Genomic DNA, 57,671 nt, shown 5'->3' on the forward strand with positions numbered 1-57,671 from the left:
ATCCCGAGGAGTATTTAGCTCAAAGCTGCCATTCATGGATTTGATAGTCTTTTTGCTTTTACCATTACGGCGGTTTGCGGTGATATCCTGTTTGAGGTGGGAATCCAGTTCTGCTTCAAGAGCTGCCTCGGTGAGCTGTTTGATCAGCGGAGTAAGGATACCCTCCTTACCCATGAGAGCCTTGCCCTCCTGGAGGTCTTTAAGGGCACGGTTAAAATCGAATTCTGGTTGATCTTCTGTCATGTCAGTCTCCTTTGTCAGCTGTATATATCAGCTCTTGTTAACTGACACAAAATTTTGAACGCCCTCCAACCGGATCGCGAAACGTGCCAGAGATCTATTTTTTCTTCTCTCTCTGGCACGTTGCACTTGTTAGCGGATGATTGTTTGTAAGTTGTAAATGGATTATATCAAGATGCCCATCAGGGCAAATTAACCTCGATTTCTATCAGTTTAACAATGAGATCCTTCCCCAAGGGTCATGTTCTTTATTCTGTGGCTCTTTCGTCATGACATACTCAGTCCAACCTGTCGGAACATTGAGAATTTCTACTCCGATAGATTTGCTTTGGTGCTTCTCAGAAAACCATTTTGGCCTAACGTTCATCTTGAAATTTTTTCCATTTGCAGAAAAAACAACTGTCAGCTTGCCTGTTCGAATATTTAATCGATTTGAGACATCAGTTAACCGTAGGCCGTTACGTGAAATATCTTTAACACCTCCTGTGAAAAAGCCATTTCCATCAGATAGGTCAACCGCAGGGCAGTCGTCTACCTTGATTCTTTCGAATCTTCTTTTGTCCATATTTCCTTCCCCCCCTTTCCGTTACAACTCAAAACATAACAATCCCCTTGAGCATTTTTTAACTCTATTGACAGCAAAGTCAACCTGAATTTGGAAAGATGGTCATGGATATATCGAGGACCATATTAGAAACGATACAACAGCGTCATATAAGAAATGGTGCGACTAGAGTTCTAGTCATCCTCGTTCAACAGAAGTAGGGAAGGCAGAAATGCTACTCGAAGACTTTTTGGGGAGTTCAGATGGTGATTTCCCGTTTATTTCCCGGTACAGCGTCAAGCCCAGTGTTTATAGGCGGGCTGCGCGTTCGACTTACGACGTCTCCAACATTGAGAAAGCGGAAGCTATTCACATCTCTTGTGAACAGCTTCCGCTTTCTTGGTTTCTAAAAGAATCGTGGTGAAAGCCAGTTGTCCTAGTTATGTCTTGCTCTGGCAAATTTCATTTATGAACAGTTTTCTAATGGGATGCACTATTCTCTCTTTTCCTCCGTCAAATCAATTTCCGGAAAGTGCTTCTTCGTGCAATCCTGACAAATGCCGTGGGAAAATTCAGCGCCCGTATGACGGTGGAAATAGGATTCCACCTGATTCCAGTATCCTTCATCGTCTCTGATCTTTTTACAGTAAGAGCAAATGGGGAGTATTTTTCGTAGGTTGGTGATTTCTTTGGCAGCGTCCTGGAGATTCGAAATGAGAGTTTCTTTCTCTGATATGGTTTTACGCAGTTCGGTTATGTTAAAAGCTATCCAGACGACCATCCGCGGGTGTCCTGCTATTTCCCTGATAGGTGAAATATTTGCCTCAAACCACTGCTTTCCATCCGGACCGGAAAGCGCTTCGGATCCCTTAATATCTTTAGCTGACAGAGAGTAGACATAGGTTGTGACTTGCTCGGCGGTAATGGCTTTGTTTATTTCCCGTACAAACGTATCTGCCATTTCGGTAGACATGACATCATGTATTCTTTTGCCGATAAGATGTTGACCATCATGATATTTGCGACGATCCGTGCCTCCCAGAATCTGCACGTAATGCCCCGCATCGTCAAAGATAAAAAACGGATCAGGCACGGCAGCTAAAATTGCATCCTGGATATCTGGAACAAAGCGATCAAATGAACTCATATTTTTTAGAAAGTAATAAAGGTGTACCAACAACGATAGGGCAGGTATGACGTTGTTTACGCCCTGACGTCTCTAGGTATCGGCGACTAGTTGGCCAGCGCTAGATAATACATTTCGCCACTTTTCCGCCTTTTTGACAACAGTGCCATCCTGTGTCGACAGATTATCAGCCGTAAGAAAAGGCACTTCTTCGAGCTGTTCCGTCTACCCCGTTGTATGACAAAAACGCTAGGCAATAACCGCGTCACCCCGAATTTGGTCGGCTTCGATAGTGGTTGTGATGCACATACGCCTCCAGGATTGGTATTTACGTAGTAGTATTGTGATATCAGTCTGTTGTCAAATGGAATTCTCTTCTGGGTGGGTATGATGTCTTGACATTACCTGGAACTATCCATGCATACTGCCATCCTTTTGTCACCATAATTTGAGGCCTGAAGTGGTGCTGCAAAAGGACAGGATGCATGGTTGATGGAAAATGGCATTGCTCCATCTCAAGGGTCATCTATAGAGTAGTCTCATACTCAGTACGTTCATGTTCGGTTATGGTTGTTGTATCAATTCAAGCATACCCGAATTTTCTTCCTCAATATCGGTGTTCACAACATTATATATTTGCGAATCATAGGCCGGCAGATTGCCTCCTTCACCAACGCCATCATTATTACAATCAAGATAGAGGCCGTCGGTATCCTTGATCGTTCCCCGCAGATGCATTCGGTAGGAGCCTGTTTCAACAGCAGCGCCGGATAGCCAGGTTATGTGTTTTGGCATTATCCTGACAACGTTGCCCTGTGTCGAAACGTCTACCCAGAAGCCATTCTCCTGCTTGAGCAGTCTGATGTTATTATTTTGTTTTACCGTCGCACCATCGATCTCCTTAGTGAAAAGTACGGCGGCTGCCAGGTGTTGCTCTCCGTTGTAGGCTACGTTACCAAACTGGACACTTTGGACGCGGACAGGGACGTTTTTTGCTCCCGAAGATTTACCTATCTTCATTTTGGACATGTCCTGCAGATGTTCAGGGATCTTCGGCTTCTCTAAAACCTGGGCGTAAGCAGGAAAGCAGGCTGCAATTGTCAAAATACATAACAATATCTTCCTCATTTTCATCTCCTATCAGTGTATGTCTGTCCTTTTTACCCTCTTTTGTGAAACATTTCCTTTCTATGCCAGGCAAAATTTTCCTGATCTGGCCAATAACGACTCTCTTGTGGGCGAAACATCGGCCTCTCCGACAAGGTGAGTATATGGCCGGGAAGGTTCGGATCTTTTTTGACGGCAGGCGAGATGAGTACCCGATAGCTTTGGTCCACCGACATCAGGCCCTCATCAAACGACCAGTGGCAGAGTTTGCAGAGCGCCATGCCATTGGTGGGCAGATCGTTGTAACTTTCGCTCCAAGGTTTGATATGGGCGGCGTCAACTATCGTATGTCCTTCTGGGGTGAGCATCTTAATGCCGCAGAGTGCGCAGCGGTGTTCGTAGAGGCGGACGATTGCCTTGCGAAAACCCTGGTTGCGAATCCGCTCTTTGTCCTCAGTATTGGGCAGTTCAATCCCATAGCTGGGTATTGCTTCGGAAGTGGAAAGGAGCGATGCGGAATAGTGATCTGAAGCGCAGTTAATAAATGATTGATTCCACAGAGTCTTCTGGATATTGGCCGCAAAATATGTCTGGATGAGAACTGCGCGCAGCTTTTGCCGACTGTGCTCCATCTGTATCAGCATGAAGAGGTCGCTGGCGATCCGTGCCCCCAAATACAGCTCACGCAATCTTTTCATGGAACTGACAGTGAGCCCACCGCGATGTTGTAGTTCAGGCCGAGTGGCCAATTGCCAGAATGTTGCACTCTTGAGATGGTAGAAGGGATACGACATGCTGGCTGGTCGGGATGCCGGCAGCAGACGGATATATCCCAGAAACGTTTCCGTCAGTTCAAAGCTTGGCTCAATGAAATTGCTGGTGATCCGACTTGAGGCGATGTGATCCAGAATGGAGAGGAGCAGGAATGGCTTATACGGCGAGCAGTAATTGGTCAGACTGCTCCATTTGGTTTTGTTCCTGTCAACACGGAGTTTGGCAAATGCGATGAGGTAGCTATCAAGTTGTCCGCACATAAGCTGGCTTCATTAAATGAGAAAGTGTCTTGCGCTTGAACTCTCTGTCCTGCCAGTAGTATTGTGCTATGAGCTCGTTGTCAAAAAATATTTTTCTAACGGCACTATCAGTATTTCCTTTCAACGATCCGGGTAGTCCATTAATTCAACTATTTTTTTTCTTACATTCATGTCGTGGAAAATCGGGGTGTGGTTGCGGATTCTTCCGCCGCTTTTATCCCGCCGATAGTGGCGTTCATGATCGGAGCGCTACTCGTGGGAGAACCGATTCTGGCTATTGATTATCTTGCGACGCTGTGTATTATTTTTGCGTGGTCATCTTGAAATACACATAGCTTTCATCTGCAAATGGCCTTTAAAACACGTCGTTCCAGGCTTTAAAATCAATAATTTTCGAAAGAGCATAGAATATGGCCGTCTATAAGAAGTGGCAGATTTCTGTTATTATAATGCTCGTGCTTTTACTGCTGGGAGGATTAGTGGTTCTGCTGCGGCCCGATCTGGTGCCGTTTGATGCCTTCAAGCGGGGCATGGCAGTTGTGAGTGGTTATGTCACTGGCCAGAAGGTGGAGAAAACAGAGGCTGGTAGTCCCAAAAATGCTGTTGCCGTAAAGAAAGATATCTACCGTATCGATCTGAAGACGGGCGGGCGTGTCTATACCGACAACCTGAAAAAGTCTGACGGCACCTTCACCTATACGACCGCATCCGGTCTGGTGGTAACCATTCAGGGGCATGAGGTGATGGCACTCAAGAAGTTCAAGGAAGGCGAGGAGCCTGACAATTAACCTGTGGAGCCGCATACTATGGAAATAACCGAACAGGATCTGGATGATCTGAAGTATGCCAAAATGCTGCTCGACAATCCGGGGCTTGCTGTGAAGATCACGAGCGCCCTTGGGGCGCCGATTGAAAAAGGTTTTGATCTGCTGCCGAAAGGCTGGCATGAGCTGGTGGAAAAATCCACCCGGAAAGCTCTGGATATCTCGATCCACTCTGCCATATTGACTATGAATACCCGGTTGAAGCGAGAGTCCGCCAACCGTTTCCATAAGCTGATGGCCGCAGGCATCGGCGCGGCAGGCGGTTTCTGGGGATTGCCGGCTCTCACAGTTGAGCTGCCGATTTCCACTACAGTGATGCTGCGCTCAATCGCCGATATCGCCAGGAGCGAGGGTCATAATCTCGAGGAACCGGCAATCAAGATGAGTTGTATCGAGGTCTTTGCTTTTGGCGGGCCGCAGAAGGCGGATGATGGGGTCGAGACCGGGTATTTTGCGGTACGTACCGCATTGGCCAAGGCGGTCAACGATGCGGCGCGCCATATTGCCAGCAAAGGGCTGGCCGAGAGTTCCGCCCCTGCACTGGTCAAGCTCATCACCCAGGTGGCCGGGCGGTTTGGCGCACAGGTGACCGAGAAGATCGCTGCTCAGTCGATTCCGCTTCTTGGTGCAGCCGGAGGTGCGGTGATCAATACCCTCTTTATCGACCACTTCCAGGCCATGGCCAGAGGCCACTTCATTGTGTTGCGGCTTGAGAAAATCTATGGCCAAGAAGAAGTGCGTGCGCTCTACGCCACCCTTTAGCCTGAATTGTTCATGAGAAATTCGGGTTAGGCGAAAAACTGCTCCCTTCCTTCAGCGCTATCCTTTCACCCGGTTCCAGGTTTTGTCACTGCGCGCCGCTTTTTTCACCACCTTGGCCCAGGTGTCTGTGGTCAGAAAAGACTGTTCATATCTCTCAAGCATGGTCATAAACATCGAGTAGGGAACGGCGAAGGAGAGTTCGTCTGGCGGGAAGAACTTTCTGGCCGATGGGTCCCAGCCGCCCAGAACGGCCTTGTTGAGCTTTCTGGCGGTATAGTGCATCGGCCAGGCAGCAATAGAACCACAGGCTGCGCTCCATGGTGACATGACCGACTCCGGGTCATTGGTGACATAGGTGGCAAACTGGTGCAGCCCGCAGAGGGGTTCCGGCCTTGAAAAGAAGATCACCACGGCCGGGTCCTCGTCATCGGCAAAGAGCGATAGCGGCTTGACCACGCAGAATTTTCCTGTAGCCGGTCTGGGATCGAGTGTGGCGAATATGGCGCGCAGGGCGTCCGGTGATTCGCAGTAATGCTCGCCTTCGGACCAGCCGGGAATACCGGTAGTGACATAGTTGAGAATCGTCTCGGTCTGGGGTTTATGGAAACCGAGAAAGAACGAGCCGCCGGGGCAGCCCGGGCGGTCTGCCGAGAAGCAGGCCACTCCCTTTTTCTTACGGGCGCGCCATATCAACCCCATGACACAGGAAAAAGAGCCGAAAACATTCTGCCAGTTGATCTCTCCTTTTTGTTCCCGTTCGGGGGTGGGCGGCTCCATAAGAGGAGGCTTCAGGCTGGTCTCGGGGGCTGTGTCGGTGTAAAACAAACCGACCGGCTCTTCTGCGAGATGTAAGGTTTCAAGAAATTTTGGAATTTTTTGGGTTATTGAAGCGTCCATACGGCCCTCCATGTGTGGTGTCTGGCGTGGATGCTGCTGTTTAATCCTTGAGGTAATGGTGGCAGATTGAGGGCTGTTGGTCAATTGGATTATCCGTTTGCTGGTTATTGCAACGAAAAAGATTCTTCACGAAAAAGGCCGGATGTGGTTCTCTTTTGCCATGGTCTTCATCAGCGAAAAACTTCAGGGCATTGTCCAACGGGTCACATATCACAACCCTGCCACCGGCTGGTCGGTACTCAGGGTGCAGTCCTATGCCAATCCCGGTGAGCAGCTCACTGTCACCGTCCACCAGACCCGGGTCTTTGCCGGGGCGACCATGGAGTTTCGAGGCGCCTGGACCGTACACCCGCAGTTCGGCCGGCAGTTCAAGGCCACTGAGGCTATAGAAAAGAAGCCCGCCTCGGCGGCGGCGCTGGAAAAATACTTAGGCTCAGGACTCATCAAAGGGGTGGGGCCGAAAACCGCCCGCAGGATCGTTCAGCATTTCAAGGGTGATACCCTGCGAGTCTTTGAAGAGGAGATGGACCGTCTCACCGAGGTGCCGGGCATCGCCAGGAAAAAGCTGGAGATGATCGAACACGCCTGGCGCGAGCACCGGATGGTTCGGGACGTGATGATCTTTCTGCAGGGGCACGGCATCTCAACACTTTTTGCAGTGCGGATCTTTCAGAAATATGGGGAGCGGGCCATTGAATTGGTGAGCGCCGACCCCTATCGGCTCGCTGTCGACTTTTATGGGATCGGCTTTTTTTCCGCCGACAAGGTGGCGCTCAGCATCGGCCTTGCTCCGGACAGCGATGAGCGGATACGCGCGGCCATTCGTCATGTGCTGGCCGCAAGCCGCGAACAGGGCCATTGTTATCTGACGGCTGTCCAGATCAGGAGCGAGGTCGAGGAGTTGCTGACACTCACACTGAATGACCGGCTTGAAAGGCTTCTTCGTCAACTTGAAGAAGAGAATCAACTTAAAGTCCGTCTACTGGCGGTGGGAGATAATCCGGCGGAGCGCTGTTACTATTCGAAGAGCCTCTATTACGACGAGGAAACGGTGGCGCGCCGGATTACCAGCTTTCTCGTTCCCATTGCCATTGATCATAAGAGCATCTCTGGCTGGATAGAAGAATATTGTCAAACCCACAGCATTGCCCTCAGTGCCGAACAGGCAGATGCCGTGGCCCAGGTGGTTAGCCACCGTTTTTCGGTGCTCACCGGCGGTCCCGGTTGCGGCAAGACCACCACCACCCTGGTGATTGTCCGGCTACTTGAGGCGCTGCATCGCCGGGTGCTGCTGGCGGCACCTACTGGGCGAGCCGCCCAGCGGATGGGAGAAGTGATTGGCAGGGAGGCAAAAACCCTGCACCGGTTACTCGAATGGCAAGGGGAGGGCTTTCAGCGAAACAAGGACAAACCGCTGCAGGCCGATTTTCTCATTGTTGATGAGTGTTCGATGCTGGATGTCTCGCTTTCGGCGGCCCTGCTTTCGGCAGTACCTGATGGCTGTCAGGTTCTTTTTATCGGAGATGCCGACCAGTTGCCTTCAGTGGGGGCGGGCAATGTACTACGAGATATTATCGGTTCGGAGGTTGTACCCTGTTTTCGTCTTACCCAGGTGTTCCGGCAGGCACGGGAATCAAAGATTATTGGTTTTGCCCATCAGATCAACAGGGGAGAAACACCGCATATTGAATCGCCGTTTAAACGGCCTGAAGTTTGGCGGGATGGCACCGACTGCCTTTTTCTCGACTCGGATGAGCCGACCAACGAGCAGCTGGATTTTGTGGCCAGAGTCAAGCGCACCTTCAACCTCAAGGTAAACCAGTTGGAAGGGCTGTCGACAGGTGACACACCCTATGAGTTCCGCACCCATGAAGCGATCCAGTCACCGTATGAGAAGGAGTTCATGGTACCGGCAAAATTCCAGCATGTGGATTTGCAGCAGGTGGCGCGGGCGGAAGGGGCGATTGATGAATTGAAATCAGTTTTGAAAAAAGTACATCCCTGGTCGACCCTCCACTACAATTTGACTGCAGTGGAGACGGTGGTGAAGCTTTACCTGGAATGGATTCCCAAATACCTGGGTAGAGAGAGCGAAATCCAGATCCTCTCACCCATGACCCGTGGCAGCCTTGGTACAGCCAATCTTAACCAGGTGATCCAGCAGGCGGCAAATCCGCCGGCTGAGGATAAGCCGCAATTGCAGGTTGGTGAACGGATTTTTCGGGTTGGTGATCGGGTGATTCATCGACGCAACAACTATGAATTGGCGGTCTTTAACGGGGATATCGGTACGATTCGGGCGATCGACACCGTGGATCTCACGTGTATGGTGAGCTTTTTTCCGGATGGCCGGGAAGTGCTCTATCAGCAGCAGGATATTATGGAGCTTGATCTGGCCTACGCTATCACCATCCATAAATCTCAGGGCAGCGAATTCAAGGCGGTAATATTGCCGGTGCTCACCCAACACTTCAAGATGCTCTACCGTAACCTCATTTACACCGGTCTTACCCGGGCCCGAGAGCTGGCAGTATTTGTCGGCACCCGCCGGGCTATGGGCATGGCTATCCGGCAGCAGGATACCGCCAGGCGACAGACGGCGCTGGCAACATTACTGCGCGGCCAATTGTAGCGTCCGGCAATATCTGGCTACCGGCCGGGAGAGGCTGGCAGCCAGTGGAGACTATCTTCAGGCCCGATGGGTTTTCATGGCCTGCCGGCCAAGCAGGGCAATCCGGTTGGCGTACCAGGTTCTGTTGTCCGGGTCGTCAACGCTGGTTTGCCGCCACTTGTTCAATGGTGAATTTTTATCACTGCAGAGTCCGCCATATTTCGATTGCCAAAGTTCTTCGCAATTTCTACACGGACCATCAGCTGTATGGCACAGCGGGCAGGAATCACGCCACGGAGTCTCGAGCTTGGCTACATGTTTCATGTAGTATTCCTGGTTGTGGGCAGGATGAGAACTGAGCCACGTCCACATTTTTTGGAATTCTTTCAGTTCATTGGTCGTTGCCATGGTCATTTCTCCTCGTATTTATGATGCCTTTGGGTGATAATTCCGGGTTACCGGCATCCTCGGGTGCACCAGGAAACGTATATATACTACATTGCAATATTCATGCTCGGTTGGCATCAAATAGAGCATAAGTAAATTCTTTAATAACTTGATATTGCGAATGTAATACATTGTAGTAGCTGCAATAATCCGGTTAGGCGGAATCGCTGCTCCGGATAAGAGGAAAACAATGTTCTTAAATGCTGTAATTTCTTCTTCTGGGAAAGGGAGGACTTGTGGAAAAGACTGCAACATTCATAGAGAGGCTTACAGTTCCATGATTATCGTGGCGGTACTGTTGAGTTGTGCACATTTACCACTTCGGTAGGAATATTTGCTCGAAATGGCGGGTTATGTTTACCTTTTCTTGAGTCTTGCCCTCGCTTAGGCTACGCTGATGATGAAAGAAGATGAATTGATGGCCCGGCAGATCAACGGGCCCAAAGATTGTCGCAGGAAATACCAGGGGATGTCGAACGAGAAATGGAACAGGGAAACGAGATAATTGACAAGGATTACAAAGATCTCCAGCGAAAACTTACCTATTATCCAGGTATAACGATAGTTTCTGTGGATAAGGATCCGCCGGAACAATATGTGATCGAGTACCGGGTTTTCGGGTATGGCTATGATGGTAACGGGCAGATACAGATGCTCCGGCGGCATCAGATAGAAATCAAACTGCCCTTTGGTTATCCCCATTTTCCCCCAACAGTTAAACCACTCAGCAAAATCTGTCACCCGGATGTCGCAGAGCATGCCATTCGTATTGCCGATTTCTGGCAGTCCAACCAGTCGCTGGCTGACCTGGTTATCCATATCGGCGATATGATTCGCGGTGCGGTCTACAGTACCGAAGGGGCCTTCAATGAAGAGGCGGCAGAGTGGTACGCGGAAAATAAACAGAAATTGCCTCTTGGCGAACTCGAGTATAACGACCCCAACGCCAAGCCGGTAAAACCGAAAGGCAGGACGAACACTCCGTACAAGCTTATTGCCTTAGTTGCCATGGTTGGCATCTTGATTGTCGGAGGTGGTCTGGTAGTACGGGACAAAATGATCCTGAAGGCCAGTGGTGAAGCGCTGCAGCAAATACAGAGTTTTATAGATAACCGGGAGTTTCATGAAGCCGAAAATGTCGGCAAGAAAACCGTGAGTAACTTGCAGAGCGTGTTGCTTTTTTCTGGTGACAGCACGGCGAGACTGGCTGAAATAAACGACATTCTCGAGTCTGCTCCTTTAAAGGAAGGGTTGGCGGGCCGCATCGAATATAAAGGACAGTATCTTCCAATCTCCGTTGCCGATAGCCTCGCGGAGGTGGAACGAGTGAGTAATGATGCCACTGCAAAGCTTGGTGCCGGAGATGTCGATGCGGCGATGACCGAGTTTTCCCGCGCGATCATGCTTGCGGAAAAAAACGGTCAGAGTGCAGCTGCCGACAATGTGCGCAAGATTTCGGCAGAAAAAAGACTGGTTCATTACGTGGAGAAAGCCAACGCGTACTACAGTGAGCAGGAATGGCAGAAGGCAGTTGATCTATATGGCCTGGCCATCATGATTCTGGAAAATGAAAAGGATTACCTTTCGGCTGATTCACTGGAAAACAGGGCAAAACTGGTCAAATTGAAGACTCTGGCCCTGGCGAGTATTTCACGTCAGGAGGCTGTAAAGGCTGAAAACAAAAAAGAATATGCTATTGCCGCCAAGCAGTATCGTGCAATCGTGACACTTATACAACGCAATGAATATGGCAACGATCCGGTATTGGCCAAAGTCGGAAACGATGCTGAAGCGGAACATCAGCGCCTGGCGGAGCTGGCAATGGTGGCAGAGGGATCTGCTTACCTTGTCGAGAATTTCAAGACGATATTCATGGAGCATTATCCCGGTCTGTATGAACCAGGTCTGCAGTCGCCGCGGGTAAGGTATCTGGGGAAGAACGAGAATAAGCTGGTGTTCATGATGTCATGTATCGAGCTGGTGCAGCGGAATACCAATGAGTTCCGCCTCAGCTATCAGTTTGATCCGGTATCGCGTAGGTGGAGTCTGTATCGCGAGTGATAATGAGGGGATTTTTTAATTATCGGTGAAAATGAATCGCATTGGTAAATCGGAGGGAAAGCATGAACTCTGCGTCGGATTTTCTCCAGCAGGTTGCACAACTGCAGGATGAGCTGCGGCTGGTTGTGGATCAGACCGATCCGAAAGTGGTTGAGGAGACGGCGGTAAAGCTTGAAGGTCTCAATTACGCTCCGACCGTGATGCTTCCCATTGCCGAATTTTTACGGATTAAAAAAATAGATCTATTGGGCAGGATCGAGGAGATTATCCTCCTCAGCGATGAGGAGGTCTACGAGCTTGCTCCCGGTGATCCCCGAAGCTATTTTGCTATTAAACTTCAGTTTATTTCGGCACTTGTTTATTATTTCAAGCAGCTGGCCAGGCTGCGGCGGGATGTACCAGAGGCCTGGGATGAGGTGGATGAGCTGTATGTCCACGACTGAGGCCGGAAATGTCGGCGGTGGAAAAGGTGCTGAATGTGCTGCTGATCCTGGGCCGGACCTGTATCGGCGGGGCCATGATTTTCTCCGGGGCGCAGTTGCTACGCGGTGAGGGGTTGTTATCCGGCAGTTCGTATGACGACCCGATGATCGGTGCGTTTGTTATCCTTCTGGGAGTCTACAGCCTCTACAACGGGGTTATCGTCTGGCTTATCGATCTGTTTTTTCCTGTCGATCAGGGGCGGAAGTAGTGTATCTGTCCCTGGCTCTTTTCTTCGATTTCTTGAACAAAGTTGTTGAGTCTCTCCGTGGGGACTTCAAGCTCCAGCCGGATCTGCTCACTGTAATCTTGTTCGATTATTTTCCCTTCAATCTGGCGGAGCAAATATTCGACGGTCTGCAGGTATTCGTAGGGAAGGGTGAGGGTGAGGCACGAATAGTGGATCTTAAGAATGGTGGTAAGAGCTGTCAGTCCCAGTTGTACTGATGAGCTGTAGGCGCGGGCCATGCCACCTGTTCCGAGTTTGATGCCGCCGAACCAGCGGCTGACCACAACCGCTATCTCGCCGATACCCGAATGCTGGAGCACCGTGAACATCGGTTTTCCCGCACATCCCCGCGGCTCGCCGTCATCGCTCATGCCATAGCCCTGCGGCTCGTCCGGCGGGCCGGCAATCATGGCCCAGCAGTTGTGGTTGGCATCCTTGTGTTGCAATGCTATACGGCGGATGAAGATTTCTGCCGCCCCACGGTCGGGACAGTGCGCGATGGAGCAGCGAAAGAGGCTGCGCTTCACCTGCTGTTCGATAGAGATCGGTTCGGCGGGGATCAGATAGGACATGAGAGTGTGATAATCGTTGCGATAGCTGCCGCTTGCAGAAATTGGTATGTGGGACTAAGATAACCAACTTCTGCCCATAGAATCAATGTTAAGGAGTAAGACGATGTATGTCTGTGTCGATTTTGACGGAACAATTGTTGATCACCGCTACCCGGATATAGGCCAACCGGTGCCCGGTGCCATTAAGTGGTTGAAGAGGCTTCAGGAAAGAGGGGCCCGGCTTATTCTCTACACCATGCGTGCCGATGATCCGGGCCGGGCACTATTAAGTGAGGCGGTACGTTATCTTCAGGCGGAAGGCATCATTCTTTACGGTGTCAACCGTAATCCCGACCAGGATGCCTGGACTTCAAGCCCCAAGGCCTACGGCGAGATCTATATCGATGATGCCGCCTTCGGTTGCCCGCTTATCTTCCCCAGGGGCTTTGCTCGCCCCTGTGTTGATTGGAAAAAAGTCGGCCCACCGGTGGAGCATATGGTGCTCAGCCGGAGCTGATTGTTGCAGTGTGTTCCCCTTCATTTCAGGCTGCACGGTCGTCGCAGCCTGAGTGCGTTTGTTTTCACCTACCGAATGTAATTTTTGAATATAAGCTTTAGGCCAGTCCTTTTTTCTTTCGTATCATCAATATCACTTATGACAGTGGGCATTTTTGCGCGATAATGTGCTGTCATCATTAAATTATTCATCAATTGGTCCCATGTTTATACGGCATGTGTCATCTGTTTTGCTGGATTGTTTTTAACATGGATAAAAAAATGTGGATAAATTTCTGACCCACAATCGTTTTAGAGATAAAGGGTTTGATTTGGGAATGGCTCTTATTCATGATTGCTTGTTGAGTCATGATGACATAGCTTTTCTTGAGTCAAATCCCCACAGAATACGACGTTGAGCAAAGGCCTTGATAACGCCACAATTACAACAATGGGGATACTGATATGAAAACAGGAAAAGGGCATATGGCTTTAAAAAAAATTGGCATGACCGCACTGGTTTTATTCTCCAAAGCTGCTGGAGTCTTTGTTTTAGCTTTTTTTCTTACCTTCTTTGGACCGAACTTTCATGACACCAAAGGAGGTATATTCGCTGTATCCTCAGCGCTGGCAGATAAAGGTGGGGATGATAGTAGCGGTAGCCACGATAGTGGCAGCGACGACAGCGGTGACGACAGCGGTGATGACAGCGGTGACGACAGCGGTGATGACAGCGGTGACGACAGCGGTGACGACAGCGGCGATGACAGCGGTGACGACAGCGGCGACGACAGCGGTGACGACAGTGGCGACGACAGCGGTGATGACAGTGGCGACGACAGTGGCGATGACAGTGGCGACGACAGTGGCGACGATAGCGGTGATGACAGCGGGCATGAAAGTGATGACGACAGTGATGATGACAGTGGCGACGACAGTGGTGATGACAGTAGTGACGACAGTGATGATGATCATAGCAGCAGTGGGAGCCTTGATGATACCGACGACCTTGATGATGATTCAAACTCTGAGAACGCCGGTGTAAAAAGGATGCTTCATAACCAGGCAAGTGATGATGTGAATGATGATCAAAGAGATTCCGTATCAAAAAATGATGACGGAGTGAAAGAGTTGAAAGGTCTGGGCGTCCTCGATGACTTGAGTGAGGTATCACCTGAAGAAGAGAGCGGGCTGCTGGGTAACTGGTAGAAGTATGTCTGCTCGAATGTCCTGCTGTGAAAGTATGAGTGGAAAATCCTGCAATGACCGAGAAACCATCTCCCCTGCGTGAGCAAGCAATAAGGAAAGCCATGGAAGATTCTCTTCCAGCCCTCCGGGCTTTTGCACGCGGGCTCTGCCTGGACAGGATGTCGGCCGACGACCTGGTTCAGGCAGCTTGCGAGCGGGCCCTTGAACGACTGGAGCAGGTTACCGATATCGGTGGCGTGAAAAGTTGGCTCAACCGAATTGTATACACCCAGTGGCATGATATGTTGCGTAGAAGAAATCGACGTAGCAGTAAGATTTTGCAGTTCGCCCTCCACTGGGCCGGTTACGAAGAGTCTCAGAGATCTGAGGGGGAAAGGGTGCGAGCTATGAGGTTGGACGTGGAAAAAGCATTGGCTAGCTTGGATCCGGAGCCGCGGGCGGCAGTCGTGTTGGTTGGGATGCTTGGCTACAGCTATAAGGAGGCGGCTGCGGTTCTTGAGCTGTCGGCTGGCACTGTGGCCAGCAGGGTTGCCCGGGCCAGAAACCGGATGGCTGAGGTTTTAACGGTTGACGAACGACAGGAACAACGACTGAAAGAAGTTCGCAGGAGGTCGGTTCATGAAAAGACCGGATGATAAAGTGCTTTCCCAATATCTTGATGGAGCATTGGATTATCAGACAACTTCCGTTGTGGCTGATCAGCTTGGCAATGATCGGGACAGCCGGGATCGTTTGGTGCGGCTGGCAGGCGTTCAGGCCAGGTTGCGGTCGATGGGGCGAGAAGTGATAGACGAGGAAGTCCCTGCCCGATTGCTTGCCACTTTACGTGGGGGCCGATTGGGGCGTAGTGCATCTCTGTCGAGCTCAGTATTCAGGATTTTTTCCATGCCGCTTATGCGCTATGCCGCAGTGGTTACCTTAGTGATGTTTGGTTTTTTTTCCGGCCGCTTCAGTGGAGACAGATCGACTCCGGCAACGGCCTTCTTTCCATCTATACCTGTGGAACTTCAGTACGTCGTGAACAGAACCCTCGAGTTTGAGCCGAGCGGTATAGCAAAAACCTGGCAGGATCAGCAATTAGGAATGGAAGCCAAGGTGGAGCCTGTACGCACTTTCCGTAGTCCGGCAGGGGATTATTACCGGATGTATATCCTTGAGATCGTTGAAGGTAATACGGTACACCCTTATGTTGGTATTGCCCGCCGCACTGGGAAGCAAACCTGGCAGACCCGTTCTTTTCATTTACAGGATGGGACTGCAAAAATATAACGCTGACTGCGTTGAGCAACTTGTAGCGTCTTCTGTTGATGTTGCGAGAATGGAGCGAACAATGGACAACACAAATATAATTCCACTGCAGAAGTCTCTTATAGCGGCGGTGGTTGGTGTAGCGGCCTTGATCTTGTCCGGTTGTGCAGGGCCGAATAGTGTCGGAACCCCCCTGAGCACTTCAGCCATGGCCCCGGCCCCTCTACCGGCGTATTATCCCGGGGATTCATATGTTTACTCTGATGGAACCTGGGAGCAGGTCGAAGAGGTAAATGGTGCCCGGGTAAGTTGGGTCAATTATCAAGGTTCACCGTCCTCGGGTCCAGCAGATTTTATCTATCCACGTAGCGAATGGCAGAATTCGAAACGCCGTGGTGAACGTTGGTTTAAACAGGACACAGGGCTTTTTGCCGGATCAGCAACAGGCCTCTGGCCGCTAAAAGATGGCAACAGTACAAGCTTTAATGAGTATGGCAGGTCCGTTGCGAAAAACGGCGGGGGGCTTGAGAGTACCTACGATAATTACTGGCGGTGTAGTGTCGATGGTGCCAAGTCGGTCTCGGTTGGAGCAGGAACCTTTGACAGCTGGCGAATTACCTGTACCAGGTATTCCGATGACTCGGGGTCGGCACGAAAACGTCCTTGGGAGTACCGGACCTGGTATTATGCGCCTGATGTAAATCACTGGATCCTGGAGCTTCGGGACTACACCAGTAAAGGCAAAGAGGATAGAAGGAAGGAACTTGTCGCGGTTATGCCTGATTTGACGAGGTATACCAGGGATAGGCAGGTTCTGAACGCCATGAAGCGAAACTTTCAGCAAGCCCTTGAGGAAAATAGTTCGGGGACGAAGGCCAGTTATACCAGTTCGAAGGATAAGCTGACAGTCACGACAACCCCCATAAAAACGCTGAAACATACCGATGGTAAGGTTTGCAGGCAATATAAACAGGTGATAGCCGCAGCTGGTGACACCCATGCTTACTACGGTATCGCTTGCCGGGAATCTTCAGGGGGGTGGAAGATACCGCGTCGCTGATCGTGTTGTCAAAAGAGATAAAGGATGTCGGTGAAACAAAGAGGGGTGCCGGTTGGTACCCCTCTTTGTTATTTACAGATACAGCCAGAGGAAGAATACCGGGATGGCGATCCCAGTAGCAGTGAGCCAACCACCACGACCAGTGATGCCCTTTTTGCCGCGAAGCACAAAAAGGCCGGTGATCGCCACCAGAAAGAGCGCGATGGCATAAAGATCTGCCACCCAGGTCCAGAGTTTCTTGGCGTGGTTGATATGGAGAAAGTTCATCTCAAACAGCACCTTTCTCGGTCTGTTCTTCTCCTGATAGACCGCGCCAGTGGCAAGGTTTGCGGTGATGTTGTTGTTGACCACAAAGATCTGCAGGTTTTCCTTATCGGCCCGGTAGCTGCCCTTTATCTCACTAGTTTCGCCAAGCTGGTCGAGAATGGTCTTGACCAATGTGTCGCCAGACAGTCCCTGCAGAGGGGCGGGATCGATGGCCGTCTGCAACCGCTCGATCCGGTAGTTTGGGTTCCAGTCGGCGATATGGTTGACCGCCACTCCGGAAATCGCATAGATAATGGTGAGCCCGAAGCAGAGATAGCCGAGATCCCGGTGGAGTATATTGTTTATACGGCGCCAGTTCATGTGCTCCCCGCTATTCGTTGATTTCCGCGCCGAGTCCAATCAGGCGGATAAAGCGGGCGCCGTCGCTGATGGAAGAGGGGTCGAAGGGCTTGCCTTTTTCCTGGGCCAGATGTTCCTGGTATTTGATCATCTCCTCTTTCGACATCACGACCTCGTCGACAATACCTTCAATCACACCGACCCTGCCGGTGGCGGACATTGGGAAGACAATTTCACCGTCAGTCACTTTGACCTGGATCTTTTCTTCAGGACGATCACCGGCCACATAGATCCAGCAGCCACGTTTGGAGCAGACCTCGACGATCAACCCTTCGATTTTTACAGTCTTACCCAGATAATTATCGGGAGTATCGAGAATGGCGGAAACCGGAGTGGCCTTGTCGACGTGGACGCCTTTACCATAGGTTTTTGCAAAGGCCGGGGTGCTGAGCAGCATGAGGGACAGCAGAAGGGGCAGCAACATTCTTTTCATATACTTCTCCTAAATTTGATGTTTGAAACAAAGGTCTTCATTTGGCCGATGTTCTCTATCCAAAGGACGTGCCAGGTGACACAAAGTGGGAATAATCGTTGTCGGGAACAGGTAATAATCCGATTTGGTTCGAAAATGCAATATGAAGTGCATATCATGCCTGAGGTGTGTTACAGACGTCGCTCGACAAAATTGTCGAGACACTGTGATGAATGTCGAGTCGTGTCGAGATAATGCAGGATGTCAGGATGGTGGCTTCAACGTATGCAACGACTATCTTACCAGCCGGAATTACCTGATCAGGCCACTTTACTGCAGATATTTTTGCCAATAGATGCTATTTTTAAATGTTTTTCTCTTTCCCCAAGTCGTCATTTTCCCGGTTTTGCTTGAAACCTTGAAACCGGTTACTTCCTGGCGATGCCGATTCTACAATCAATGAACCCGTTCCTGCAGTCCATATCGGTTGCTGGCTGTACCGGATTGTCGCAGGGATATCCCGTAATACAAAGGACAAGATCATGGGTGTGAAAATCACACAACTCTATCGCAGACTGGACGAAAACCGGGCCTACTGTTTTAACGTCGAGTCGACCCGCGAGCTGACCGTCGAAGAATTGACCAGGCTGCGTCTTATACTGGCCGATGGTTTTCTGGCTGAGACCGTTTCTACCACTCCGGTGCTATCCGGTAACCGTGTCGTGGAAGTTGGCCCGAGAATGAACTTCGCCACAGCCTGGTCGTCGAATATGGTCTCCATCTGCCAGGCTACTGGGCTCGATATGATCACCAGGGTCGAGCGATCTCGCCGCTATGTGGTGCCGGAGGGACAGGAGCTGCAGAGTTTTATCGACGCCAACCACGACCGGATGACCGAATGCCATTACCCACAGCCTCTCACTACTTTTGAGACGGGTGTTACACCGGAGCCGGTTTACGAGGTCGATCTCAAGAGTGAAGGGCCCGATGGTCTGTTGAATATCCCCGGAATCTCCATGGACGAGTGGGACCGCAACCTGTATTACGACTATTTCGTCAATACACAGAAACGGAACCCGACAATCGTCGAGATCATGGATCTCAACAACGCCAACTCCGAGCACTCCCGCCACGGCTATTTTAAGGGCAAGCTGGTGATTGACGACGAAGAGATGGACAAGACCCTCTTTGATCTGGTGGTTGATACCCTCACCGCCCATCCTAAGGGCTCCATTATTGCTTTTAAGGATAATTCAAGCGCCATTAGCGGTTACGAAATTTCTACCCTGCAGCCGGTAGAGCCGGGAAAACCCGGACCGTTTGCCATGGCCAATGTTACGTATCATCCACTCCTTACCGCTGAAACCCACAACTTTCCTACCGGCGTGGCCCCATTCCCGGGTGCCGAAACCGGTACTGGCGGCCGTATCCGTGATGTGCTCGGCACCGGCCGCGGCGCCTATGTCATGGCCGGCACCGCTGCCTACTGCGTGGGTAATCTCAATATTCCCGGTTACGCGCTTGACTGGGAAAGTAACGAGCCGGTGCCGTCCAATCTTGCCCGTCCGCTCACTATCGAGATTGAGGCAAGTAACGGTGCCTCCGACTACGGCAACAAATTTGGCGAACCGGTGATCCAGGGTTTTACCCGCTCTTTTGATATGCGTCTGGAAAACGGCGAGCGCTGGGGCTTTTTAAAACCCATCATGTTTACCGCCGGTATTGGCCAGATCGACGATCGCCACACCGAAAAGGCTATACCCGAAAAGGGCATGCTCATCGTTCAGGTGGGTGGTCCTGCCTATCGCGTCGGTTTTGGCGGCGGTGCGGCCTCCTCCATGTTGCAGGGCGAAAACGCTTCGGATCTCGATTTTGATGCGGTCCAGCGTGGCGATGCCGAGATGGAGCAGAAGATGAACCGGGTCATCAGGGCCTGCAACGAGATGGGCGGCAAGACCCTGATTGACGTTATGCACGATCAGGGCGCGGGCGGCCCGGCCAACGTCCTCAAAGAGCTGGTAGAGAGCTCTGGAGGCCGGGTAGAGATCAGAAACATCAAGGTTGGCGACCCGACCATGTCGGTGCTTGAGATCTATGTGGCAGAATATCAGGAGCGCTGCGGTTTATTGGTCCGACCCGAGAATATTGAGACGTTCAAGGCGATTTGCATCCGTGAGAAAGTAAACTGCGAGGTGTTGGGCGAGGTTACGGGCGATTTGCGTTTTGTGGTTCATGACCTGCAGGACGACACGACGCCGGTGGATATCGATATCGAAGCATTACTTGGCAAGATCCCACAGAAAACCTTTGTCGACAGCCGAAAGAAACTTGGGACAACCCCAGTCACCCTTCCAGCGAATGTGGAGGTGAAAGCAGCGCTTGCAAAGGTGTTACGACTCCTCTCAGTCGGTTCAAAACGTTTTCTCACCAACAAGGTGGATCGCGCCGTGACCGGCCTGATCGCCCAGCAGCAATGCTGCGGGCCGTTGCAGCTGACTGTGGCTGACGTGGCGGTGGTGGCCCAGAGCCATTTCGGCCGTACCGCTATTGCTACGGCCATCGGTGAGCAGTCGGTGAAGATGCTGGTGGATCCGGCAGCCGGTGCCAGAATGGCGGTTGGCGAGTCATTGACCAACCTGGTGTTCGCCAAGATCGAAGACCTTGAGCAGGTCAAATGTTCGGCCAACTGGATGTGGGCCCCGAAACTGCCGGGTGAAGGCGCAGCCATCTATGATGCGGCCAAGGCCATGCGCGATGCGATGATCGCTGTGGGTGTGGCTGTGGATGGCGGCAAGGATAGCCTTTCCATGGCCACCATGGTTGGCAATGAGACAGTCAAATCTCCCCGGCAACTGGTTATCTCGCTCTATGCGGCAATGCCGGATCTCACCAAAAAAGTGACACCCGATATCAAACGGCCGGGTGATTCGACGCTGCTGTTGATCGATCTCTCCGGCGGGCGTAATCGGCTGGGAGGAAGTGCCCTGGCCCAGGTGTATCGCCAGCTGGGCGATGAAAGTCCGGATATGAATGAGCCGGCAAAAGTCAAAGCTGCTTTCCTGGCAGTACAGCAATTGATTGCCGGCGGCCTGATCACTGCGGGCCATGATCGCAGTGACGGCGGTCTCATCACAACAGTTTTAGAGATGGCCTTTGCTGGCAACTGCGGTCTTGATATCACTGTCAAAGGTACCGGTTCTGCTATCGAAACCCTTTTTGCCGAAGAGCTGGGATTGGTAGTCGAATGTGCCAAGGATAGGCTTGCCGAAGTGGAGGCGCTGCTTGCGGCAGCCGGGGTGGAGGCAAACGTTATCGGTACCACCTGCGTTGAACCACAGGTACGTATTGCTGTGAATGGTGAAAGCGTGCTTGAGGAAGAGATGGTGGTATTGCGCGGCTGGTGGGAAGAGACCAGCTATCAGCTTGAGCGGTTGCAGATCAATCCGGCCTGTGCTGACGAAGAAAAGGCCAACATCTACGACCGGAAAGGCGCACGCTATTCGGTGCCATTTACCCCGCAACCGACCCCGGCAGACAGGCTGGCCATGCAAGAGAAACCGAAAGTGGCAATCTTGCGTGACGAGGGCTCCAATTCCGACCGTGAGATGACAAGCGCCTTCTATGCTGCCGGCTTCGAACCCTGGGATATCTGCATGCAGGACCTCCTGGCAGGAGCCGTGAATCTTGATGATTTCCGTGGGCTTGCTGCGGTTGGTGGTTTTTCCTATGCTGATGTGCCGGAGTCGGCCAAGGGGTGGGCGGCAACCATTCGCTTTAACGATCGGTTGCAGAAGATGTTCCGCGACTTCTATACTCGTCCCGACACCTTTACGCTTGGCATCTGTAACGGCTGTCAGCTGTTCGGGCTGCTCGGCTGGGTGCCGGAGCTCGATATCCCGGCTGAACAACAGCCACGATTTGTCCGTAACCGCTCAGGTCGTTTCGAGTCCCGCTGGACTTCAGTGAAAATTGAGAAGAGTCCGGCCATGATGCTGCAGGGTATGGAAGGAACGGTATTTGGTATCCATGTCGATCACGGTGAAGGGCGGATGCTTTTCACTGATGATGCGTTGCGAGACAAGGTAGTTGCAGGCGGTCAGGTGCCGATGTACTACGTGGATGACGATGGTGAAGCCACCGAGAAATACCCCTTTAATCCCAACGGTTCACCGCAGGGGATTGCCGGGCTTTGTTCTGCTGATGGCCGCCATCTGGCGTTGATGCCGCATCCCGAGCGTGCCTTTCTTGCCTGGCAGGCCCATTATCTGCCTGAGGAACTGAAACACCTGGAGGTGTCGCCCTGGATGAAGATGTTCCAGAACGCCTATGACTGGTGCACGAAGAGATAAATCCCTCTCAATATGGAGTATGAGAAAAGGCGGGAGGCACAGGAGAGCTGAGCTGCCCGCCTTTTTTCTTTTTGGGTTATGAAGCAACGGGTGACTGCTCTTTTTCTGGTATTGTTGGGAGCTTTGCTTGTCGGTTATGCGGTGATGGGGCCGGCGCTGCAGCTGTTTGGGACGAGTGCCATGGGCACAGTTACTGATATCCGGCGACAGGGGGGCGATCGCGGTGAGCCAATTCGCAATCGCTATAACTTTGGGGTTGGTTTTCACTTCTTTTTGCAGGATGGAACGCGTGTGGAAGGTGCGACCACCGTGGTTGGCAGCTCTTATAGCGCTGGCATTGCCAAAGGGCCGGCCCGGGTGCTCTACTTTCCCTATCTGCCGGTCATCAACAGCCTGGAAAAACAGACACACTTTACCATTTACAGCATCATCCTGCTAATTGCCGGATGTTTCCTTATCCGAGTCGGAATAAAAGACCCGCTCAATACGAAACAGCGCCGGAAAAAGAAGCGATAACCACTGGCAGCCTTTTCAATTTTCTGCGCGCAGCTTTGTGATAAGTTGGTTCAGATCCACATCTTCTGGTGCGGGTATCTTCAATTCATGATTATGTTTGAAAGTCCGGTCTGTTGTGTAATAGATGAGATTGAGCCCGGTAAACGGAGTGGTAAGGGTTTTTACCTCTTTTAATCCTGAGAGCGGAAAATCCCAGTTGTGCAGGTATCCGTTGATATAGGCGTACTTGGCACCGACCAGCACTCTTCTGTCTCCCTGGAGATTTCGCATCCGGTAATACCAGGGAAAAAAGCGCGACGCAACAAAGACAAAAGCCAGCAAGCCGGCCATGATTGTCGCGAATCCGAGTCGCTCATCACTTTCCAGAAAAAAGAGAAAGGGAATGGTGATCACCACAAAAAAGAAAGTCACCAGGAGCATGATGGCGTTGTTTTTTGCGCTGCTTTCCGATTTCTGCAGCATGACATAGTTTCTTGTCATCTGCTCGTCCATCTTCCACCCGGCCAGCACCTTTGCACCGGAGATAAGGTGGTCCATCTTTTTGGCCCTGCTGGTAAAAATACATCCGCAGATGATGGCTGATATTGTAAGAAAAATGCCGACCAGGCCAAGCGCCCAGAAGCCGCTGAGGGGCGTATTATCGATAAAGACGCAGCCTGTTATTGCCCCGAAAACTGGGGAAAGTATCCAAAAGCGTGTAGCGATACGCCGTTCTGAATTGGGTAGCTTCTGTGATTCTACTTGGCTTTGTTGATGGTTCATTGTGTCATTACCCCAAATGGAGGTTATGGGAAAACGCTCTGAAAAACGTTGAAAATGGCCTCTTCGAGAGAGATAAATGTGTATCGTATTGTCAACATAATCGGTAAAAAGGCTTTTTGAAACCCTCAGATTGCGATATATATCAAAGGTATGGCCTGTTCTTTCAATACTTTTTTGGCATATAGCAGGGAGAACCGTTTTCTATACATCTCAGGACTCAGCTGTCTTGTGGATATATCGTAGACAGGCTAATAGCAACTGGAGGATAGCGATGAGTTGGAAGAATCTTATTATGGTGGCTGGTGGGGTGACTCTGGCCTTGACCGTTGCCGGTATAGGCGAAGCAAAGAAGCTTGGGGTTGTCAATGGCTGCGATATTAAGAACAAGACCAGCTGTGAAGGGATCGACCTGAGTGGGCAGAATCTGGAACAGGCCAGCTTGCAGCAGGCAAAACTTACAGGTGCAAATCTCAGTAAAGCAAATCTCATGTACGCCAATCTGAGTGGTGCAAATTTGAGCGGGGCGAACCTGAGTGGGGCGGATCTGACTCAGGCAAACATTTCCATGACCAATTTCAGTGGTGCTGATCTTACCGGTGCTTTGCTGAAAGGAAGCTATCAGTCAGCAACACAGTTCAAGGAAGCAGATCTGAGCGGAGCCACCTGGCTGGATGGCAAAATCTGTGCAGCAGAGAGTATCGGCAGCTGCAAGTAGCGGTATTGCAAAAGGAGGGTCTATGGGGCGTTCTGCGGTGGAGAAAGACCAGAGGATTGTACAGATATTTGTTGCAGTCCTCCTGTCTCTGCTGGCTGGATCGCATGACGGGATCGCTTTCGTTGGCATTGCCGAAGAGCGTACATGCGCCCTGCCGGAGTGTTTCCTGCCCGAGGCCGGTCGCCGCTACACCTTTATGGTGCATTATCCCGACGGGGATTCCGGCACCCTGAAGATGGTGCCGGAATATGATGAAAAAAACGGGGTACTCACCTGTAACAACCGCGCCTACAGCGAGCTGTATCATGAGTTCATCGAATCGAGCGAGAAATATCAGTACCTCCCCGACGGTATTTACCGGATCGAGAGCATCGGCAGCGGGATACCGGAGCTCTGGCTGCCGGCTGAACTCGTTCCCGGTATAAGCTGGGAAACTGGCAGCGGTAGCCACAGGGTTGTGGCACTTGATGTCCATTGTCCTTCGAAACTGCTGCCGGCCGCAATCTGTCTCCAGGTGGTGAGCCGTTACCATGTTATGGCCGATATGGAGGTAGAGAGCTATTTTGCTGCAGGTTTTGGCAGAATTCTTTCACGAATCAGATCTTCTTCCAATCCCATCGAATATGAGCTGACAGCTGTTGAAAATGATCCTGTTGCCTCCAGTGTGTCAGCAGAGTCCCTATAAAGTGTGGTGGGGTACTCGTAGCATTAATAGTAGTACCAGATGGTTTTATACTCCTCGAGATCCTCGCCCAATTTCTCCAACCGTTCCAGATATTCATGGATGGAAACGTCGGTATAGACATACGTGTCCATCAACGCCAGCTTCTTTTCCCACGGGTGGAATTCATAGACCCGTTTACCGTTTGGTAAAATCGAGATGATATCCCGGTGCTGCGAGGCCTTGAGGTAGTTCTTGCCGAGCTTCGGCACGTTGAAAACGATCTCATCGGTCCGTACCGTACCCGGCAGGAGTCTGGCCTCTTCTTGCTGCTCCTGCAACAGTCTTGCAATAGGGACCCGATAAAGATCGGTCTCCTCTTTGCCCTTGGTGTTGAAGGTGTAGTAGGGGGTAACGCCGATGAGTCGGAGCTGCTGACGAAGGGTCACGGCTTCGAACCGACGCGAGTTGTAGAAGGTGTAAACCAGCTGGTTGTAAACACTGACGCCAAATAATCGGAATTTTTGAACAGCGGCCATGGCCTCAGGGGTGATCTCGGTCGTATGTTCAAAATGGGTGATTAACACAATCTCCCGTCGGCCCGGTTCATGATAGCGGGTGATGGTCCGTGCCAGGGCATCGGTGATCCGCTGCGGCAGGGTGACGGGGGTGCGGGTGCCGATGCGGATGCGGATCACGTGTTTGATTGCCGCGACCCTGGCCAGCAGTCCATCAAGCTGTTCGTCTGAAAAGAGCAGGGGATCGCCACCGGTGATGAGTACCTCATTAATCTCAGGCCGTTCAGCTATCCAATCGATGGCGGCTGCCAATTTGTCTTCGGAGAGTGCGGCGTTTTCCGAATAGACATCCTCGATCTGCCAGTTACGTTGACAGTATACGCAGATCTGTGGGCAGGTAAGTAGCGGTTTCAAGATGACGATATTGGGATAACGCCGGGTAATGCCCTCAATGGGGGAGGTGTCTCCTTCCAGCATGAAGTCCATAGAGCAGTCGGCGTTTGCCCGGGAGAGGCGCATCGTTGTGACATAATTGAGCGGCGGCAGGACCTGGGCGCGAACGGCTCTATCGTAGCTGCCGGTATTTTCGGGATCAAGGAGTGAGAGATAGTACGGGGTGATGCCAAAGGGGATACGGTTTTCTCTTGCCATCTGGATGGCTTTATACTCGTCCTCGGTGAGGTTGACCATCTCCCGCAGGGTATCGGCGTTGCGGATAATGTTTCGGGTATGCCAACGCCAGTCGTTCCATTCCAGATCGGTTATCCCGTAGCGGCGCTGGATGTTTTGTTTGTTGATGCTGCGGGCACTGATTAGCTCATCGCTTAATCCATTGGCATGGTGTTCCATGAGAGCGAGCGATTTCTCGGCCATGTCCGAGAGGTAGGAGGAACGCTCTGTGGCGGCTTCCCGTCCATGAAGCTTCAGAAATGCCGGCGGTTCCTCGGCATATACGTCGGTCAGATCGCTGACGCCTTGGATCAGGTGCTTTATTTCGGAGACAAAGCCTGCTGAGAGTGGCGGTGTCTCGTCTGTTTCCCGGTCGTTAAGATGATCATCGATATATTGTAGGAAACTGAACTCGGCAAGATTCTCACTCCTGGGGTTGAGGAGGTTTCTGAAGACCCAGACGGCGTCCCGCCGCAAAATCCACTCCATTGGCCGGATGGGGTCAGTGTAGTCAGTGATGGCCGTCAGTGTACTGGAGAGATAGGCACGCAGCCTGTTCCGTTTTTCCTCAAGTGCCAGTGAAGACTTGAGAATATTGCTGATTTCAGGATTGATAGCGATAGCTGCGCACAGCTGTTGTTTGAGTGTATACGTCATAGTCGTGAATGATTTAAACGTGCTTGCGAGTTGCGGCCTTTGGCGCATGCGTGTTGGACATACATGATAACGTTCAGCACATTGAACGTGAGGCGAAGTGTCTGTCCTGCATTGTCAAAGACAGGGCTTTTGAAGAAGATACCTTTAGTATACAGTATCTGGGCAGAACAACAACCTGGGCATTAATGTGCTGAAATTAGTGTGATTGCCGCTAGATGTTACGCGAGTGGGTCAATGTGTGTGTCAGGTGTAGTGTTCCGTCTCCTGGGTGTTACGAAAGAGGGAGGCAGTTGCGTCATTTTGTGTGGTAAAAAGATTTCGGCAACTGCCTTTTTCCTGGCTTACTCACGATCGAGGATATTCTCCTTGGCGTCTTCATATTCATCCTCGGTGATAATCCCCATTTCCCGGGCTTTTTGCAGATCAATCAGTTCCTGGCCTATGGTGGTTGTCGTGCTGGTTGATCGTAATTCCGCACCGCCACCGCCGCAACCTGAAAAGGTCAGGCAAGTGCTAGCCAACACTACCAGGATAATACACTCTCTCAGGGCCATGTGCTCTCCATTGCGATAATTATTAAGGTGTATGTTTTTGTTATCGCAATTAAATAACATGTGCATCCGGAACTGTAAAGACCAGGGTCGCAATCGAATTTAGCTCAAGGGAGACGGCTGCGGCTGGCTTTATTGTTCTCGTTTCCTACCTCTGTCTATTTTTCTCTTTTTCCATCATGATTTTAAGGATGGTCTTGTCCGTTTCCATCATGCCCTGCTGACTCAGGGTGCCCATATTCCTGACGGTGTTTTCGGTGGATGTGCCGACGATGCCATCCGTGTCCTTGACGTTGATCCCCTGCAGGGAAAAGAGCGCGGCCTGGACAGCGGCCCCGGCAGCGGTGTTGAGTTTGATGGCGCAACCGGCCTTGGCCCCGTCGCAGATGACACCGGCGAGGTCTTCCATGATGTTTCTGATTGCCCCGGCCATATGCTCCACATCGCCGCCGACGAGATAGGTGATGCCGGCGGTAGCGCCTGCTCCGGCGGCCACAGAACAGCCGCAGACCGCAGAGAGCCTGCCGGTGTGCGCCTTGACATAACCGGTAATAATGTGGCTTAAGGCAATGGCTTTGAGCACCTGCTCCTTGTCACAGTCAATGAAATCCTTGATGGCCCAGATTGGCAGAATGGCGGTCAGGCCATGGTTGCCGCTACCGGCGGAACTCATGGCAGGCAGGTTGACACCACTCATGCGGGCATCCGCTGCTGCCGAGGTAAGTCGTCGGGCTGAGGTGGCCATGTCGTTTACCAGGAGTTTCTGTTTGAGCAGCCGGTCGATGCCTTTGCCGATGCCGAGTCCTCCACCATATTTGAGCCCATGTTCGGCAAGGCGAAGATTGTGGTCGACGCCCTCCTGGAGAAAAGCGAGATCGTCTTGATCAATTTCTTCCAGAAGTTCAAAAATTTCCTGCAGGGTCAGGCTCCGTAGCCATTCCTCCAGCTCTGCAAGACGGCTTTTACCTGATGATGAGGGTGGGGCCGTGATGAGCGGGGAGTCGTTAACCGGAGTGCCATTGAGAGTCAGGCTGACAATGTTGTTGTGGATATCGGTAATGATCGATTCTGCTACATCCTCTCCGGCTTGAATTCGGGTCTTGATGTAGAGCCCCGATTCTTCACGCAGATTGACCGCAACTCTACCTTCCTTAAGGAGTGCCTGGGCTTTTTTCACCGAGGCTTCGTTGAGGGATTCCAGCACCTCCAATCCGCGATGGGGATCGCAGCCAATAGCGCCGAGTGCCGAAGCGGTATCGATGCCAGCCAGCCCGCCGCTACCGGGAATGGTCACGGCCATGCCGTTTTTATAGATATTGGGATCAACCCAGACCTCGATTGAGTCGAATTGCCTCTGAGGAAGCAGGCTGGCAGCGGCAGCAGCGCCCAAGGCGACGGCAACGGGTTCGGTGCAGCCAAGAGCCAGGGTTACTTCCATCTGCAGGATGTCTTTTACGGTAAATTTCATATGGTTCAGATGCCTGTGAAAAGGGTGGGGTACTGCGAATCCGTGATTATGCTGTTTGCCGGATTACAGGCTGAGGATCGCCTCTATTTCAATGTTGGAGCCCAGTGGTAATGCTGCAACCTGCACGGTAGAACGGGCTGGAGGTGCAGCGGGGAAATGGGTGGCGTAGGCACTGTTCATGGCCTGAAAGTCACCAAGGTCGGTGAGGAAGATGGTGGTTTTCACTACCTGGTCCAGGTTGGCTCCGGCTGCTTCGGCAATGGCCCGCATATTTGCAAGGACCTGGTGTGTACGGGTCGCGATATCGCCTTCCACCATTTTTCCTGTGGTTGGGTCAATGGGTAATTGTCCGGAGATAAAAAGTAAATTGCCTACGGATACCGCCTGAGAGTAGGGGCCGAGCGCGGCTGGAGCCATATCTGTCTGATGGATTTTTTTTGTCATCTGATCCTCTTTTTCAAAAAATAATTTATTAAGCTTCTCTGCAGCCAGCTATCGGCTGGAAGGCTTGATAATTGGCACATTGTGGCAGTTAAGTTGATGCTTAGTTTCCCATCCGGGCGAATTTCTGTCAACACAAAACGTTCATATGCTCAAATAATGGTGCAGACTATTATGGAAGCTGCATTATATTTTTTCATAACCGGAGCATAGCCCCGTACGCCGCATCAGGTATGGGATAGGAGTATTCGGTCGGTTGGCTGCTATCAGTGGTTGGTGACAATTCACCGATTTTTCCCGGGCCGCTCCTTGAATTTCAAATAAATCTGTGCAGATAATAAAGGAAACGATGTAAAGCCAAAACCTCTATCTCTCTACCTCGCAAAGGAGGGGCACGATGCCAGCGCAAACAAACAATACACTCTATAATCATATCACGTCGGTGAAGAAAGGGGATCGAGTTTTCGAAAACGCCTTTCAGTGTGTCAGCCGGATGATTCTCGACAGGGATATTGAGAAAGTCGTTGTCAACGGTAAGACCACCTTCGATTTCAAGATATTTCGTGACGGCAAAAAGCATATCATCGGCATGTACGACGAGATCAACTCGTTTGTGTCGTTTGTAAAAGACGCAGCCCAAGGCGGCTCCTCCAAAGAGATGGCCTATGTCCTGGTCGGTGAACCGGGCAATGGCAAGACCTTCCTGGTGGAGTACCTTTGTGGCATGTACCGGGATTTTTTGGCGCTCCCTGGAAATCGTAAATATACCTTCCGCTTTAAAAATCTCGATAAGCTTGGCCGTTATGGGCATATCACCGCCATTGAGTCCCAGACCTATGAAGACCCGATGGTCCTGGCCATGAATCTCTTTGAAACAAAAGACGAGAGCATGAAATACCTGGCCAGAAAATACCGGGCCTCCACCAAGCTGGTCGAGGAGTGGTATGATAACTATCGGCCTCTTGGCGCGTGCTCCGCATACATCTGGAACGAGATTCGCGATTATACCGACGGTAAGATCGACGACATGCTGGAGTTCATCGAAATTGTTCCGGTGCCCCTGATAGAAAGCCTGGGCACCGTGACCGGCAAGTATCCGGCCAAAGACAAGATCACCTCTTCGGCGGTGGATCTGCTAGGGGAGGAATCGATCCAGAGGCTTCTGCACATCTCCGATACCAACAACCCCTACCGGTTCGACCTCAGGCGGGGGGCGCTGGCGCGGGTTGCTGGTGGCGGTATCCATTTTTCTGATGAGATCTACAAGAACAAAAAAGATCTGGTGCAGGTCTATCTGGGCGTCATCCAGAACCGCTCGATTGAGATTGACGGTTACAAGTGGCCGATCGATACGCTTATCATCGCCACCTCCAATAACGCCGAGTTCAACCGGTTCCTGGCGGAAAAAGAAGAGGCGCCGATTATCGACCGGTGCCGTATCTGCTACGTCTCGCACAATACCAATTACAAGCTGCAGAAAGAGCTGACGGCCTATGCCATCGGCAATGAGTCGAAGACCACGCTTACCGGCGATGTAATGCATCAAGACCCGAATCTCAATTATGCCGCCTCGGCTGCGGTGGTGTTAACCCGCCTGCCGAGGTCAGAGAAACTCACGCCCATTGAGACGATGAAGCTTGCTTCCGGCGAGGTGGCTGGAGAAAAGAGCCTCAAGACCCTTTCCGAGGTGATAGACACTCTCAACCAGGATCATGATATCACCAAACGTTTTGGTCAGAAGGGGCTCGGACAGCGAAATCTCGGCAGGACCATGCAATTGATGCTGGAATCCAGTGAAACCAATGAAGGCAAGTGCATGTTCGCGTACGATGTCTTTACGGCACTTGAGCGGATCATTCTCGATTATGTGAGCGAGGCGAATGACCGGACCAAGTTCCTGGCGGACCTCAAAATTGCCCGTGGTCTCTACCGTGAACGGATCCTTACCGAGATGTTCAATGCCTATATGGATGAGCCGCTGGCCATCCGTAAGGATGTGCTTAACTATGTCAATATGATCATCGGCATCGACGCCGAAAATCTTGGCGCCGACAAGATGTGGAAATACAAGAATCCGCAGACCGGCGAGTTGCAGGCGATCAAGATCGACGAGCGCTATATTGACTCAGTGGAAGACCGGTTGGGCCTGAAGACCAGGGAACAGAAGGATTCCTTTAGAACCTCGATCCGCAAGGTGTACGGCCAGAAGATCTCGGTCGACCCCAATTACGACTTTATGGACAACCTGGAACTCGTGAAAGCGGTCACCGATGTGCGTCTGAAATCCGATATTGCCGGGGCAGGCAGTCTGATTGGCGCGCTGGCCAACCGGACCAACGAGGAGAACCAGAAGCTCTACGACCGGATGATCGACACTATGCTCAATAAGCTCGGTTACTGCGCAACCTGTGCCCAGAAGACCATCGAGTATTTCTGTACCCAGGTTGATGAGAATTAGACGGAGGGACGGCGGATTTCCGCATTGACCATCGGGATTTATGAAAAAGCTACGCGCGCAGTATGAAGAATATAAAAGGAAAGGACTGACGCCTGAGCAGGACGCCATGATGCGCCGGGAGCTGGATATTGCCGAGAAAAAAGGTGGTATCGTCGAGCTGCAGCACAGTATGGCTGACCCAGCCCGGCCAATCTGCCTCTATGGCTATAACGATCAGCAGATGCTCATGGACAATGTCCCGGAGCGCCCGGTACTGGCAACTTCCGTCCATTCTCTTGAATATCTGCTGGAAAAGGATTCGCAACGGGAAAAAGACGGTTTTCCGCGGAAGATCCGGGTCGGCAAGATGGTCAAGCCCGGTCGGGATGGCGATGATAAGGTGGTGGTTGTTCCGACAACTGTCGAGGAAAAGCTGATTCATGATCGGATTGTCCCGCAGGATGAGGAAGAAGGCGAAGGTCAGGGCGATGGCGGGTCTGGCGAAGGTGAGGAAGGTGAGGTTATCGGCGAGCAGCCGGTTCGCCAGGAAAAGGGTAGTGAGGGGACCGGCGCAGGGCAGGGTGATGCTGGCTCCCATGAGATCGAGTCCAACGCTTATGATCTCGGTAAGGTCTTGACCGAACAGTTCAAGCTGCCAAACTTGAGAGACAAAGGCAAGAAACGTTCACTTACCCGTTATACCTATGATCTAACAGACAAAAACCGCGGTTTTGGCCAGGTCCTGGATAAAAAGGCGACCCTCAGACGTATCATCCAGACCAATATCGGTCTGGGGCGGATCCAGGGCAACAGCACCGTTGACACCAAAGACTTGCTGATGTCGCCAAAAGACCGGGTCTATCGCATTCTCTCAAAGGAGAAGGATTACGAGTCCCAGGCGGTGGTTTTTTTCGTTCGCGACTATTCCGGCTCCATGAGCGGCAAGCCTACCGAACTGGTGGTGAATCAGCATGTACTCATCTACTCCTGGCTCATTTACCAGTATGAAAAGCAGGTGGAGACCCGTTTCATCCTCCATGATACCGAGGCCAAGGAGGTGGAGGATTTCAACACCTATTACAACTCCAAGGTGGCTGGCGGCACCCAGGTTTCAGCGGCCTACAAGTTGGTGAACAAGATTGTCGAGGAAGAGAATCTGGCCAAAGATTATAATATCTACATCTTCCACGGCACCGACGGCGACGACTGGGATACCCGCGGCGACGAGGCCATTCCACAGTTAAAGCAGATGCTGAACTATGCCTCACGTATCGGCGTGACCATTGCTGAAAACGGCTATGGCATCTCCGGCCGTAGCGAGGTGGAAACATATTTGCGCAAGTCTGGCCTCTTAGAAGAGTGGCGTAATAATCTGCGGCTCGATGTGCTGAGTAAGGATGCCACCGAGACCCGGCTGATTGACGGCATTAAGAAACTCATCTCCTAATCGCACCTCAGGCGCGTGTTGCGCCTGGATCGGAATAACGTTATGGAATTGATCAGTCAACATGCCAAACGCATCATGGAAGGCTGTAAGGAGCGGGCCAGGGATGCCGGTCTCAGCTTTCAGGATGAGAGCCTTGAATATATCGTGACCAATCGTGACCTGGTGGAGCTCGGGCCCAAGAACATGATCCCGACGCTTTATGACTACTGGGTGCAGGATGTCGAGGTACTGCGGGAGCAGGGGCGTTACGAACTCTATCCCAATAACCCTTACGAAACGGTCATCAACACCCGGCCGCCCATCTCTTTTTATAACGACAACAACCCGGACTGGCTGAACGTGATGATTTTTTATCATGTTATCGGTCACATCGATTTTTTCCAGAATAACATCTATTTTCGCCACACCTGGGACTATGATTTTGCCAGCAAGGCTATTTCCGACAAACGGCTGATCGCCATGCTGCGTTCGGAGAAGGGACGCTGGGTCGATTATATTATCGAGTTTTCGAGGGCGCTGGATAATCTTGTGGGCTATTTCGAGATGTTGGGAGGGTTTAATCGAGGCGACAACCGCGACCTGACACTCCTCGACTACTACTTCGATGTCTTCCTGCAGCGAGAACAGAAAAAATCAATTACCGGCTATGTGAAAGAGATTGAACGTTACAACAGTTTCATTCGCGAGAACCATGAGCAGGGGGAGAGTCTTTTTCTTGAGACGGTGAAAAGCAAATTTACCGAGCTGGAAACTCTTTATAAAAAATACCGGGATGATACTGCCCACCGTGCCCGGATGGACATCCTCCAGTTTCTCATCGAGAACTCTTCGTTTTTGAAAAAAGAGGAGAACCGCTGGATGATTACGGTGATCGAGGTGATTCGCACCACATCGCTCTATTTCCAGCCCCAGATCCGCACGAAAATCTTAAACGAAGGCTGGGCCAGTTACTGGCATGAAGAACTGTTTTTGCGAGATGACAGAATTCGCGGGCATGAGGTGGAGTTTGCCATCGTCAATGCCAAGGTGACTTCCATGCCACGGGTAGGTCTCAACCCTTATGCCCTTGGCATGCGCCTCCTCTATTATCTGGAGGATAAGGCCAATAAAGGGAAGATGGGGCTCGATTATTTCCGCACCCTCGATAGTCACCAGCGTCGCAATTACGATACCGAGGCCATGAAAGGGCGGGAGTATATCTTTCATATCCGCGAAAACTATTCGGATACTATGTTCGTCAACTCCTTTATCGATCAGGATTTTGTCGACTTGCACAAACTGTTTGTAGCCGGCAAGAGACTTAACAAGGAGCGGATGACCTGGCAGTATTATGTGAAGAGCCGGGAGGCCACGGAGTATCGGAAGATGGTGGCCGACCAGCTTTACCACCCGCCGTCGATGAAAATTCATGTGGACGACTCGGGGACGCTGATCCTCAACCATCTGTTCGAAGGCAAGCCGTTGGTACGGGATTTTGTTGACGGGACGCTGATGGGCTTGGAGTTTTTGTGGGGTAAACCGGTTTGTCTCTATACTTCCGAGCCGGTGGTGATCAGGAGCGAAGAGGTGCCGGGGGCGAAAGAGGAGAAACCGCCGCAACAGTATACCTGGAAACGGTTCAGATATACAATGCATGACCGTAGACTCACCAGGGAACTGGTCGAGTAAGATAGCAGTAGAGACTACAGGTGGATACATGGGTGAAATGAGCAAGGCCTTGGAAAGTCTGAAGAAGCACCAGGGAAGCTGGGAGCGGCGGCCGGTCATTTCCTTTGCCGATTTTCTGCAGGAAGTGATCACGTATCCTGAGCGAAATATCCGTAATGTGTACCAGATTTATGTGGACATGATAAACGCCTTCATCTGTGAAGGAGTCGATGAATATATCAATGATGCCGAGTCAATCAACTACCTCGACTACAACTGCAACCGGCTTTTTGTCGAGGGTTCGGATCGCCCGTTTTTCGCTGACCGGCTGTTCGCGAACCGGTTGATGCGTCATGTCGACTCAGTGACTGTCGGTGCTCAGCAGAATAAAATTTATATCTTCGAAGGCCCCCACGGCAGCGGAAAATCCACGTTCTTAAATAACCTGCTCCGAAAGTTCGAGGAGTATACCAACACCACTGAAGGGGCCCGCTATGAGGTGGTGTGGAAATTAAAAGGTGAGAACTCTCACGAAGACAACTCCTTCACCGTACCCTGCCCGAGTCATGATCACCCGCTGTTGATCGTGCCCAAAGACGTGCGCCGTCACTTCTTTGACGACCTGTTTGAGAACGATGAGTTCAAGTGGAAACTGTTTACCGAGAAAAAGTATGACTGGGTTTTCCATGATGAACCGTGCACCATCTGTACCTCGATCTACCAGGGACTTTTGCGGAAATACGGCAACCCCGAGAAGATCATGGAATTTGTCTTTGCCCGGCCCTACGCCATAAGACGGCGGCTGGGAGAGGGTATTTCGGTCTTTAATCCGGGTGACAGGCCTATTCGCAATAATGTTATTCATAATGACGTTATTCAGAAGAATCTTGACCAGCTCTTTGCAGGTTCCCAGCAGGTAACTTACCTCTATTCACGCTACGCCAAAACCAACAACGGCATCTACGCCTTGATGGATATCAAATCCCATAACACCGAGCGATTGATGGAGCTGCACAACATCATCAGCGACGGTGTGCACAAGGTGGAGGACCTGGAAGAGCGGGTGAATTCCCTGCTCTTTGCCCTGATGAACCCGGAAGACCGCAAGGTGCTGACCGACCTGCAGGCTTTCTCCGACAGGATTGAATATATCAAGATCCCCTATGTTCTTGATTTAAAGACTGAAGTAGAGATTTATCGCGAGATTTTCGGTCGCCATATCGACGAGAGCTTTTTGCCCCGCGTGCTGCATAATTTTGCCCGGGTAATTATCGGCACCCGGCTGCGGACCAAATCGGAGGCGATGCTCGAGTGGATCGGCGATCCGGACAAGTATGAGGTGTTCTGTGATCGTAATCTGCAGCTCCTGAAGATGGAGATCTTTACCGGCCACATTCCTAAATGGCTGGAATCTACAGACGTAGAGGGGTTTAACGCCAAGCGCCGCAAACGGATCATCGCTGAATCGGAAAAGGATGGCTGGCAAGGGCTTTCCGGCCGTGATTCGATCAGGATGTTCAATGAGTTCTATACCAGCTTTGCTCGGGACGACAAGCTGATCGACATGTCGATGCTGATCCGGTTTTTTAAAAAATACTGCAAGGAAGACAAGGAAATCCTACCCATGGGGTTTCTCGACTCGCTTCTCAGGATGTACAATTACGCGGTACTGCAGGAGGTAAAAGAGGCGCTCTACTACTACAACGAAGAGCAGATTTCACGAGACGTCCAGAACTATATGTTTGCTGTCAATTTTGACCTTGGTTCCAAGGAAAAATGTACCTACACCGGTGAGAAAATCGAGATTAACGAAGATTTCTTTCGACGGATCGAGACCCGTCTTTTACGAAGCGAGGCGGACGCACCCGCTTTTCGCAATAATGTGCAGCGGGCCTACACCACTGGCGCGCTCACCCAGGACATCCTGCGAGACGGTCTTGACATCACCGAGACGTCTCTCTACACCCACCTCTATGAGCGGTATGTCCATAATCTGAAAGAAAAAGTTCTGGAGCCATTTTTGCGAAATGAAAACTTCCGGATGGCGATAAGGGATTATGATACCGAAAAGTTCAAGACCTATGACCGTAAGATCCGTGAGGACATCAACTTCATGTTCGAGAATCTTGAGCGTAAATATGGGTATTCACGTCAGGGTGCCAAGGAGATCTGTATTTATGTGATTGAAAACAACCTGGCCAAGGCATTTTCCGGGTAGAAGAGAGGAATGCGCATCGTTGTCAGAGACAGGATGTGGAGGGCGGCTGATATTTCAGCCGCCCTCATTCGTATTGGTTTTTCGTTGAATTGGATGGGTAGTTGAGGCAAGCAGAGGATGTAATTGTTAACTCCCGACTTGTGTTTTGTGTGTTACCCGACTCATCCTTGCTGCTTTAGAAGTTTTTCATAAGTGGCAGGACCTCATTGCATACACCTCTGAAAGGTTGTTTGCTTCCGCAGTTTTGCCGAAATGATAGGGATCATTACCGTAAGGTTAAACAGGCACGGAGTAATCAGTAATCTGGTGGGCTACTGCTATGCCTATATAGATCACCCAGAGAATAAGGCCGACATGCAGTACATCATTTTGGGAAAACCAAAGACCTTTTCCTCTTGCCCACAGTTTTTCTGTAAGACCCAGGTTATCATACATACAATACATGATGCTGGTGAGAAGCAGCAGAGCCCAAGTGCCAAGAAGAACGAGATCCATCTGGCTGCCGAACATATAATACCGTGAGCCATTTATAAGAACCGTGAGAAGGTATACCGGGACAGAAACCCAGACCATCACATTGAACGTGAGCCATGATTTAATCGGGACCAGCGCTCCGACAAGGATCATGAGACAATATACCACTGAGCTGAGCAGTGCATAACCCAAGAGTATGTTGAGTACTCTTCCACTGGTGCAGGAATAGGCAACCGCAACGAGCATTGCGTTGACACTCACCTGCTGAAGCATGAGGTAGACCACTTCCCACCAACTCGTCCAGCTGCACTTGGAACGCCCCCGACATTTGATCTCAAAAGCAAATGCCTGGTAGCTGGTGCCGGCAAGAAGCGCACCGATCCCCCATAGTATAAGTGAAATACCCCACCAGAGACGAGAAAGCTCGCTACCTCGAATCAAGAGAAAGTAGATGCCGATACCAGTGGTTAGAACGCCAAGCAGGTAGACAAAAAACGTTGAGGTCGGCTGGGTCAGAATGATTTCCCGCGAAGCGATGTTAACCCTCATGCACGGTTGTTTCTCGCACCAGTTCTCAGGCGTCAGCTCTTGATCGCTATATTCGATCGACTTCAAGCGACTGAAACGAAATAAGACTATCTTACGCATTTTCCCTGATAGCTCCTGTTGCACAATTCAGCATCAGATACACTACCTTTTCAGGCGTAAAGAATCTCAGAGCGTAATGGCAAGCAAACTCTTTTGCTTGTTGTCGGGCGCAGGCGGAATGAGCACGAATTTTCCCACATGCTTCTTCTCTGTAAACTCCCGCTGAGCATCAACAATGCGATCAAGCGGAAAGGTTTTCGCAAGAAGTGGCCGTATCTCGCCTTTTTCAATATATGAAATGAGATGAGGAAAGACGGGTTCATCCCAGGCCGTGCATCCGATCAGGGTCAGGTCTTTGAGGTAAAACGTGCGCATATCAAGGGTCACGAGAGGTCCACCGATAGCACCTGAAGACACAAACTTCCCACCTCGTTTTAAGACTTCCAGCATCTCACCAAAGGCAGTCCCGCCAACGTTGTCGACAACGACATCAACAGATTTTTCGCCAAGACTGGCAACAATGTTTTCACCGCGAGCGATAACCCGATCGGCCCCTATTGACTTTACCTGGGAAAGTTTTTCCTTACCCGCTATGGCTGTTACCGTTGCCCCACGACGTTTGGCAAGCTGCACAACAGCGGACCCGACACCACCGGATGCCCCGGCAACTAATACATGATTACCACGAGACACTTTTGCACGATGGAGCATATTTTCAGCAGTCCCATAGGCACAAGGTATTGTACCAAGTTCAGCATCGCTCCAGTCACAGTTTACTGGAAAAACCTCTTCGGCGGGTACTTTCACAAATTGCGCAAATGCACCATCAAAATCTGAGGCCATCCAGATATTTTCGAGGCTTTCCCAGCCAGAACTTCGCATGCAGGCCCGCACCAGTACACGCTGACCAATCATGCTTTCATCTCCACCCGGAGCGACAGTGACGACTCGCCCGCAACAGTCGGTTCCTTGAATAAAGGGAAATGGCGTTGATTCATTCCATCCACCATCTGCCTGCTCTTTGGCCTTTTCTTTCTCCTCAGCCGTCAGAGCTTCTGTTCCGGCAGTGACCTTGCTGGAGTACCAACCAAGACGGGTATTGATTTCAGTGTTATTTACTCCAGCGGCAAGAACCTGGAGCAGGACCTCACCTGAAGCTAATGTTGGAATCGGAACATCCCTATATTCGAGCTCCTCATATCCCCCATTACCATTGGTGACAACCGCTTTCATTGTTACTTTACACCCTTTGATATCAAACCGATGTTTTTGCGGAATCGCTTCTCGTTGGTCTGTCATGCCATCCTCTGTCTTTTCTAAAAGATCAGCCTGCAATGATTTTTACCTGAACAATGCCAGAAATATTATGCTGCAGCCCGTTCTTCAAGGAGATTATCAAGCCAGTCAGGATCCATCTCTGGCACCGATGAAAGAAGGAGCTGTGTATAATCGTGGTGGGGTGGTTTAAGAATCTCACTTTTTAGTCCTTGCTCAACTATACGCCCTTTGTACATAACAACAATTTCATCAGCGATAGCTTTAACCGTAGCGAGATCATGGGTAATAAAGAGATAGGATATGCCGAGTTCATTTTGCAAACGCTGCAGCAGATTTAAAATCCCCTCCGCTACGAGCTGATCAAGTGCCGATGTTACTTCATCACAGATGATAAGATCGGGGTTAGCGGCAAGAGCCCTGGCAATACATATCCGCTGTTTTTCTCCACCTGAAAGTTCAGCAGGATAGCGATCAATATAGCTTTCTGGAAGCTCTACCATGCCGAGGAGTTCTTTTACTCTGGCAGTGACTTCTTTTCCCTTCATGCCAAAGTAAAAAGAGAGCGGACGGCCAATGATCGTCTTTATTTTTTGGCGGGGGTTGAGCGCCACATCCGGCATCTGGTAAATCATCTGCAGGCGTCGCAGACATTCTCGATCCCGTGACGCGAGATCTGGTGAAAGCCTCTCTCCGCTAAATGAAATCTGGCCTCCCCTGGCAGGAAGCAGGCCCGTGACAATCCTGGCAACGGTCGTCTTGCCACTTCCTGATTCTCCGACAACCGCTACTGTTTTACGACGCTTCACCCTGAGGTTAATATCTTGCACAATATTGACGCCCTTTTGGTATCCAGCTGAAACGCCGTTAATGTCGAGAATTACGTTGGGGTCTTTTTCGTTGCGGATTTTTTCCTCCCCAAGTGACCTGACAGCCAGAAGCCTTCGGGTATAATCTTCTTTAGGATTATCCAGCATCTGCCTTGCATCCCCAGCTTCTATAAGATTGCCATGTCGCAAAACCATTATGCGATCGGCAAGCTGGGCAACCACTGCAAGATCATGAGTGATATAAATAGCCGCGGTATTGAGTTCTTTAATAACATCTTTAATGGCTACCAGTACCTCGATCTGTGTTGTCACATCAAGCGCAGTGGTTGGTTCATCAAAAATAATAATATCAGGATCGGTGGCCATTGCCATTGCCACCATTGCTCTTTGCAACTGCCCCCCTGATACTTGATGGGGGTAGCGAAAGCCAATATTCTCAGGGTCGGGAAGATCCAATCTGCGAAACAGGTCAATGGCCTTTTCGACCGCTTCAGTATAGGACATAATCCCATGCTGAACCGGACCTTCTGCAAACTGGTCAATGAGTTTATGGGCCGGGTTAAATGATGCTGCTGCGCTCTGCGCTACATAGGAAATGCGTGAACCGCGTAGTTCGATTACTGATTGTTCTGGTGCATCAGTCAGGCTTAACCCGTCAAAATGAATTGATCCAGACGCAATCCGACAGCCCGTCTGGGTATACCCCATGGCTGCAAGGCCGAGTGTGGATTTCCCTGCCCCGGATTCACCGATAAGGCCCAGCACCTCACCCCGCATCAATTTCATATCCATATTTTTGACGATGGAACTCCACTTTTCACCGTCAAAACCTTCAATGTTCAGTTGCTTGATATCAAGTAGTGGCTTTTGTTTGTTAATGTCATGAAGTGCTACCATGAGACGTGTCCTCTTTTTCTAATTTACCGATATCGCTACGTTCGTAACAGACTGCTTCGGTTGAGCATCCAGTCAACTACCAGATTGACCCCGATGGTCAGGATGGCAATAGCTGCCGCAGGATACATGGGTGAATAGATGCCAAACGAAATTGCGCCGGCATTCTCTCTGACCATGGATCCCCAGTCTGCTGTGGGTGGTTGAATACCCAGCCCAAGAAAACTCAATGAACTAATGAATAAAAATACAAAGCAGAAGCGAAGACCAAATTCAGCAATCAATGGTGGCAGTGCATTTGGCAGAATCTCATTGCGCATAATCCACCACAACCCTTCACCTCGTAAGCGGGCAACTTCAACAAAATCCATTACCTCAATATCCATGGCCACCGCTCTGGACACGCGAAAAACTCTGGTCGAATCAAGTATGGCAATAACGCCAATCAGCGTGGGAATTGACGTGCCCATAACTGAGAGCACCATGAGTGCAAAGATGAGTGTAGGAAAAGCCATGATAATATCGACTAACCGACCGATCGTCTGATCGACCCAGCCGCCCATCGTAGCTGCCAGCAGGCCACAACTGCAGCCCACGACAAATGAAAGAAAAACGATGGTCAGAGCTATGGAGATGGTGTTCCTGGCTCCATAGACGACGCGGGTTAACATATCCCGCCCTAGCTGGTCGGTGCCTAACATGTGCTCGGAACTCATCGGTGCCCATACGTCACCAACGAGTTCTGTTTCACCGTATGGCGCCATCTGAGGAGCCAAGAGTATGGTGAGCAGGTTAAGTAAAATTATCACCATGCCGATTTTTGCGCTTAAAGGTGCTTGCTGTATTAACGTGAACATTGGGTGGAGCTACTCCTCACCGTGGGTTTCTCAACTTTGGGTTGCTGAGCATTGATAAAACATCCGCAGTCAGATTTAAAAAGACATAGGTGGCCGCAAATATTAAGCCGCTGGCCTGAACAACTGGTAAATCTCTTTTTGAAACTGCATCGACCAGTAACTGACCGAGCCCGGGGTAAACAAACACAACCTCGACAACCACTACTCCCACAACAAGATAGGCCAGATTTAAGACCACGACATTGATAATTGGAGACAGAGCATTTGGTAAGGCGTGCTTGACGATTATCCGTTTACGACCTATGCCTTTCAGTTTTGCCATTTCTATAAATGGGCTGGATAGGACATTGATAATCGCAGCTCTGGTCATTCGCATCATGTGGCCAACGACGACAAAGGCAAGGGTCAGGCAGGGGAGAAAAATGGCGTGCATCTTCTGGAAAACAGACATCTGATCGTTAATGTTGCTGATACTTGGAAAGAGAAAAATCTGAACCGAGAGGAGTGCTATGAGGATGTACGCCACAAAGAATTCCGGCAGAGAAATTGCGCTTAATGTGACCATTGAAATGCATTTATCAAACCAGGAATCGCGGTAAATTGCGGCAAGAAGACCAAGAATGATCGCAAGCGGAATGGCAAACAGTGCCGTTGCCCCAGCCAATAATAAACTGTTGGCGAATCTCCAGCCGATAACCTCCGCGATAGGGCGTCCGTTGGCAAGTGATTTGCCAAGATCGCCATGGACAAAAGCATTTATCCAGGCAAAGTAACGTTCATGTGCAGGGAGATCCAGTTTCAGTTCCGTTCGAAAAGCCTGTATCGTTTCCGGGGTGGCATTTTGTCCTAAAATCGCTTCGGCAAGGTCACCAGGCAAAGCTTCCACTCCGACGAAAATCAACAGGGAAATCGCAAAAAGGGTCAACACACCGAATACGATGCGTTTTGTGATCATTGCAGCAAGTTTATTCATAAAGCAGAGGCTCAGTCTTACTCTAGGGACAGAAACGAACGGAGGAATTCCAGAGTAAGGAATCCCTCTGTTATTTCAGGCTCTAAATTTGACCTCACCTAATAAAAATGAAGGGTCCTGAAGACAATCCTGAAGACCGAAAGCGGGACTAGGATTTAAACCACCATCTCTCAGGAGCCCTGAGCCCATCGAGTTCCCAGTTAGCGGATACCGGGCCATGGGCTATTTTGTCTGATGTTGCTGCAAGATCTGCCGCAAACATTGGTACAACCACACCACCATCATCTCGAACAATGCTTTGCATTTCGACATACATGGCGCGACGTTTAGCTTCATCGAGTTCAGCTCGGGCGGTCACAAGCAATTCGTTAAATCTGTTATTCTTCCAGGATGTATCATTCCAGGCAGCATCGGCCGCATATGCCGTGCTAAACATCATATCTTCAGTTGGGCGTCCACCCCAGAACACTGCACACCATGGCTTTTTCATCCAGACATTGGACCAGTAGCCATCATTTGGCTCCCGGACCACATTGATAGTAATTCCAGCTTTGGCAGCGGTTTCCTTGTAGATGACGCCTGCATCGATCGCCCCGGAAAAAGCGGCTTCGGAAGTGTGAAAATCAAAAGAAGCATCTGTAATTCCAGCCTTCTTTAAATGAAACTTGGCCTTATCCGGATCAAACTGGCGCTGAGGAAGTTCCGATGCGTGATAGCGGTTAGCCGTACTGATCGGGTGATCATTACCGATGGAACCGTAGCCGCGCAGGATGGTCTCGAGCAGTTTTTCTCGATCCACACCGTATTTCAGTGCCAGCCGCACATCATTACTGTTGTAGGGAGCTGTGTCACACTGCATGGCAAAGGTATAATGCTTAAATCCGTTTTGTCGGATTATCTCAATACCTTTCATTTTCTTGAGAAGATGGACCGTTTTCAATTCGCACCGGTTCATAATGTCGATCTGGCCGGTTTTGAGCGCATTGGTCCTGGCATTTACATCATTGATACCGAGAGTTTCCACTTCATCAAAAAATGCTCTATCACTTTTGAAGTAATTGGGATTTTTTGTAGCGAAAGCACGAACACCCGGCTCATATTGCTGGAGAATATAACCTCCACTGAAAATACCGTCTGTAAAATCACTCGTCGCCGGAGCGATAATAAGATGGTAATCGCTCAACAGAAATGGAAAGTCAGCATTGCCACTTTTCAGGACTATCGAGATGGTATACTTGTCTTCTTTTTTAATCTCTTCGATGGAGTCGACAATGACCTTGGCAGCTGATTTTGTGTCCTCTCCCCTGTGGTGATTAAGGGAGTGAATGACATCATCGGCATCCATTGTCTTACCATTATGGAATTCTACTCCTTTCCGGAGTTTGAAATTCCAGATTCTGGCATCGGGTGAGCTCTCCCAGCTTTCGGCAAGCTCTGGGATTGGTTTATTTTCATGATCGATCTCTACCAGACTGTTTCCCAGTTGCCCATTGATCAGGATCTGGTTCATCATATCCGTACTGGCCGCCGGATCGATAGTATCGGTGGTAGACCCGCCGGAAATGCCGATTCGCAGACGGCCACCGCGACGAGGCTCGTCACCGGCGAATGCGTTTGATGCGAATATTGATTGGGAGAATGCTGCTGTTGCACCAAGTGCTGCGGCTTGGGCAATAAACTCTCTTCGTGAAACTTTCCCCTCTGAAAGCAGTCTCTGCAACAGTTCTAATCCAACCATAGATTTTCCTCTTTTTAGGTTTGTGATTTCATTTTCATATCAGGCAATGAGAAATACAATAGATGATGTCCAGTACAGCTACTCTTTAAAATTTCCCACCCAGAGATCCATTTTCAATGGTCTCGGTAAGTATCCCGGTTGACAATATTGGTGCAGCTGTAACGACCGCATCGTCAGTCATGAGTGTGCCAAGCAATTGTAGGGATGACAGGATCATATGTTTTTGCCATTCCTCGAGATTTTCAAACTTATTAAGAAATGTCTCCTGTAAAGGCGATGGAGCTGCATCAAGTAAGCGCTTCCCGGCATCCGTTTCCTTGACTAAGACTTGCCTGCGATCACCCGTGTCCTTCTCACGCTGAACAAGTCCTTTTTTCTCTAAACGGTTCAAAATGTCAGTTACCGTCGCCTGCTTGAGACTTATCTGCTTTGCAACTTTGCTCACAGTTATGGGTTGATTGTCATGTATCTGTTTTAAGATGATGAGTTGCGGTGTGGTAATACCATGCTGCCGTACCAGTTGGCGGGAGTGCAAATCGATCGCCTGAATAATACGCCTCAGGCTTATCAGCACATTATCTGAAACAGTCGTCGGTGTTTCTCTCTCTACTTGTTCATTATCATCCATATTATACATTGGATACTTAGCATATATGCGCACAAAACCAGCATGCTCTTACATATTGGCTATAAATTAATTGATTAAGTTTACGTTGTATATCTAATTTTTCTACGACCAATAGGATACATTGGATACGATGTAGTGTCAAGTTGGCAACCCAAACGCAGCACACATCGCCGGGTGCATGGAAGATTGTAATTTTATGCTCTATCCACGCGTTAAAGAGAGCCTTTCCTGTATGAGCCCCCCCAGCTTGTCGCGTGTGATATTCCTACAGTCTGCGCCCCCATTCTCATGAATTGCCATATCTCCAATTGGGCGGATCGATCGGATGTGGAAGGGTTCACTGCTCAATATCGTAAGTGGATGATCGCAGAATCGGATAAAGATGGTTGATGTCTGGCAGGGGCTTTCGGCTGTGAATGGGAAATGTGCGGTTATCTCAGTCTACTACACGTCTTTGAAAAAAATTACTGTTTCTGAGATAATGGATAATTGTCGAAGATTGCAGTTGCGGTCACGGGAAGAGATTGACGCACCAACTCGTGTTTATGCCTGGACTGAGAATGTTGTTCATGCTGGTATATGCTATGTGATGTCGTAGAATACAATGAAGGATCTGCTCTGCAAAGGTGATGGAGGGCGAACAGTTATAAAGCGAGTCATATCTGGTTTTAGCACCATGGTTCTCTGCTCGTTCAGGAGAGAGTATGTTTAATAAGGCAAGATTAAGCTACACCATTTTTTTCACAGTATGTTCGGCATTTTTTTTACTGTTCTTCCTGGGCAGTTGGATAGCCTATGTTCTGATAGATGGAGTCATCTCCCGGCATCTTGATGAAAATCTCGTCAAAACCGTCAAAGGCATCCGGCAGGTGGTTGAGACTTCTGCTACGCTGTCAAGCCGTGCCTATCTCCGAGCTGTTGCTGAACAGCATCTTTCAACGGTTAACATGCAGTATATGCGGAGCCTTTCCGGGGAGGTCAGTAAAGATGAGGCTCAGCAGGAATCTCGTTCAAGGATACTGGCCAAAACCATAGGCAGCACAGGCTACACCTATATTATCGACTCCAACGGTGTGCTTCTGTCCCATCCGGTAAGTCTGCTTCAGGGCACGGACATAAGCGAGTGGTATTTTGTCAAAGAGCAGATAAACAGGAAAAAGGGATTTCTCGAATATGAATGGCAGAATCCTGGAGAAGCAAAACCAAGGAAAAAAGTCCTCTATATGGACTATTTCGACCCTTGGGATTGGATTATCTCTGTGACCGCGTACCGGGATGAGCTTGGTCTGCTGATCAATCCTACCGATTTTCGGGATGAAATCATGTCAATCAAGATATCAGAGCATGGCTATCCCTTTGTCATTGACCAGAGTGGTCTTGTGTTGGCGCATCCAACCTTGTCCGGCAATGTTCTTGCCAAGGACAATGAGTATCGAGACCTCTTTGATAAAATGTTACGCGCCAGACAGGGAAAGCTTTTTTATGAATGGACTGACCCGCAAATTAATGAGAAGAGAGAAAAAGTCGCCGTATTTGATACAATCGATCAATTCGGCTGGCTCGTCGCTGCCTCAGGCTATGTCCTCGATTTCTACGGGCCATTGCAGAGTCTCAAAAAACTCTTTTGGGCCTTGGTTTGCCTTGGTCTGTTCATTGCGCTTGTAATCTCTTACTATCTGAGCACGTCCATTACTGGCCCGCTGAACGCACTGCTCAAACAGATTTCGGCGGAGCAGGACCTGTCCGTTCGTGAAGAACAGAACGTTTCCGGCAAAAATGAAATCGAAGCGCTTTCAGACCTTTTTTCCCAGTATTTGAAAAAGCTTAACGATCGCAATGAAAAACTCCGTGAACTTCTGGAGGAACAGAGAAAGACAAGCCTTGATCTGAATATTTATAAGGAAATATTCGAGAATACCGTCGAAGGTATTTCTATCTCCGATAGTGAGGGAACTATAGTTCGTACAAACCCCGCCTTTGAAAAGATCACCGGTTATTCGGCGGAAGAAGCGGTGGGACAGAACCCGAGGATATTGAAGTCTGGAAAACATCCACCTGAGTTTTATGCAGAGATGTGGGCGATGCTGAAGGAAAAGGGATTTTGGTCGGGCAAGATCTTGAATAGACGAAAAAATGGTGAGATCTACCCTGAGTGGCTTACGATCAGCACAGTGAAGGATAAGTCAGGTAAGATCAGCAATTATGCGGCCGTGTTCAATGACATTACCGAACTTGTGAGACAGCAGGAAAAAATCCATTATCTTGCTTACCATGATCAGCTGACCGAATTGCCCAACAGGCTCATGGTTCAGGATGGGCTTCGTCAGATGCTTTCCGAGTGCAAGAGAAAAAAAGAAAAGCTGATTTGTCTGATCTGTGATCTGGACAACTTTAAGACGTTTAATGATTCTTTGGGGCATAAGGGGGGAGACCGTTTGCTACAGCTGGTTGTCGAGCGGTTACGGCCTCTCCTCCGGCTTGAGGATACTTTGGGACGTATCGGTGGAGATGAATTCGTTATTCTGGCAAAGACGGGAAAATCTTCCGCAAAATTTGCTCTGTCGATCTCTGAAAGAATTTTTTCCGCCTGTGCAGACCCTCTTCAAGTTGGTGAGCAGCTCATTTACATGACGATGAGTATTGGTATTGCTCTGTCACCAGAAGATGCCGACGAAGCAGAGGAACTCATTAACCGGGCGATGCTGGCGCTCAATAATGCCGAAAAAACAAAGGGTAACAGTCTTTCTTTTTATAATCAGGCAATGGAAGCCGAGGTGCAGAAAAAAATCAACTATTTGGCAAAAATCCGTGAGGGATTGAAGAAGAGTGAATTTATTCCGTTCTACCAACCCAAGGTCAATTTGGCGACCGGCATGGTTTCGGGAATGGAAGCCCTGGCCCGCTGGCTGTCGAACGGGAGTCTGGTATCGCCTGGCGATTTCATCCCTGTAGCTGAGGATTCAGGGTTGATCGTTCAGATGTCGCAGCAATTATATGAAAAGGCCTTCAGCGAAACGGCCGCGCTCATTGAGGATGGGTATGAACTGAAACTCTCAGTTAATCTTTCGCCGATACAATTGCAATCGGTTACGTTTTTAGATGATCTTTTGACCTTGCAACGCAATAGCGGGCTTGCTGCCAAATTTATCGAGTTGGAAATCACCGAGTCTACTCTATTTGAGAATACCGATCACGTACTATCGTTGCTCAGGACCATTGTCGATTCCGGCTTTACCATTTCCATCGATGATTTTGGTACCGGTTATTCCTCACTGCAGTATCTCAAACAGTTGCCGCTGAGCACTCTGAAAGTGGACATGTCATTTGTTTCCGGAATCGGCAAAAACCGGGATGACGAACAGTTGATACGGACTATCGCTTTGCTCGCCAAACAGTTTGATTTGCAGATTGTTGCAGAAGGAGTAGAGGGGAAAGAGCAGGTTGATTTTTTACGGCAGCTTGGCTGTAACGATGGCCAGGGGTATTATTATGCCAAACCTATGAGACTGGAAGATTTCCGTTCATGGCTGCACTCTACTGGGGTGAAAAATGGGTAGTGGTCTCGCTTTTTTGCGCGATAATTGGCTTCATCAATGGAAAAATCTCTTTCTGTCGTGGGGGATCTAGCGTGCTTGAATAGAATTGAAAGACAAAGTTGTTTTTCGCTGGTACCTGTTGACTAAAATATGCGTTATTGCGTGGGAACGGTGGGGCGCAGTGGCCCTCTTTTGGGATCACCTGAGAAAACGAAATCTTATCACCTTCTTTCACCTCACCCACCATAATACAAACCAAATACTGTATGTGTTATGGTGTTGATGAAATATCTGCTGCGTTTATTTCTTATCTGTCAACGCTTTCAAAAAGGCGACAATTTGCCATACCTCATCATCGGTCAGGCCAAGTTCGCCAATGCCCTCCGTCTCGTTTACTGTTCCTGGCACTTCTGGATCTTCCGAATCCCCGGTAGTAATGAAATCGACGACATCCTTGAGTCCCATTTCAACCGGGTGCAGGCAAGCAATCTGGAATAATCGTAAGAAATAGGTTGCCATGCATGCATCAATTAGATAGGATCGTTTTCTTGATCAAGATGAAAAACACGGTATACCGGTTTGTTAAGTCTTTCCTGAAAAACATTTTCTTTTCATTTATCACCGCCATTATCATCCCCATGCAATCTTGGGGTTAGTACGATTGCGTTTCACAGTTTCAAGTTATGCGCGCGTGAGCTGCAACCCGAAAAATGAAAACGGCACAGCCCTGTACGCATGGGTACAGGGGATTTGGCTGCTGTTTTCCAACAAGGAGAACACAATGAAAAGATTAACAGTTGCTCTGGCCCTGATTTCTGTTCTGTGTATTGCTGCAGTCTCTTTTGCGGAGGTAGATGAAGCCGCTATCAGCAAGAATGTCGATACCATTGTCATGGCAATCGAAAGTGGCACAAGCGCTAAAGATTTTGCCCCAAACGCGTATGAGCCTTATGCATTTATCATGGAAGAAAGCGGAACACTGCTTGTGCATCCTTCGCTTGCCGGTGAGAGTTTGGCAGAGAAGGCTCCTCCTGTATACGAGGCACTTGCTGTAGCAACTCCGGAAGGGGTATGGGTTGAGTATGAATGGCAGGGCAAAATTAAGCACACCTACGCTAGAAAAACAAAAGATAACCTGATTGTTGGTAGTGGGTATTAATCACCCAGGCTGCCGCAGCTCGCGATGAATGCGCAAGCAGGACAGCATATGTATTTGCATGGCTTTGCTGTCCTGCTTTTGTATTAACTGCAATTACGAAATATCAGCCTGGCGGGAGAAACTACCCGTCAGGAGGACCATCCTCGACGAGAGACCTTCTCATAGGTGACCCTTTCCCGTTTACTGTTCAAACTTGACCGAACTCGTAGAATCGCAGTGCTGTTTCATCAAACTCCTGCCGGCGAGTAATTGCCTTTGATTTTCAGAAAAGCAAAACAATTTTGACAAGCTGATACCAGGTGTGGACAATGATATTGTTATCTTCACGCTTTGTGTGTTTGGCTGTGCGTTTCCATGGAATCATTACCTAAGAGGCTATTGATGAATATCACACTGAAAATGAAGCTCCTTTTGGCTTTGCTCGGCTCGACTATTTTTCCTATCCTTCTGGTCTGCCTGGTTATCGGATACAACTTTCGGGCTGATTCGCTCGAAATATTTTTTCATTCAACGGGTAATGAGCTCGGCCATATTGATAAGGCAATTTCGATTTTTATCGATGAAACCAAAGCAAACACATCCCTGCTGGCCAGACATCCGGCCGTCATTGCAGCTGACGAGACGGTGAATTCGTTTATCAATCAGACGGAAGATAAAAGCAGCAAAGATCTTGAAGCTGGTGAAGTGGAAGCCGGTATGCTTGATTTGACTCGTTCCCTATTGAAGACACATAAAAGCTTTGTCGATGTTTATGTCGGTACTGAGTATGGCGGCTTCTCCATGGCAAGTGATGCTCCGTTGCCTCCGGGATATGATCCGCGGGCGAGACCATGGTACAAAGAGGCGCTGGCAAATAAAGGGGTGCCGATTATCAGTAAAGCCTATCAGTCAACCACCGGCGACGTTGTCTTTACTGCCACCGAGACTGTTGAGCGGCAGGGCAAGGTCGTAGGAGTTGTGGGCATTGATGTAACACTGGCTGAACTCACTGATTTCATCAAGAAAACCAAGCTTGGAGAAACTGGTTATGTAATCTTGGTCCAGGACGATGGAGTAGTCTTGGCCGACCCTAGGACCCCGGATCATAATTTCAAGAAACTGGACGAACTGGAGCTGGAAGCTTTTTCTCTCTTTGGAAAAACAGACAAAGGTGATCTGCTGGTCGAGATAGACGGGGTGGATTATGCTGCAAAGATTCTCACTTCGCCTGCTCTGGGCTGGAAACTGATAGGCATCATTGAAAAGAGTGAAATAATGGCAGGAGTTTCGCGGATGCTGTTGTTAATTGCAATGATCGGCCTGGCCATCACTGTGATCTTTGCAGTAGTCGGAATTTTACTGGCCAACTCCCTGGCCAGGCCTATTGCACGGACAACGGACATGATCCGTGATATCGCTGAGGGTGAAGGCGATCTGACCAAACGTTTGACGATAGCGACCAAAGACGAACTGGGCACGCTTGCCGTCTGGTTTAATACATTTCTCGACAATCTCCAGAAAATCATCAGTGAAGTGGCCTCTCACGCTGGAGTGGTTGACTCGTCGTCAGGGCGGTTGCTTGGGATTGCAACCGAGCTGGCCGGCAATGCGAAGTCCACTTCTCAGCAGGCGGGAACCGTGGCAAGTGCCTCGGCAGATATGAACGGCAACATGACGAGCATCTCGGTCCGTATGGATGAAACCACCAGTAATACCAGCATGGTGGCAGCTGCGGTGGAGGAGATGGCAGCAACCATCAATGAGATTGCCAAGAACTCAGAAAAGGCACGCAGTATTTCGGAGAAAGCTGTGGCTCAGGCGGCTGCTGCGTCTGTGAAAATGAATAATCTGGGTGAAGCGGCCAGCGCCATCAGTGCCGTTACTGAGACCATTACCGAAATATCGGAGCAGACCAACCTGCTGGCACTGAATGCCACCATCGAAGCTGCGCGGGCTGGTGAAGCCGGCAAGGGTTTTGCCGTTGTCGCCAACGAGATCAAAGAACTGGCCAAGCAGACCGCTGCTGCAACTGCAGAAATCAAAGGCAAAATTGAAGGCGTGCAGACCACCACTGGCGAGACAGTGTCCGAGATTGCGACCATTGGCCAGATCATTAATGAAATAAATGACATTATCGCTGCTATTGCTACGGCGATTGAGGAACAGTCGGTGGCAACCAGCGAAATCTCAAATAACGTGAACCAGGCTTCCCAGGGGATTGAGCATGTGAATGAGAACATTGCGCAAGGGACGTCGATGATATCGGAAATCAGCCGGGAAGTGGCGATGGTCAATGACTCAGCTGGTCAGATTTCCAGCAACAGCAGGTCGATTGAGGAGAACGCACACGAGTTGAAGCAGTTGGCCAATGAGTTGAACAACATTATTAAACGGTTCAGATACTAGTCGTTGCCAATTCCCAACCGGATAACGGTGATACCTGACGGCGCCCGATGACTCTGCTGCGGACGCCGTCGTCTAGCCAGTGTGCGGGGGCAGGTCTTGAATCAAAAGCTAGTGCGTGTTACGTGGAATCATTATGGCAAGACCACTAAGTATATAATACCCATTGAATCGTCATAATAATTGATATCATAATGAAATACGACACTAGGCAATTTCACTCATACTCCCTGCACCAACCTTCAGGGATTCGAAAATGCCGACGAGAGTGACAGTAAAAATAATTGACTCATAATACACTTCATACAATGAGCTGAGATATGGGTTTTCTTCTATCATCTGCTTGGATGCTGCATTTAAGCCATTACGGCCATCCATTTCTATCTGCGAATAAAATTTCTCGATAGTCTCCCAGATCCTGAGAAGTTGTTCATAATTGTCCGATGTATGGACGATCCTGCAATTGTTCCTTGATGAATTCGGTTGATTCATTCCCAGCAAAATATATTTGCCCATATCTTTTTCCTGGATTGAAATTTAATAGATTCCTTTGAGGAACTCTTTTGAGAGGTATTCCGGTTCAGGATATGAATAGAACCCCTTACCGGTCTTTTTACCCAGATCTCCGCGATCCACATATTCTTTGAGAAATGCCGCATTTTTTTGTCCACGCGGATCATTTTTTCGCCCAGCCCAATACGCGGTGACCTTGTAGACCGTTTCGAGGCCGATAGAGTCCATAATCCCAAAGGGGCCGAATCTGGATCTGAAAATACCCATCCAGGCCCGGTCGATATCCTCGACACTTGCCACGCCTTTGGATGCAAGGCTTAAAGCCGCACCCATCCATTCCGACAGCATGGTATTGAAAACATATCCGGGCTGCTCTTTTTTCAGTTCAATGGGGAAATGATTGATGGCCGTGCAAAAGCCACGTACCGCCTCAAGCGCTGCCTCTGAAGTACCGGGATGGGGCATGATATCGACCACATTTGTTGTCTCGCAGTCATGGAAGTGAAGCGCAAGAAAACGGTCAGGCCGGCCGGTCGCCTCGGCAATCATCGAAGGAATGAGGGTCGATGTGTTCGTGGTGAAAATGGTGTGCTCGGGGCATATCTTATGAAACCGGGCAAACACCTCAGCCTTGATTCTGGGATCTTCAGGTACCGATTCATTGATGAAATCGGCATCCTTGCCCGCATCTTCAGGGTCTGAGGAAAACCGTATTCTCTGAAGGGCCCCGGCAACTTTTTCCCTGGCGAACCGGTTGTGGTCGGCAAGCCGATGGGCCAGCTTGCCGACCCTCGCCTCAGCCCGGTTGAGCGCCTCTGGAAATGCATCAAAGATGGTCACTTCAAAGCCGGATGCACCACAGAGCACACCTATCTGGAGCCCCATGGTTCCGGCACCCAGGATGAGCACTTTTTTCATCTCGCAGCTCTCCATACGTTATCTCCTCGATTGCCGGGGCTGCAGCAACAGTCCCGCATAGATCTATTCTTTTCTGTTGAGGAAAAGAGGATTAAATGAACTCTTGTGTCAGGTGGCGAGCCGAACGGCAGGTGCCACTTTTAGATCGTCATGCCTCCGTCACTTATCAGGCAGGCACCGGTAGTAAATGATGAAGCATCTGAGGCCAGATAGAGAATGGAACCGGCCATTTCTTCTGGCTGTGCATAACGTCTCAAGGGAATCTGGGCCAGGGCACGCTTGCAGATTTCATCCGAATTGATGATAGCGGAGGAAAACTTGGTATCGGTCAGGCCAGGCAGCAAGGCATTGACACGGATATTCAGTGGGGCCAACTCTTTGGCAAGCGTTTGGGTCATGCTGACCAGAGCTGCCTTGGTTGCAGAATAAATCCCCTGCATATAGCCAGGACGTACGGCATTGATCGAAGAGACGTTGATGATGGCTCCCCCCTCTTTCATCAGTGGAACTGCATATTTAGTCATGAAAAACGGGCCTTTGATGTTGACATCAAGAGTCTTGTCCCAGATGCCTGCGTCAGCCTTGAGCATTTCCCCGAAATGGGGATTGGTGGCGGCGTTGTTCACCAGGATATCGACGCGGCCGAATTTATCCATGATGCGAGCAAAAAGTGCCTCTATCTGATCGGGGAAACCGGCATGACAGCTCATGGCTACAGCTTTTCCTCCAGCTTCATCAATTTCTTTGGTGGCAGCTTCCAGGGCTTCAAGATTTCGGCTCACCAGGATGCAGACGGCTCCGCAGGCTGCCAGTTTTTTAGCTGCTGCCAGGCCGATCCCCCGGCTTGCTCCTGTAATCACCGCAACTTTTCCGTTCAGGTCATATTCTTTCATCCGTCTCTCCTCTTATATTTTAGACTCGTTTATAGTCCTCAAAGCTGTCTTTTCGAGGGCGTGAACAGCGAAAATCAAGGTGGCAAACCGTTTGTTTTTGGTCAATCCGTGGAAATACCGGTTGTAGATCTGCTGGGCAATCACAGCCAGACGAAAGAGTCCGAAGCAGTAATAGTAGGCAAAATTGGTCACATCCCTGCCGGTCTTCTCCCCGTACCGGGTAACGATCTCCTGCCGGGTAAGCATGCCGGGAAGATGGGTGGGCATAGATCGTATCATCTGCATCTCTTTGGGATCGTGTTCATTAACCCAATAGGCCAGGCTATTGCCCAGGTCCATGAGGGGATCTCCGTAGGTCGCCATTTCCCAGTCCAGAATACCGGTGATCTTCTCTGATCTCTGCGGTTCCAAAACCAGGTTATCCATCTTGTAATCATTGTGGACCATCGTAGGAGTATCCGTATCATCCGGCATATTTTCGGCCAGCCAGGCCATGATTGCCTCGAAGTCAGGGGCATCATCTGTTTTGGCTTTCCTGTATCGTGCCGACCAGCCCTCCACTTGCCTTCTCACATAGCCGCCTGGCTTGCCGAGCGAATCGAGACCTGTGGCTTTCATGTCAATACCATGGATCTCCACCAGGGTGTCGGTAAGGTTTTCGCAAAGCGCTCGCGCCTGTTCAATTGGCAGGGACAGGTCCGGAGGAAGATCTTTTCTCAGGATAATACCGGACATCTTTTCCATGACGAAAAACGGAGCACCGATAAGTTCGGGATCGCCGCAATAGGCGAGGGGTCTGGGACACCTGGGAAAAACAGGATGAAGTGCCGAAAGCACCTTGTATTCCCGTTCCATGTCATGGCCCTTATCCACCTTTGCCCCTATGGGTGGACGGCGGAGCACCATTTCCATGTTTCCGGCCTTCAGCTGGTATGTCAGGTTGGAATATCCAGAAGGGAACTGACTGATTTCAAGGTCACCTGACAACTCAGACACCTTGGCCTTGAGGAAGTCTCCGATACGTCCGGCATGAATTTCCTCACCCTTTCTGACCGTTGTTGCTTGATCAACGATTGACATTTGCCCTATCCTCCAGTGCGTCTCCTCTACGGATTCGCAGTGATTAACTTGCAAAACTCAACAACAGCAATATTTCTCTACCATTTCCATTACCTGCTCTGCATACTGGTCCACAGGCACTTGCTGTTTGGTGTATTTCCAGCGTTTGAGGTACCATTCCTGTTGCAAAGCCTTGATCATCGAAGCGGTGAGGGCGTGGTTCCCGGCCCGAAAGACCCCTTCGGCCTCTCCCTGTTCCAGAATATCGCATAAAATTTTCTGGGTACGTTCTTCCATGGCCTTCACTGCCTCGAACTCGGCGGCCTTCAGGTTTCTGACCTCCATAAAGGCAAAATAGAACCAGGGCCGCATGAGCTCCGAGAGAAAAATATGTGCTTTGATCGTAACCCTCAGCTTTTCCAGGGGGTGAGCATGTTCGCGGGAGAACATCTCCAGGGTTTCGCAAACCATGCTTCTTCCCTGTTCGAGTATTATGGCCAGCAGCTGATCCTTGCTCTCAAAATACGGGTAGAGTGCGCCCAGGCTTATCCCAGATTTCTGGCTTAAATCCCTCATGGTCATGGCATGAAACCCTTTCTTTGAGGAGATGCTGAAAACCGCGGAAAGGATTTTTTCCAGGTTGTCTACAGCCGTTTTTTCCTTCTTGATCCGCATGGTATCCTGGTTGGCCAGGTAGACCTGCTGAGGAATATCCGCGCCGCGGGTGGCGTATTTTTTCTTGAATGTCGTGTAGTCCAAGCTGCTTTCAGGCATACGTTTTCAATATCCTTTTTGCGAGTGCTGTCTTGTGTACTTCATCTGCCCCGTCGTAAATGCGGGCAGCTCTTTCATGGCGATAAAACCAGGCCAGTATGGTGTCGTCGGTCATGCCCAGGCCGCCGTGCACCTGGAGTGCCCGGTCCACGATCCGGCCCATGGTGTTGGCGACGACAAATTTGATCATGGAGATAGAATCACGGGCCGCTGATGCCCCCACGTTATCGATCTGCCAGGCTGAATTTAAGGTGAGCAGGCGGGCCGACTCCAGTTCCGCTGCGGATTCGGCTATCCAGCTCTGGATAATCTGGCGGCTGGCAAGAGTCTCACCGGAAGGAGAAATGACACGGGTATTGGCTCGCCTGCACATCAGGTCAAACGCCCGGCGGCAAACCCCCAGCCATCGCATGCAGTGATGAATGCGGCCCGGCCCCAACCTTTCCTGGGCCATGACAAACCCATGCCCTTCAACACCCAGCAGGTTCTCCTGGGGAACCCGGCAGCCTTCAAAGAGTATTTCACCGTGACTGAAATAATCATCTCCTTCATGGCCCATAACCGGGATATTTCTCACAAGGTTAAACCCTGGGGTGTTTGTGGGCACGATAATCATAGAAGCCCGCTGGTATTTTGGGGCCTCCGGGTTGGTAACGGCCATGGTGATGGCAAATTTGGCCCCGTCTGCGGAAGATGTATACCATTTGTGGCCGTTAATCACATAGTCGGTTCCGTCTTTCACTGCAGTGGTCTCCAGCATGACGGGATTGGAACCTGGCATATCCACCTCAGTCATGGCGAAGCAGGATCTTATCTCTCCCTGGACGAGGGGGAGAAGCCAACGTTTTTTCTGCTCTTCTGTTCCATGGGCGTGGAGGATTTCCACGTTGCCCGCATCCGGCGCCTGGCACCAGAACACATAGTGGCCCAGTGGTGATTTGCCAAGCGCTTCCGAGACAAGGCCATGCTCCAGAAGGGAGATGCCCATTCCTCCACAATCTTTTGGAAAATTTGGTGCCCAGAGCTCCATCCGTTTAACCATTGCCTGCTTTTCCCTGAGCACGGGTAGCATATCCCGGAATGGACGGGTCAAAAACTCCGGTTCCAGGGGAATGAGTTCT

General features: G+C 50.2%; 51 protein-coding genes (1 of these 51 running past the window's edge). 22 read left to right on the forward strand and 29 right to left on the reverse strand.

Annotation, left to right across the window (positions count from 1 at the left end; genetic code table 11):
- The 5 genes from BUF15_RS10375 to BUF15_RS10395 all read right to left on the reverse strand — a co-directional run.
- Positions 1-243: transposase (locus tag BUF15_RS10375; RefSeq protein WP_200802369.1), on the reverse strand; the 243-nt coding region annotated here is incomplete at its 3' end.
- Positions 244-448: 205 nt separating this feature from the next.
- On the reverse strand, positions 449-805 hold the full coding sequence (locus tag BUF15_RS10380; RefSeq protein ID WP_073613415.1) for a PilZ domain-containing protein: 357 nt from the start codon (positions 803-805) through the stop codon (positions 449-451).
- A gap of 472 nt (positions 806-1,277) precedes the next feature.
- Positions 1,278-1,931 (reverse strand): PAS domain-containing protein, encoded by a 654-nt coding sequence (locus BUF15_RS10385; RefSeq protein ID WP_073613416.1) that lies wholly within the window; start codon positions 1,929-1,931, stop codon positions 1,278-1,280.
- 543 nt (positions 1,932-2,474) lie between these two features.
- Positions 2,475-3,038, reverse strand: coding sequence for a hypothetical protein (locus BUF15_RS10390; RefSeq protein WP_073613417.1), 564 nt, complete (start codon positions 3,036-3,038; stop codon positions 2,475-2,477).
- Between the two features lie 32 nt (positions 3,039-3,070).
- Positions 3,071-4,051 (reverse strand): HNH endonuclease, encoded by a 981-nt coding sequence (locus BUF15_RS10395; RefSeq protein WP_073613418.1) that lies wholly within the window; start codon positions 4,049-4,051, stop codon positions 3,071-3,073.
- A gap of 410 nt (positions 4,052-4,461) precedes the next feature.
- Between BUF15_RS10395 and BUF15_RS10400 the strand changes: the two genes are divergently transcribed.
- Both BUF15_RS10400 and BUF15_RS10405 read left to right on the forward strand, forming a co-directional pair.
- A complete protein-coding gene (locus BUF15_RS10400) occupies positions 4,462-4,839 on the forward strand; it encodes a hypothetical protein (protein ID WP_073613419.1) in 378 nt (125 codons plus the stop codon).
- An 18-nt stretch (positions 4,840-4,857) separates the two neighbouring features.
- The gene (locus BUF15_RS10405) at positions 4,858-5,637 is read left to right on the forward strand and encodes an EcsC family protein (protein ID WP_073613420.1); all 780 of its coding nucleotides are present in this window, start codon (positions 4,858-4,860) and stop codon (positions 5,635-5,637) included.
- 57 nt (positions 5,638-5,694) lie between these two features.
- Here the strand turns inward: BUF15_RS10405 and BUF15_RS10410 are convergent, their stop codons facing one another.
- Positions 5,695-6,534: a DUF169 domain-containing protein gene (locus BUF15_RS10410; protein WP_073613421.1), complete on the reverse strand. Its 840-nt coding sequence runs from the start codon at positions 6,532-6,534 to the stop codon at positions 5,695-5,697.
- A 142-nt stretch (positions 6,535-6,676) separates the two neighbouring features.
- Between BUF15_RS10410 and recD2 the strand changes: the two genes are divergently transcribed.
- Positions 6,677-9,166: an SF1B family DNA helicase RecD2 gene (recD2, locus tag BUF15_RS10415; RefSeq protein WP_073613570.1), complete on the forward strand. Its 2,490-nt coding sequence runs from the start codon at positions 6,677-6,679 to the stop codon at positions 9,164-9,166.
- Positions 9,167-9,223: 57 nt separating this feature from the next.
- Here the strand turns inward: recD2 and BUF15_RS10420 are convergent, their stop codons facing one another.
- On the reverse strand, positions 9,224-9,553 hold the full coding sequence (locus tag BUF15_RS10420; RefSeq protein ID WP_143170688.1) for a hypothetical protein: 330 nt from the start codon (positions 9,551-9,553) through the stop codon (positions 9,224-9,226).
- A gap of 522 nt (positions 9,554-10,075) precedes the next feature.
- Here BUF15_RS10420 and BUF15_RS10425 point away from each other — a divergent pair.
- The 3 genes from BUF15_RS10425 (at position 10,076) to BUF15_RS10435 (ending at position 12,344) form a co-directional block, all read left to right on the forward strand.
- Positions 10,076-11,653, forward strand: coding sequence for a ubiquitin-conjugating enzyme E2 (locus tag BUF15_RS10425; RefSeq protein WP_073613423.1), 1,578 nt, complete (start codon positions 10,076-10,078; stop codon positions 11,651-11,653).
- Positions 11,654-11,715: 62 nt separating this feature from the next.
- Complete coding sequence (locus tag BUF15_RS10430; RefSeq protein WP_073613424.1) at positions 11,716-12,096, forward strand: hypothetical protein; 381 nt, start codon at positions 11,716-11,718, stop codon at positions 12,094-12,096.
- An 8-nt stretch (positions 12,097-12,104) separates the two neighbouring features.
- Positions 12,105-12,344, forward strand: a complete 240-nt coding sequence (locus BUF15_RS10435; RefSeq protein WP_073613425.1) for a hypothetical protein — start codon at positions 12,105-12,107, stop codon at positions 12,342-12,344.
- Here the strand turns inward: BUF15_RS10435 and BUF15_RS10440 are convergent.
- Positions 12,329-12,934 (reverse strand): YigZ family protein, encoded by a 606-nt coding sequence (locus BUF15_RS10440; RefSeq protein WP_073613426.1) that lies wholly within the window; start codon positions 12,932-12,934, stop codon positions 12,329-12,331. The genes BUF15_RS10435 and BUF15_RS10440 overlap by 16 nt on opposite strands.
- A gap of 103 nt (positions 12,935-13,037) precedes the next feature.
- Between BUF15_RS10440 and BUF15_RS10445 the strand changes: the two genes are divergently transcribed.
- The 5 genes from BUF15_RS10445 to BUF15_RS10465 all read left to right on the forward strand — a co-directional run bounded on the left by BUF15_RS10445 (position 13,038) and on the right by BUF15_RS10465 (position 16,925).
- Positions 13,038-13,430, forward strand: a complete 393-nt coding sequence (locus BUF15_RS10445) for a hypothetical protein (protein ID WP_073613427.1) — start codon at positions 13,038-13,040, stop codon at positions 13,428-13,430.
- Positions 13,431-13,873: 443 nt separating this feature from the next.
- Positions 13,874-14,617: a hypothetical protein gene (locus BUF15_RS10450; RefSeq protein WP_143170689.1), complete on the forward strand. Its 744-nt coding sequence runs from the start codon at positions 13,874-13,876 to the stop codon at positions 14,615-14,617.
- Positions 14,618-14,670: 53 nt separating this feature from the next.
- Entirely contained in the window at positions 14,671-15,252 is a 582-nt protein-coding gene (locus BUF15_RS10455) for an RNA polymerase sigma factor (protein ID WP_084553856.1), read from the forward strand.
- Positions 15,236-15,886 carry an anti-sigma factor gene (locus tag BUF15_RS10460; RefSeq protein WP_073613430.1) on the forward strand — a complete coding sequence of 217 codons (651 nt, stop codon included), beginning with the start codon at positions 15,236-15,238 and terminating at the stop codon, positions 15,884-15,886. Before BUF15_RS10455 ends, BUF15_RS10460 begins: the two co-directional genes overlap by 17 nt.
- Before the next feature lie 61 nt (positions 15,887-15,947).
- A complete protein-coding gene (locus BUF15_RS10465; protein ID WP_073613431.1) occupies positions 15,948-16,925 on the forward strand; it encodes a hypothetical protein in 978 nt (325 codons plus the stop codon).
- A gap of 72 nt (positions 16,926-16,997) precedes the next feature.
- Here BUF15_RS10465 and BUF15_RS10470 read toward each other — a convergent pair whose 3' ends face one another.
- Positions 16,998-17,552, reverse strand: coding sequence for a PepSY-associated TM helix domain-containing protein (locus BUF15_RS10470; RefSeq protein ID WP_073613432.1), 555 nt, complete (start codon positions 17,550-17,552; stop codon positions 16,998-17,000).
- A gap of 10 nt (positions 17,553-17,562) precedes the next feature.
- Positions 17,563-18,024 carry a DUF4920 domain-containing protein gene (locus BUF15_RS10475; protein WP_073613433.1) on the reverse strand — a complete coding sequence of 154 codons (462 nt, stop codon included), beginning with the start codon at positions 18,022-18,024 and terminating at the stop codon, positions 17,563-17,565.
- Positions 18,025-18,545: 521 nt separating this feature from the next.
- Here BUF15_RS10475 and purL point away from each other — a divergent pair.
- Together purL and BUF15_RS10485 are read left to right on the forward strand one after the other, a co-directional pair.
- Positions 18,546-22,352, forward strand: a complete 3,807-nt coding sequence (gene purL / locus BUF15_RS10480; protein WP_073613434.1) for a phosphoribosylformylglycinamidine synthase — start codon at positions 18,546-18,548, stop codon at positions 22,350-22,352.
- Between the two features lie 90 nt (positions 22,353-22,442).
- Positions 22,443-22,868, forward strand: coding sequence for a hypothetical protein (locus tag BUF15_RS10485; RefSeq protein ID WP_143170690.1), 426 nt, complete (start codon positions 22,443-22,445; stop codon positions 22,866-22,868).
- Between the two features lie 15 nt (positions 22,869-22,883).
- Here BUF15_RS10485 and BUF15_RS10490 read toward each other — a convergent pair whose 3' ends face one another.
- Positions 22,884-23,630 (reverse strand): hypothetical protein, encoded by a 747-nt coding sequence (locus BUF15_RS10490; protein ID WP_073613436.1) that lies wholly within the window; start codon positions 23,628-23,630, stop codon positions 22,884-22,886.
- Positions 23,631-23,901: 271 nt separating this feature from the next.
- Here BUF15_RS10490 and BUF15_RS10495 point away from each other — a divergent pair, with 271 nt between their 5' ends.
- Positions 23,902-24,345, forward strand: a complete 444-nt coding sequence (locus tag BUF15_RS10495) for a pentapeptide repeat-containing protein (protein ID WP_073613437.1) — start codon at positions 23,902-23,904, stop codon at positions 24,343-24,345.
- Between the two features lie 22 nt (positions 24,346-24,367).
- Positions 24,368-25,030: a hypothetical protein gene (locus BUF15_RS10500; RefSeq protein WP_073613438.1), complete on the forward strand. Its 663-nt coding sequence runs from the start codon at positions 24,368-24,370 to the stop codon at positions 25,028-25,030.
- A 23-nt stretch (positions 25,031-25,053) separates the two neighbouring features.
- On the opposite strand, the gene BUF15_RS10505 is transcribed toward BUF15_RS10500, so the two are convergent.
- The 4 genes from BUF15_RS10505 to BUF15_RS10520 form a co-directional block, all read right to left on the reverse strand.
- A complete protein-coding gene (locus tag BUF15_RS10505; protein ID WP_073613439.1) occupies positions 25,054-26,850 on the reverse strand; it encodes a KamA family radical SAM protein in 1,797 nt (598 codons plus the stop codon).
- 341 nt (positions 26,851-27,191) lie between these two features.
- On the reverse strand, positions 27,192-27,404 hold the full coding sequence (locus BUF15_RS10510; RefSeq protein ID WP_073613440.1) for an SHOCT domain-containing protein: 213 nt from the start codon (positions 27,402-27,404) through the stop codon (positions 27,192-27,194).
- Between the two features lie 145 nt (positions 27,405-27,549).
- Positions 27,550-28,869: an L-cysteine desulfidase family protein gene (locus tag BUF15_RS10515; protein ID WP_073613441.1), complete on the reverse strand. Its 1,320-nt coding sequence runs from the start codon at positions 28,867-28,869 to the stop codon at positions 27,550-27,552.
- Positions 28,870-28,932: 63 nt separating this feature from the next.
- Complete coding sequence (locus BUF15_RS10520; protein ID WP_073613442.1) at positions 28,933-29,313, reverse strand: RidA family protein; 381 nt, start codon at positions 29,311-29,313, stop codon at positions 28,933-28,935.
- Positions 29,314-29,707: 394 nt separating this feature from the next.
- Between BUF15_RS10520 and BUF15_RS10525 the strand changes: the two genes are divergently transcribed.
- From BUF15_RS10525 to BUF15_RS10540, 4 genes are read left to right on the forward strand one after another with little or no spacing between them, the layout of a single operon-like run.
- Positions 29,708-31,768, forward strand: a complete 2,061-nt coding sequence (locus BUF15_RS10525; protein WP_073613443.1) for a serine protein kinase — start codon at positions 29,708-29,710, stop codon at positions 31,766-31,768.
- 40 nt (positions 31,769-31,808) lie between these two features.
- Positions 31,809-33,194, forward strand: coding sequence for a DUF444 family protein (locus BUF15_RS10530; protein ID WP_073613444.1), 1,386 nt, complete (start codon positions 31,809-31,811; stop codon positions 33,192-33,194).
- Positions 33,195-33,236: 42 nt separating this feature from the next.
- Positions 33,237-34,862, forward strand: coding sequence for a SpoVR family protein (locus BUF15_RS10535; protein ID WP_073613445.1), 1,626 nt, complete (start codon positions 33,237-33,239; stop codon positions 34,860-34,862).
- Between the two features lie 28 nt (positions 34,863-34,890).
- Positions 34,891-37,059, forward strand: a complete 2,169-nt coding sequence (locus BUF15_RS10540) for a serine protein kinase PrkA (protein WP_073613446.1) — start codon at positions 34,891-34,893, stop codon at positions 37,057-37,059.
- 276 nt (positions 37,060-37,335) lie between these two features.
- On the opposite strand, the gene BUF15_RS10545 is transcribed toward BUF15_RS10540, so the two are convergent.
- The 7 genes from BUF15_RS10545 to BUF15_RS10575 form a co-directional block, all read right to left on the reverse strand.
- Positions 37,336-38,181: a hypothetical protein gene (locus tag BUF15_RS10545; protein ID WP_073613447.1), complete on the reverse strand. Its 846-nt coding sequence runs from the start codon at positions 38,179-38,181 to the stop codon at positions 37,336-37,338.
- Positions 38,182-38,247: 66 nt separating this feature from the next.
- Positions 38,248-39,354 (reverse strand): alcohol dehydrogenase family protein, encoded by a 1,107-nt coding sequence (locus BUF15_RS10550; protein ID WP_073613571.1) that lies wholly within the window; start codon positions 39,352-39,354, stop codon positions 38,248-38,250.
- Positions 39,355-39,485: 131 nt separating this feature from the next.
- Positions 39,486-41,123 (reverse strand): ABC transporter ATP-binding protein, encoded by a 1,638-nt coding sequence (locus BUF15_RS10555; protein WP_073613448.1) that lies wholly within the window; start codon positions 41,121-41,123, stop codon positions 39,486-39,488.
- A 35-nt stretch (positions 41,124-41,158) separates the two neighbouring features.
- Positions 41,159-41,977 (reverse strand): ABC transporter permease, encoded by an 819-nt coding sequence (locus BUF15_RS10560; RefSeq protein ID WP_073613449.1) that lies wholly within the window; start codon positions 41,975-41,977, stop codon positions 41,159-41,161.
- 16 nt (positions 41,978-41,993) lie between these two features.
- Positions 41,994-42,950 (reverse strand): ABC transporter permease, encoded by a 957-nt coding sequence (locus BUF15_RS10565; protein WP_073613450.1) that lies wholly within the window; start codon positions 42,948-42,950, stop codon positions 41,994-41,996.
- 148 nt (positions 42,951-43,098) lie between these two features.
- Positions 43,099-44,688: an ABC transporter substrate-binding protein gene (locus BUF15_RS10570; RefSeq protein ID WP_073613451.1), complete on the reverse strand. Its 1,590-nt coding sequence runs from the start codon at positions 44,686-44,688 to the stop codon at positions 43,099-43,101.
- 85 nt (positions 44,689-44,773) lie between these two features.
- Entirely contained in the window at positions 44,774-45,316 is a 543-nt protein-coding gene (locus BUF15_RS10575; protein ID WP_073613572.1) for a MarR family winged helix-turn-helix transcriptional regulator, read from the reverse strand.
- Between the two features lie 704 nt (positions 45,317-46,020).
- Between BUF15_RS10575 and BUF15_RS10580 the strand changes: the two genes are divergently transcribed.
- A complete protein-coding gene (locus BUF15_RS10580) occupies positions 46,021-48,873 on the forward strand; it encodes a bifunctional diguanylate cyclase/phosphodiesterase (RefSeq protein WP_073613452.1) in 2,853 nt (950 codons plus the stop codon).
- Between the two features lie 279 nt (positions 48,874-49,152).
- Here BUF15_RS10580 and BUF15_RS10585 read toward each other — a convergent pair whose 3' ends face one another.
- Complete coding sequence (locus BUF15_RS10585; protein WP_073613453.1) at positions 49,153-49,371, reverse strand: hypothetical protein; 219 nt, start codon at positions 49,369-49,371, stop codon at positions 49,153-49,155.
- A 262-nt stretch (positions 49,372-49,633) separates the two neighbouring features.
- Between BUF15_RS10585 and BUF15_RS10590 the strand changes: the two genes are divergently transcribed.
- The gene (locus BUF15_RS10590; RefSeq protein ID WP_073613454.1) at positions 49,634-50,011 is read left to right on the forward strand and encodes a hypothetical protein; all 378 of its coding nucleotides are present in this window, start codon (positions 49,634-49,636) and stop codon (positions 50,009-50,011) included.
- Between the two features lie 381 nt (positions 50,012-50,392).
- Positions 50,393-52,396 (forward strand): methyl-accepting chemotaxis protein, encoded by a 2,004-nt coding sequence (locus tag BUF15_RS10595; RefSeq protein WP_159441281.1) that lies wholly within the window; start codon positions 50,393-50,395, stop codon positions 52,394-52,396.
- 204 nt (positions 52,397-52,600) lie between these two features.
- Here BUF15_RS10595 and BUF15_RS10600 read toward each other — a convergent pair whose 3' ends face one another.
- The 6 genes from BUF15_RS10600 to BUF15_RS10625 all read right to left on the reverse strand — a co-directional run.
- Positions 52,601-52,909 carry a hypothetical protein gene (locus tag BUF15_RS10600; RefSeq protein WP_073613456.1) on the reverse strand — a complete coding sequence of 103 codons (309 nt, stop codon included), beginning with the start codon at positions 52,907-52,909 and terminating at the stop codon, positions 52,601-52,603.
- 21 nt (positions 52,910-52,930) lie between these two features.
- A complete protein-coding gene (locus BUF15_RS10605) occupies positions 52,931-53,839 on the reverse strand; it encodes a 3-hydroxyacyl-CoA dehydrogenase (RefSeq protein ID WP_073613457.1) in 909 nt (302 codons plus the stop codon).
- 125 nt (positions 53,840-53,964) lie between these two features.
- On the reverse strand, positions 53,965-54,717 hold the full coding sequence (locus tag BUF15_RS10610) for an SDR family oxidoreductase (protein ID WP_073613458.1): 753 nt from the start codon (positions 54,715-54,717) through the stop codon (positions 53,965-53,967).
- 12 nt (positions 54,718-54,729) lie between these two features.
- A complete protein-coding gene (locus tag BUF15_RS10615) occupies positions 54,730-55,797 on the reverse strand; it encodes a phosphotransferase family protein (RefSeq protein ID WP_073613459.1) in 1,068 nt (355 codons plus the stop codon).
- 57 nt (positions 55,798-55,854) lie between these two features.
- Complete coding sequence (locus tag BUF15_RS10620) at positions 55,855-56,550, reverse strand: TetR/AcrR family transcriptional regulator (protein WP_073613460.1); 696 nt, start codon at positions 56,548-56,550, stop codon at positions 55,855-55,857.
- Positions 56,543-57,671, reverse strand: the 3' portion of a protein-coding gene (locus BUF15_RS10625; RefSeq protein WP_073613461.1) for an acyl-CoA dehydrogenase family protein. The gene runs 65 nt beyond the window's last position; the window shows 1,129 of its 1,194 coding nt (coding positions 66-1,194); its start codon lies off the right edge, out of view; its stop codon occupies positions 56,543-56,545. The genes BUF15_RS10620 and BUF15_RS10625 overlap by 8 nt, the downstream gene beginning before the upstream one ends.

This window comes from Desulfopila aestuarii DSM 18488 (genome assembly GCF_900143695.1).
Taxonomy (GTDB): Bacteria; Desulfobacterota; Desulfobulbia; order Desulfobulbales; family Desulfocapsaceae; genus Desulfopila; species Desulfopila aestuarii.

Coding starts and splice junctions, on each gene's coding strand:
- BUF15_RS10490 (WP_073613436.1), bottom strand. CDS start 23,630: ATGAACCATCAACAAAGCCAAGTAGAATCACAGAAGCTACCCAATTCA.
- BUF15_RS10590 (WP_073613454.1), top strand. CDS start 49,634: ATGAAAAGATTAACAGTTGCTCTGGCCCTGATTTCTGTTCTGTGTATT.
- BUF15_RS10470 (WP_073613432.1), bottom strand. CDS start 17,552: ATGAACTGGCGCCGTATAAACAATATACTCCACCGGGATCTCGGCTAT.
- BUF15_RS10540 (WP_073613446.1), top strand. CDS start 34,891: ATGGGTGAAATGAGCAAGGCCTTGGAAAGTCTGAAGAAGCACCAGGGA.
- BUF15_RS10555 (WP_073613448.1), bottom strand. CDS start 41,123: ATGGTAGCACTTCATGACATTAACAAACAAAAGCCACTACTTGATATC.
- BUF15_RS10460 (WP_073613430.1), top strand. CDS start 15,236: ATGAAAAGACCGGATGATAAAGTGCTTTCCCAATATCTTGATGGAGCA.
- BUF15_RS10565 (WP_073613450.1), bottom strand. CDS start 42,950: ATGAATAAACTTGCTGCAATGATCACAAAACGCATCGTATTCGGTGTG.
- BUF15_RS10500 (WP_073613438.1), top strand. CDS start 24,368: ATGGGGCGTTCTGCGGTGGAGAAAGACCAGAGGATTGTACAGATATTT.
- BUF15_RS10395 (WP_073613418.1), bottom strand. CDS start 4,051: ATGTGCGGACAACTTGATAGCTACCTCATCGCATTTGCCAAACTCCGT.
- BUF15_RS10525 (WP_073613443.1), top strand. CDS start 29,708: ATGCCAGCGCAAACAAACAATACACTCTATAATCATATCACGTCGGTG.
- BUF15_RS10610 (WP_073613458.1), bottom strand. CDS start 54,717: ATGAAAGAATATGACCTGAACGGAAAAGTTGCGGTGATTACAGGAGCA.
- BUF15_RS10595 (WP_159441281.1), top strand. CDS start 50,393: ATGAATATCACACTGAAAATGAAGCTCCTTTTGGCTTTGCTCGGCTCG.
- BUF15_RS10560 (WP_073613449.1), bottom strand. CDS start 41,977: ATGTTCACGTTAATACAGCAAGCACCTTTAAGCGCAAAAATCGGCATG.
- BUF15_RS10505 (WP_073613439.1), bottom strand. CDS start 26,850: ATGACGTATACACTCAAACAACAGCTGTGCGCAGCTATCGCTATCAAT.
- BUF15_RS10450 (WP_143170689.1), top strand. CDS start 13,874: ATGAAAACAGGAAAAGGGCATATGGCTTTAAAAAAAATTGGCATGACC.
- BUF15_RS10430 (WP_073613424.1), top strand. CDS start 11,716: ATGAACTCTGCGTCGGATTTTCTCCAGCAGGTTGCACAACTGCAGGAT.
- BUF15_RS10465 (WP_073613431.1), top strand. CDS start 15,948: ATGGACAACACAAATATAATTCCACTGCAGAAGTCTCTTATAGCGGCG.
- BUF15_RS10545 (WP_073613447.1), bottom strand. CDS start 38,181: ATGCGTAAGATAGTCTTATTTCGTTTCAGTCGCTTGAAGTCGATCGAA.
- BUF15_RS10420 (WP_143170688.1), bottom strand. CDS start 9,553: ATGGCAACGACCAATGAACTGAAAGAATTCCAAAAAATGTGGACGTGG.
- BUF15_RS10380 (WP_073613415.1), bottom strand. CDS start 805: ATGGACAAAAGAAGATTCGAAAGAATCAAGGTAGACGACTGCCCTGCG.
- BUF15_RS10510 (WP_073613440.1), bottom strand. CDS start 27,404: ATGGCCCTGAGAGAGTGTATTATCCTGGTAGTGTTGGCTAGCACTTGC.
- recD2 (WP_073613570.1), top strand. CDS start 6,677: ATGTGGTTCTCTTTTGCCATGGTCTTCATCAGCGAAAAACTTCAGGGC.
- BUF15_RS10445 (WP_073613427.1), top strand. CDS start 13,038: ATGTATGTCTGTGTCGATTTTGACGGAACAATTGTTGATCACCGCTAC.
- BUF15_RS10570 (WP_073613451.1), bottom strand. CDS start 44,688: ATGGTTGGATTAGAACTGTTGCAGAGACTGCTTTCAGAGGGGAAAGTT.
- BUF15_RS10585 (WP_073613453.1), bottom strand. CDS start 49,371: ATGGCAACCTATTTCTTACGATTATTCCAGATTGCTTGCCTGCACCCG.
- BUF15_RS10455 (WP_084553856.1), top strand. CDS start 14,671: ATGACCGAGAAACCATCTCCCCTGCGTGAGCAAGCAATAAGGAAAGCC.
- BUF15_RS10550 (WP_073613571.1), bottom strand. CDS start 39,354: ATGAAAGCGGTTGTCACCAATGGTAATGGGGGATATGAGGAGCTCGAA.
- BUF15_RS10385 (WP_073613416.1), bottom strand. CDS start 1,931: ATGAGTTCATTTGATCGCTTTGTTCCAGATATCCAGGATGCAATTTTA.
- BUF15_RS10400 (WP_073613419.1), top strand. CDS start 4,462: ATGGCCGTCTATAAGAAGTGGCAGATTTCTGTTATTATAATGCTCGTG.
- BUF15_RS10425 (WP_073613423.1), top strand. CDS start 10,076: ATGGAACAGGGAAACGAGATAATTGACAAGGATTACAAAGATCTCCAG.
- BUF15_RS10620 (WP_073613460.1), bottom strand. CDS start 56,550: ATGCCTGAAAGCAGCTTGGACTACACGACATTCAAGAAAAAATACGCC.
- BUF15_RS10390 (WP_073613417.1), bottom strand. CDS start 3,038: ATGAGGAAGATATTGTTATGTATTTTGACAATTGCAGCCTGCTTTCCT.
- BUF15_RS10600 (WP_073613456.1), bottom strand. CDS start 52,909: ATGGGCAAATATATTTTGCTGGGAATGAATCAACCGAATTCATCAAGG.
- BUF15_RS10580 (WP_073613452.1), top strand. CDS start 46,021: ATGTTTAATAAGGCAAGATTAAGCTACACCATTTTTTTCACAGTATGT.
- BUF15_RS10535 (WP_073613445.1), top strand. CDS start 33,237: ATGGAATTGATCAGTCAACATGCCAAACGCATCATGGAAGGCTGTAAG.
- BUF15_RS10520 (WP_073613442.1), bottom strand. CDS start 29,313: ATGACAAAAAAAATCCATCAGACAGATATGGCTCCAGCCGCGCTCGGC.
- BUF15_RS10410 (WP_073613421.1), bottom strand. CDS start 6,534: ATGGACGCTTCAATAACCCAAAAAATTCCAAAATTTCTTGAAACCTTA.
- BUF15_RS10475 (WP_073613433.1), bottom strand. CDS start 18,024: ATGAAAAGAATGTTGCTGCCCCTTCTGCTGTCCCTCATGCTGCTCAGC.
- BUF15_RS10405 (WP_073613420.1), top strand. CDS start 4,858: ATGGAAATAACCGAACAGGATCTGGATGATCTGAAGTATGCCAAAATG.
- BUF15_RS10515 (WP_073613441.1), bottom strand. CDS start 28,869: ATGAAATTTACCGTAAAAGACATCCTGCAGATGGAAGTAACCCTGGCT.
- BUF15_RS10575 (WP_073613572.1), bottom strand. CDS start 45,316: ATGGATGATAATGAACAAGTAGAGAGAGAAACACCGACGACTGTTTCA.
- BUF15_RS10495 (WP_073613437.1), top strand. CDS start 23,902: ATGAGTTGGAAGAATCTTATTATGGTGGCTGGTGGGGTGACTCTGGCC.
- purL (WP_073613434.1), top strand. CDS start 18,546: ATGGGTGTGAAAATCACACAACTCTATCGCAGACTGGACGAAAACCGG.
- BUF15_RS10605 (WP_073613457.1), bottom strand. CDS start 53,839: ATGGAGAGCTGCGAGATGAAAAAAGTGCTCATCCTGGGTGCCGGAACC.
- BUF15_RS10440 (WP_073613426.1), bottom strand. CDS start 12,934: ATGTCCTATCTGATCCCCGCCGAACCGATCTCTATCGAACAGCAGGTG.
- BUF15_RS10530 (WP_073613444.1), top strand. CDS start 31,809: ATGAAAAAGCTACGCGCGCAGTATGAAGAATATAAAAGGAAAGGACTG.
- BUF15_RS10615 (WP_073613459.1), bottom strand. CDS start 55,797: ATGTCAATCGTTGATCAAGCAACAACGGTCAGAAAGGGTGAGGAAATT.
- BUF15_RS10435 (WP_073613425.1), top strand. CDS start 12,105: ATGTCGGCGGTGGAAAAGGTGCTGAATGTGCTGCTGATCCTGGGCCGG.